Source organism: Pseudoalteromonas sp. Z1A8, assembly GCF_011378855.1.
Taxonomy (GTDB): Bacteria; Pseudomonadota; Gammaproteobacteria; order Enterobacterales; family Alteromonadaceae; genus Pseudoalteromonas.
In genome coordinates, this window is record NZ_WTLB01000015.1 from 1 (window position 1) to 57,671 (window position 57,671).

47 protein-coding genes are annotated in these 57,671 nt (G+C 38.5%); 21 read left to right on the forward strand and 26 right to left on the reverse strand.

The genetic code is table 11. From position 1 onward, the window contains the following. Nucleotides 1–438 precede the first annotated feature (438 nt). The 11 genes from nqrM to GQR55_RS07760 form a co-directional block, all read right to left on the reverse strand. Nucleotides 439–651 (reverse strand): (Na+)-NQR maturation NqrM, encoded by a 213-nt coding sequence (nqrM, locus tag GQR55_RS07710; RefSeq protein ID WP_007376137.1) that lies wholly within the window; start codon nt 649–651, stop codon nt 439–441. A gap of 101 nt (nt 652–752) precedes the next feature. Next, nucleotides 753–1,784: an FAD:protein FMN transferase gene (locus GQR55_RS07715; protein WP_166420123.1), complete on the reverse strand. Its 1,032-nt coding sequence runs from the start codon at nt 1,782–1,784 to the stop codon at nt 753–755. A 108-nt stretch (nt 1,785–1,892) separates the two neighbouring features. Further along, a complete protein-coding gene (gene nqrF / locus GQR55_RS07720; protein WP_166420124.1) occupies nt 1,893–3,122 on the reverse strand; it encodes an NADH:ubiquinone reductase (Na(+)-transporting) subunit F in 1,230 nt (409 codons plus the stop codon). 19 nt (nt 3,123–3,141) lie between these two features. Next, complete coding sequence (nqrE, locus tag GQR55_RS07725; RefSeq protein WP_166420125.1) at nt 3,142–3,750, reverse strand: NADH:ubiquinone reductase (Na(+)-transporting) subunit E; 609 nt, start codon at nt 3,748–3,750, stop codon at nt 3,142–3,144. A 10-nt stretch (nt 3,751–3,760) separates the two neighbouring features. Beyond that, on the reverse strand, nt 3,761–4,393 hold the full coding sequence (locus tag GQR55_RS07730; protein WP_007584891.1) for an NADH:ubiquinone reductase (Na(+)-transporting) subunit D: 633 nt from the start codon (nt 4,391–4,393) through the stop codon (nt 3,761–3,763). Then, nucleotides 4,393–5,145, reverse strand: a complete 753-nt coding sequence (locus GQR55_RS07735) for a Na(+)-translocating NADH-quinone reductase subunit C (protein ID WP_166420126.1) — start codon at nt 5,143–5,145, stop codon at nt 4,393–4,395. The genes GQR55_RS07730 and GQR55_RS07735 overlap by 1 nt, the downstream gene beginning before the upstream one ends. Continuing rightward, entirely contained in the window at nt 5,138–6,340 is a 1,203-nt protein-coding gene (locus tag GQR55_RS07740) for an NADH:ubiquinone reductase (Na(+)-transporting) subunit B (RefSeq protein ID WP_166420127.1), read from the reverse strand. The genes GQR55_RS07735 and GQR55_RS07740 overlap by 8 nt, the downstream gene beginning before the upstream one ends. 4 nt (nt 6,341–6,344) lie before the next feature. Beyond that, a complete protein-coding gene (locus GQR55_RS07745) occupies nt 6,345–7,688 on the reverse strand; it encodes a Na(+)-translocating NADH-quinone reductase subunit A (RefSeq protein WP_166420128.1) in 1,344 nt (447 codons plus the stop codon). 629 nt (nt 7,689–8,317) lie between these two features. After that, the gene (fabV, locus tag GQR55_RS07750) at nt 8,318–9,511 is read right to left on the reverse strand and encodes an enoyl-ACP reductase FabV (RefSeq protein WP_166420129.1); all 1,194 of its coding nucleotides are present in this window, start codon (nt 9,509–9,511) and stop codon (nt 8,318–8,320) included. Between the two features lie 104 nt (nt 9,512–9,615). Next, nucleotides 9,616–9,927, reverse strand: a complete 312-nt coding sequence (locus GQR55_RS07755) for a BolA family protein (protein ID WP_165728481.1) — start codon at nt 9,925–9,927, stop codon at nt 9,616–9,618. A gap of 54 nt (nt 9,928–9,981) precedes the next feature. Continuing rightward, nucleotides 9,982–10,593 (reverse strand): alpha-ketoglutarate-dependent dioxygenase AlkB, encoded by a 612-nt coding sequence (locus GQR55_RS07760; RefSeq protein ID WP_166420130.1) that lies wholly within the window; start codon nt 10,591–10,593, stop codon nt 9,982–9,984. 42 nt (nt 10,594–10,635) lie between these two features. Here GQR55_RS07760 and GQR55_RS07765 point away from each other — a divergent pair, with 42 nt between their 5' ends. From GQR55_RS07765 to GQR55_RS07780, 4 genes are read left to right on the forward strand one after another with little or no spacing between them, the layout of a single operon-like run. Then, entirely contained in the window at nt 10,636–11,778 is a 1,143-nt protein-coding gene (locus GQR55_RS07765) for a methyltransferase (RefSeq protein WP_166420131.1), read from the forward strand. Next, nucleotides 11,779–12,339: a YajG family lipoprotein gene (locus GQR55_RS07770; protein ID WP_166420132.1), complete on the forward strand. Its 561-nt coding sequence runs from the start codon at nt 11,779–11,781 to the stop codon at nt 12,337–12,339. 2 nt (nt 12,340–12,341) lie between these two features. Beyond that, nucleotides 12,342–12,962, forward strand: coding sequence for a peptidylprolyl isomerase (locus GQR55_RS07775; protein WP_166420133.1), 621 nt, complete (start codon nt 12,342–12,344; stop codon nt 12,960–12,962). Between the two features lie 50 nt (nt 12,963–13,012). Next, nucleotides 13,013–14,392 carry an MFS transporter gene (locus tag GQR55_RS07780; protein ID WP_166420134.1) on the forward strand — a complete coding sequence of 460 codons (1,380 nt, stop codon included), beginning with the start codon at nt 13,013–13,015 and terminating at the stop codon, nt 14,390–14,392. A 70-nt stretch (nt 14,393–14,462) separates the two neighbouring features. Here GQR55_RS07780 and GQR55_RS07785 read toward each other — a convergent pair whose 3' ends face one another. Further along, nucleotides 14,463–14,702 carry a helix-turn-helix transcriptional regulator gene (locus GQR55_RS07785; protein ID WP_007584874.1) on the reverse strand — a complete coding sequence of 80 codons (240 nt, stop codon included), beginning with the start codon at nt 14,700–14,702 and terminating at the stop codon, nt 14,463–14,465. A gap of 452 nt (nt 14,703–15,154) precedes the next feature. Here GQR55_RS07785 and GQR55_RS07790 point away from each other — a divergent pair, with 452 nt between their 5' ends. Next, nucleotides 15,155–15,343 (forward strand): hypothetical protein, encoded by a 189-nt coding sequence (locus GQR55_RS07790; protein ID WP_166420135.1) that lies wholly within the window; start codon nt 15,155–15,157, stop codon nt 15,341–15,343. Nucleotides 15,344–15,391: 48 nt separating this feature from the next. Here GQR55_RS07790 and erpA read toward each other — a convergent pair whose 3' ends face one another. Further along, nucleotides 15,392–15,730 (reverse strand): iron-sulfur cluster insertion protein ErpA, encoded by a 339-nt coding sequence (erpA, locus tag GQR55_RS07795; protein ID WP_002958911.1) that lies wholly within the window; start codon nt 15,728–15,730, stop codon nt 15,392–15,394. Nucleotides 15,731–16,052: 322 nt separating this feature from the next. Here erpA and GQR55_RS07800 point away from each other — a divergent pair, with 322 nt between their 5' ends. The 5 genes from GQR55_RS07800 to GQR55_RS07820 all read left to right on the forward strand — a co-directional run bounded on the left by GQR55_RS07800 (nt 16,053) and on the right by GQR55_RS07820 (nt 22,649). Continuing rightward, nucleotides 16,053–17,735, forward strand: a complete 1,683-nt coding sequence (locus tag GQR55_RS07800) for a chloride channel protein (RefSeq protein WP_166420136.1) — start codon at nt 16,053–16,055, stop codon at nt 17,733–17,735. A gap of 15 nt (nt 17,736–17,750) precedes the next feature. Then, nucleotides 17,751–18,185 (forward strand): CopD family protein, encoded by a 435-nt coding sequence (locus GQR55_RS07805; protein ID WP_166420137.1) that lies wholly within the window; start codon nt 17,751–17,753, stop codon nt 18,183–18,185. Nucleotides 18,186–18,299: 114 nt separating this feature from the next. After that, entirely contained in the window at nt 18,300–19,316 is a 1,017-nt protein-coding gene (locus GQR55_RS07810) for an aspartate carbamoyltransferase (RefSeq protein ID WP_008169702.1), read from the forward strand. Between the two features lie 33 nt (nt 19,317–19,349). Continuing rightward, a complete protein-coding gene (hemL, locus tag GQR55_RS07815) occupies nt 19,350–20,630 on the forward strand; it encodes a glutamate-1-semialdehyde 2,1-aminomutase (protein WP_166420138.1) in 1,281 nt (426 codons plus the stop codon). Between the two features lie 177 nt (nt 20,631–20,807). Continuing rightward, complete coding sequence (locus GQR55_RS07820; protein WP_166420139.1) at nt 20,808–22,649, forward strand: methyl-accepting chemotaxis protein; 1,842 nt, start codon at nt 20,808–20,810, stop codon at nt 22,647–22,649. Nucleotides 22,650–22,881: 232 nt separating this feature from the next. Here GQR55_RS07820 and mrcB read toward each other — a convergent pair whose 3' ends face one another. From mrcB to GQR55_RS07840, 4 genes are all read right to left on the reverse strand, one after another. Beyond that, nucleotides 22,882–25,224, reverse strand: a complete 2,343-nt coding sequence (mrcB, locus tag GQR55_RS07825; protein ID WP_166420140.1) for a penicillin-binding protein 1B — start codon at nt 25,222–25,224, stop codon at nt 22,882–22,884. 148 nt (nt 25,225–25,372) lie between these two features. Then, entirely contained in the window at nt 25,373–26,602 is a 1,230-nt protein-coding gene (locus GQR55_RS07830) for an ammonium transporter (RefSeq protein ID WP_166420141.1), read from the reverse strand. 9 nt (nt 26,603–26,611) lie between these two features. Continuing rightward, complete coding sequence (locus GQR55_RS07835) at nt 26,612–26,950, reverse strand: P-II family nitrogen regulator (protein ID WP_004587162.1); 339 nt, start codon at nt 26,948–26,950, stop codon at nt 26,612–26,614. Between the two features lie 219 nt (nt 26,951–27,169). Then, nucleotides 27,170–28,393, reverse strand: a complete 1,224-nt coding sequence (locus GQR55_RS07840; RefSeq protein ID WP_166420142.1) for a response regulator — start codon at nt 28,391–28,393, stop codon at nt 27,170–27,172. A gap of 366 nt (nt 28,394–28,759) precedes the next feature. On the opposite strand from GQR55_RS07840, the gene GQR55_RS07845 reads away from it, so the two are divergent. Next, nucleotides 28,760–30,277 carry a carboxypeptidase gene (locus GQR55_RS07845; RefSeq protein ID WP_166420143.1) on the forward strand — a complete coding sequence of 506 codons (1,518 nt, stop codon included), beginning with the start codon at nt 28,760–28,762 and terminating at the stop codon, nt 30,275–30,277. Between the two features lie 38 nt (nt 30,278–30,315). Here the strand turns inward: GQR55_RS07845 and GQR55_RS07850 are convergent, their stop codons facing one another. From GQR55_RS07850 to GQR55_RS07865, 4 genes are all read right to left on the reverse strand, one after another. After that, a complete protein-coding gene (locus GQR55_RS07850; protein WP_166420144.1) occupies nt 30,316–32,547 on the reverse strand; it encodes an ATP-binding protein in 2,232 nt (743 codons plus the stop codon). Beyond that, a complete protein-coding gene (locus tag GQR55_RS07855) occupies nt 32,534–33,343 on the reverse strand; it encodes a phosphate/phosphite/phosphonate ABC transporter substrate-binding protein (RefSeq protein ID WP_166420145.1) in 810 nt (269 codons plus the stop codon). Before GQR55_RS07855 ends, GQR55_RS07850 begins: the two co-directional genes overlap by 14 nt. An 87-nt stretch (nt 33,344–33,430) precedes the next feature. Next, a complete protein-coding gene (locus GQR55_RS07860; RefSeq protein ID WP_166420146.1) occupies nt 33,431–34,090 on the reverse strand; it encodes an START domain-containing protein in 660 nt (219 codons plus the stop codon). Next, nucleotides 34,091–35,614 carry a CYTH and CHAD domain-containing protein gene (locus GQR55_RS07865; RefSeq protein WP_166420147.1) on the reverse strand — a complete coding sequence of 508 codons (1,524 nt, stop codon included), beginning with the start codon at nt 35,612–35,614 and terminating at the stop codon, nt 34,091–34,093. 478 nt (nt 35,615–36,092) lie between these two features. On the opposite strand from GQR55_RS07865, the gene GQR55_RS07870 reads away from it, so the two are divergent. Then, nucleotides 36,093–36,698, forward strand: a complete 606-nt coding sequence (locus GQR55_RS07870) for a TIGR04211 family SH3 domain-containing protein (RefSeq protein WP_166420148.1) — start codon at nt 36,093–36,095, stop codon at nt 36,696–36,698. Between the two features lie 33 nt (nt 36,699–36,731). Here the strand turns inward: GQR55_RS07870 and GQR55_RS07875 are convergent, their stop codons facing one another. The 5 genes from GQR55_RS07875 to GQR55_RS07895 all read right to left on the reverse strand — a co-directional run bounded on the left by GQR55_RS07875 (nt 36,732) and on the right by GQR55_RS07895 (nt 42,707). Beyond that, on the reverse strand, nt 36,732–37,793 hold the full coding sequence (locus GQR55_RS07875; protein WP_166420149.1) for a CNNM domain-containing protein: 1,062 nt from the start codon (nt 37,791–37,793) through the stop codon (nt 36,732–36,734). Between the two features lie 55 nt (nt 37,794–37,848). Further along, complete coding sequence (locus GQR55_RS07880; protein WP_166420150.1) at nt 37,849–39,201, reverse strand: magnesium transporter; 1,353 nt, start codon at nt 39,199–39,201, stop codon at nt 37,849–37,851. A 315-nt stretch (nt 39,202–39,516) separates the two neighbouring features. After that, entirely contained in the window at nt 39,517–40,266 is a 750-nt protein-coding gene (locus tag GQR55_RS07885; protein ID WP_166420151.1) for a serine/threonine protein kinase, read from the reverse strand. A 133-nt stretch (nt 40,267–40,399) separates the two neighbouring features. Then, a complete protein-coding gene (locus GQR55_RS07890) occupies nt 40,400–40,888 on the reverse strand; it encodes a MarR family transcriptional regulator (protein WP_166420152.1) in 489 nt (162 codons plus the stop codon). Nucleotides 40,889–41,039: 151 nt separating this feature from the next. Further along, nucleotides 41,040–42,707: a methyl-accepting chemotaxis protein gene (locus GQR55_RS07895; RefSeq protein WP_166420153.1), complete on the reverse strand. Its 1,668-nt coding sequence runs from the start codon at nt 42,705–42,707 to the stop codon at nt 41,040–41,042. Nucleotides 42,708–43,198: 491 nt separating this feature from the next. On the opposite strand from GQR55_RS07895, the gene GQR55_RS07900 reads away from it, so the two are divergent. The 9 genes from GQR55_RS07900 (at nt 43,199) to GQR55_RS07940 (ending at nt 57,472) form a co-directional block, all read left to right on the forward strand. Continuing rightward, nucleotides 43,199–45,907: an endo alpha-1,4 polygalactosaminidase gene (locus GQR55_RS07900; protein WP_166420154.1), complete on the forward strand. Its 2,709-nt coding sequence runs from the start codon at nt 43,199–43,201 to the stop codon at nt 45,905–45,907. After that, nucleotides 45,907–49,191: a tetratricopeptide repeat protein gene (locus tag GQR55_RS07905; protein WP_166420155.1), complete on the forward strand. Its 3,285-nt coding sequence runs from the start codon at nt 45,907–45,909 to the stop codon at nt 49,189–49,191. Before GQR55_RS07900 ends, GQR55_RS07905 begins: the two co-directional genes overlap by 1 nt. Before the next feature lie 14 nt (nt 49,192–49,205). Beyond that, entirely contained in the window at nt 49,206–49,721 is a 516-nt protein-coding gene (locus GQR55_RS07910) for a protein PelC (protein WP_166420156.1), read from the forward strand. Continuing rightward, a complete protein-coding gene (locus GQR55_RS07915; protein WP_166420157.1) occupies nt 49,718–51,016 on the forward strand; it encodes a PelD GGDEF domain-containing protein in 1,299 nt (432 codons plus the stop codon). Before GQR55_RS07910 ends, GQR55_RS07915 begins: the two co-directional genes overlap by 4 nt. Continuing rightward, nucleotides 51,013–51,996, forward strand: a complete 984-nt coding sequence (locus GQR55_RS07920) for a protein PelE (RefSeq protein ID WP_166420158.1) — start codon at nt 51,013–51,015, stop codon at nt 51,994–51,996. The genes GQR55_RS07915 and GQR55_RS07920 overlap by 4 nt, the downstream gene beginning before the upstream one ends. Then, nucleotides 51,989–53,506 carry a GT4 family glycosyltransferase PelF gene (gene pelF / locus GQR55_RS07925; protein ID WP_166420159.1) on the forward strand — a complete coding sequence of 506 codons (1,518 nt, stop codon included), beginning with the start codon at nt 51,989–51,991 and terminating at the stop codon, nt 53,504–53,506. The genes GQR55_RS07920 and pelF overlap by 8 nt, the downstream gene beginning before the upstream one ends. Next, the gene (gene pelG, locus GQR55_RS07930; RefSeq protein WP_166420160.1) at nt 53,494–54,858 is read left to right on the forward strand and encodes an exopolysaccharide Pel transporter PelG; all 1,365 of its coding nucleotides are present in this window, start codon (nt 53,494–53,496) and stop codon (nt 54,856–54,858) included. The genes pelF and pelG overlap by 13 nt, the downstream gene beginning before the upstream one ends. A gap of 117 nt (nt 54,859–54,975) precedes the next feature. Beyond that, nucleotides 54,976–55,278, forward strand: coding sequence for a hypothetical protein (locus GQR55_RS07935; protein WP_166420161.1), 303 nt, complete (start codon nt 54,976–54,978; stop codon nt 55,276–55,278). 307 nt (nt 55,279–55,585) lie between these two features. Continuing rightward, nucleotides 55,586–57,472, forward strand: coding sequence for a hypothetical protein (locus GQR55_RS07940; protein WP_166420162.1), 1,887 nt, complete (start codon nt 55,586–55,588; stop codon nt 57,470–57,472). The last annotated feature ends 199 nt before the right edge of the window (nt 57,473–57,671 follow it).

Sequence of the window (57,671 nt, forward strand, 5' to 3'; positions counted from 1 at the left end):
AAAAACAACTCAAATACAGTCACCACCGAATTTGAGTTGCCTTTCACACTGACAACATCTTCACACACAATATAAAGATTCTTGGTATATATTACGTGGCATTGTAGGGGAAATAAAAACAACTCAAATACAGTCACCACCGAATTTGAGTTGCCTTTCACACTGACAACATCTTCACACACAATATAAAGATTCTTTTAAGCGAGGCCAACTTTGCCTCAAGCTATGACTAGAGCCTTGCTCTGTGTCTATGGTTAAACTTTAGAGTGTTAGCTCCAATTTGACAAACGAGAAAAATAAACCTAATAGGTGAAAAAAACTAAACTATAGACGTTTGTCTAATACATTAAGATTGGATTGCTTTGAGAACAAAGAATTTAAAGAGTTTTACAGACACAAAAAAAGCGCTATAAAGCGCTTTTTAATATTTAAGATAACTTAAATAATTTGGTTTTCTTTCCAGGCTTGTTCTTTAGCTAAACGGTTTTTGCGCTTATCACATGGATCATCGCAATCACAGGCTTTATCAATACCAACCGAACCCAAACCACCACAGCTACTTGCCATCGATTTTTTTTGCACGATCATACCAACGGCCATAGCCGATACTATCAAAATTAGTAAGCCAAAAGTAAGAAGAAAAAGTGACATTGCTTAGCCCCTATTGATCAGCAATTAATTAAACTCAAACATTTTTGAGCGACTGCTATTATATACCCAAATAACGCGGAAATAAACAAGCCAGCACCATACTATAAATAAGGTTTAAATGCAGGGCTTGAATAAGTAACTAAACCCTCTTCTGATTTACCTATTAAGTATACTGGTAAATCGTGCTCCTGAGCATATGCCTGCGCTTTCTCCATACCCATCACAGTAAGAGCAGTCGCTAAACCATCTGCCGTCATAGCACTTGGATTAAGCACCGTTACCGACACTAAGTCGTGCTTAATAGGCATGCCGGTTGCAGGGTCAATTAGATGCGTATAGATTTCGCCATCCATTTTATAAAAAATACGGTAATCACCTGATGTCGCTATCCCGTTTGTACCTGGCGATAAAACACGGTGTACCTTACGCTCTCCAGGTTGTGCATCTGGTTGTTCTATCGCAATTTTCCAATCCTGGTTATTTGGCTTTTCACCCGCTATACGTAGCTCACCACCAATCTCAACCATATAATTAGTAATACTGTGGCTTTCTAATAGCTGCGCTACTTTGTCGATACCGTAGCCTTTAGCCGTTGCTGAAAACGAAAGCTCTAGCCCATTAACTGTTTTAGCTAAACCCTGTTCATTTAAAATAAGCTTATCAATACCTATTTTTTCAACCATTTTAGTAAGCTCTTCATCGCTTGGGCGATTGGTTGGCTTTTTATCAGGACCAAAGCCCCATAAGTCAATTAAAGGTCCCATAGTTACATCAAGTGTTTTAGTTGATTCACCTAAGCGGATTGATTCGCTTATAACAGCCCTAAAATCGTCGCTAATTGGCATCACTTGATTTGCAGGTAATCTGTTAAATGTATTTATTTCAGAGTCTTCTATGTAAGTAGACATAGATTGATTTACATCTTTTAAAACAGCGTCTATTTGCAGCTGCAATTGTGAGGCCGATAACTGGGCTTGCTCATCATAATATTTAATATGATAAGTGGTTCCCATAGTCTTACCTTCTAAAAAGGTCTCTTTTGACTCTGGCTTTTCACCACACCCAGACAATAATAAAGTCAGCGTAATTAGTAAAAAGGCCATTATGCCTTGTGAAGTACTTACTCGATTCATAACAGCTCTACTTAATAGATTGAAAAATTAAAGAATAAAAAAAGCCTCGTAACACAAGTGCTACGAGGCTGGTATTTTAACCAAAACTAAACTGTTTTGGTATTAGTGTTAGCCACCGAAATCATCTAATAAGATATTTTCGTCTTCAACACCTAAATCTTTAAGCATAGTGATAACTGCCGCGTTCATCATTGGAGGACCACACATGTAGTACTCACAATCTTCTGGCGCTTCGTGATCTTTAAGATAGTTCTCAAATAACACGTTATGGATAAAGCCAGTGTAGCCTTCCCAGTTATCTTCAGGTTGTGGATCTGAAAGCGCTGTATGCCATACGAAGTTAGGATTTTCAGCCGCTAGGCCGTCAAAATCTTCTACGTAGAACATTTCACGTTCAGAACGTGCACCATACCAAAAGCTCATCTTACGTTTAGAGTGCAAACGTTTAAGTTGGTCAAAGATATGTGAACGCATTGGCGCCATACCAGCACCACCACCAACAAAGATCATTTCTGCATCTGTGTCTTTAGCAAAGAACTCACCAAATGGACCTGAAATAGTTACCTTGTCGCCTTTTGTAAGTGACCAAATGTACGAAGACATTTTACCACATGGCAAGCTTAGGTTTCTCGGAGGCGGAGCAGCAATACGCACGTTAAGCATAATGATGCCTTCTTCTTCTGGGTAGTTAGCCATTGAGTATGCACGAATAGTTTCTTCGTCTACTTTTGACTCCAGATCGAAGAAACCAAAATGGTTCCAGTCGCCACGATATTCTTCAGGAACATCAAAATCTGCATATTTAACATGATGAGGTGGCGCTTCGATTTGGATGTAACCACCCGCACGGAAAGGCACTGACTCATCACCAGGGATTTGCAGTTTAAGTTCTTTAATGAACGTTGCTTTGTTATCGTTAGAGATAACTTCACAATCCCATTTTTTAACACCGAAAATTGACTCTTCAAGTTCAATTTCCATGTCGTTTTTAACATTTACCTGACACGCTAAACGACAGCCTTCACGGGCTTCACCTTTAGATATGTGATCAAGTTCAGTTGGCAAGATATCGCCGCCACCTTCTTTAATGTGAACACGACACTGACCACAAGAGCCACCGCCACCACAAGCAGATGATACGAAAATACCTGACTCAGATAATGCACTTAAAAGCTTATTACCTGCTGATGTAGTAATGGCTTTGTCTTTATCGCCATTAATACCGATGATGATGTCACCGCTTGCAACTAACTGAGATTTAGCACCAATAATCACTAAAACTAGTAGTACAACGATAGCGATGAAAACACCAACGCCTAAGAAAATCTGATAATCCATGATTTATCCTCGCTACCCTTTACAGTGAAATACCAGAGAATGACATAAAGCCAAGTCCCATTAAACCAACAGTGATGAAGGTAATACCTAAACCACGTAAGCCGTCTGGCACGTCTGAATATTTCAGTTTCTCACGGATACCTGCAAGTAATGTAATTGCAAGCGCCCAACCAACACCAGCGCCAACACCATAAACAACAGACTCGCCGAAGTTATAGTTACGCTCAACCATGAATGATACCGCACCAAATATTGCACAGTTAACTGTGATAAGTGGTAAGAAGATACCTAATGCGTTGTATAGTGCAGGGAAAAACTTATCTAATGCCATTTCAAGAATTTGCACAAGTGCTGCAATAACACCAATGAAAGTTAAGAAACGTAAAAAGCTAAGATCTGCATCTGGGTAACCTAACCAAGTAAGTGAACCGGGTGCAAGTACCGCATGATAAACCAAGTTGTTAACAGGCACAGAAATACCCAATACAACTATAACCGCTATACCTAGGCCAATTGATGTAGTTACTTTTTTAGATACTGCTAAAAAAGTACACATGCCTAAGAAGAATGACAACGCTAAGTTCTCAATAAAAACGGCTTTTACAAATAAACTAATATAATGTTCCACTATTTTCCCCTTACGCTTTAGCTTCTACTTGGTCTTTCTTATAAGTACGAAGTACCCATATGAATAAACCAATGATGAAGAATGCACTCGGTGGTAAAATCAATAGACCCATAGGCTGATACCAACCGCCATCTTGTACTAATGGGATAATATCAACACCGAATAGTGAACCCTTACCGAATAGCTCACGAATGAAACCAACAGTAAGTAGTACTACAGAATAGCCTAAGCCATTACCAATACCGTCAAGAAAAGACATAATTGGTGGCGACTTCATCGCATATGCTTCAGCACGACCCATTACGATACAGTTAGTAATGATTAGACCAACGAATACAGAAAGCTCTTTTGCCGTAGCGTAAGAGAATGCCTGTAATACTTGGTCAACAACGATTACCAATGATGCAATAATTGTCATTTGTACGATGATACGTACAGATGATGGGATCTGGTTACGAATAAGCGAGATAAAGAAGCTCGAAAACGCGGTTACTAGTGTCAATGCAATTGACATGATTAACGCATTTTTTAAGCTAGACGTTACCGCTAGCGCCGAACAAATACCAAGTACTTGTAGTGCGATTGGGTTGTTAGCTAAAACCGGACCAAATAGGACCGCCTTCATTTCTTTAGTATCAGCCATTATTTCAATGCTCCTTTACGTACTTTCGCAAGGAAAGGGCCAAAGCCATTTTCGCCAGTCCAAAAGTCAACTGCATGATCAACACCGTTAGACGTTAATGTAGCACCTGAAAGACCATCGATCTTATGCTCATCATTGCCCGCAGTACCTTTAACAATTTGAATTGGAAGTTCTTTACCTTCCCATGTAGCAGTCCACTGTGGATTTTGGATTTCGCCACCTAGGCCAGGGGTTTCATTATGCTTGTAAAAGATAATGCTCTTAACTGTTTCGCCATCGCTTTCAAGCGAGATAAAACCATACATTAAGCCCCATAAGCCGTAGCCTTGGATAGGAAGAATGATTGCATCAACTGAGCCATCTTCTTTTTTAGAGATATACACCGGCGACTCTTTAGTCACACGTTGAATACCAGCAATATCTTTAACGCCTTTCTCTTTAAGAGAAACACTTAGCGCTGCATCATATTTGCTTTTTTCAAAGTCAAAGATTGTTGGGTCTGTATCTACAAACTCACCTGTAGTCATATTTACAACGCGCGCTTCGATTTTTGCATCAAATGTTTCTAAAACATTTTCAACTTTATCGATACCCGCAGCAGCCAAGATATTACTTTGAATATCTTTTTCTTTATTAGCTTGCTGTAAAGGACGAAGCTGTACAGAAGCAAACGATACAATAATTGCACACACTAAACATAGCGCAACAACTACTGCTAACGTTTTACCGATTGATTCGTTATTACTAGACATTACGTGCCAACCTCCGCTTAATATTAGCCTGCACTACAAAGTGATCGAACAGTGGAGCAAATAAGTTAGCAAATAAGATTGCTAGCATCATACCTTCTGGGAAAGCAGGATTCACAACACGTATCATAACCACCATAAAGCCAATTAATAGACCATATGCTAATTTACCTTTGTCAGTAAATGCAGCTGATACAGGGTCAGTAGCCATAAAGAACATACCGAACGCAAAGCCACCAAGTACTAAATGCCAATACCAAGGCATTGCAAATACAGGGTTAGTTTCTGAGCCAACAGCATTTAATATAAACGCAGTTGCTACCATACCTAGGAATACACCTAGTACGATGCGCCAAGAAGCGATACGAACGTAAATTAAGAACAAACCACCTACTAATAATGCAAGTGTAGATGTTTCACCTACAGAACCTTGAATGAAACCATAAAACGCATTCCACCATAATTCCATGTTTGCAAAATCAAGTGTGCCAGCAAATGCTTGGCCTAGCATAGTTGCACCAGAGAACGAATCTACTGCTGTCCATACTGTGTCACCTGAGATTTGAGCAGGGTATGCAAAGAACAAAAATGCACGGCCGGCTAAAGCAGGGTTTAAGAAGTTACGGCCAGTACCACCAAAGATTTCTTTAGCGATTACTACACCAAACGTAATACCTAACGCAACTTGCCATAAAGGAATCGTTGCTGGCAAAATAAGTGCAAATAACACTGAAGTAACGAAGAAACCTTCGTTAATTTCATGCTTACGCACAGAAGCAAATATTACTTCCCAAAAACCACCTACTGCAAATGTTACCGCGTAGATAGGTAGGAAGAAACATGCTCCATAGAACATCTTAGCGCCCCAGCCTGCATCAGCGGTTAATTCACCACCGAATAACTGGAACAAACCAACTTGCCACGTGTTTGCTAGTTCAAAACCTTGTGCTAAAGCACCTGCGGCCTGATGGCCGATATTGAACATACCAAAAAACATAGCTGGGAACGTCGCCATCCACACTAAAATCATCATGCGTTTTAGGTCGATGTTATCGCGTACGTGTGTCGCGCCTTTATTTACGTAGCCTGGTGTATAAAAAATAGTTGCAGCTGCTTCATACAGAGCATAAAACTTTTCATATTTACCACCGGCTTCAAAATTCGGCTCGATATCTTCTAGATATTTTTTTAAACCCATCTCTCTAGCCTTCCTTCTCGATCGTAGTTAAGCAATCGCGTAGGATAGAACCATACTCGTATTTGCCAGGACAAACGAAGGTACATAACGCTAAATCTTCTTCATCAAGTTCAAGCGCGCCTAATGAAATTGCACTGTCTAAATCACGCGCAATTAAGTCACGTAATAATAGAGTAGGCAAAATATCCAGCGGCATTACGCGCTCGTAGCTACCAATTGGTACCATGGCACGTTTTGAACCACCTGTTGACGTTGTCATTTTAAATAAACGACTCGGCGCAAGGTGAGAAAGGAATGTACGCGTTACAGAGAATTTATCACTACCTGGTGCAATCCAGCCAAACAATTCTTTTTCGCGACCTTCAAGTAAAACAGATACTTGAACGTGGTAACGACCTAAGAATGCATGAACACCGTTTGAAATAGAACCTGATAGAACAGAGCCAGAAATAACGCGGTTATCTCCGTCTTCTAGCTCACCAGCCACTAAATCATCCAATGAAGCACCTAGTTGTGTTTTCAATAAACGTGGGTTTTTAACGCGAGGACCTGCAAGCGAAATAACACGATTTGTGTAAATTTCACCAGTAAGGAATAAGTGACCATACGCAATAACGTCTTGGTAACCAATATGCCAAACTTGTTTGCTAACAGAAACTGCATCAAGATGATGGATATGAGTGCCAACGAGGCCAGCCGGATGCACACCACCAAACTCATGTACTTCTACTTGAGCTATAGATGAGCTAGGAACTTGGCTACCTGCTTTTTTACACACAAATACTTTGCCATCGGTCAAACGCGAAATAACAGCAAGACCCGCTTCAAATGCTTGCGCATTCTCGGCAATTATTACTGCAGGATCTGCAGCTAATGGGTTTGTGTCAGTTGCGGTCACAAAAATAGAACTAGGATTTGCATCCACAGCCGCTACTTTGCTAAATGGGCGAGCACGAAGTGCTGTCCATTGACCAGACTGGATAAGTACTTCTTTGGCTTTTTCACGCTCTAAGCTCGAAAGCTCGTCTGCTTTGAAAGAGTCAAAGGTGATTTGCTCACTGCCGTTAACTTCAATAACAACAGATTGCAGCACACGTTTAGCACCACGATTTATTTCTTTTACTGTGCCAGAAGCTGGAGCAGTAAATAGGACGCCTGGGTTCTTTTTATCTTCAAAAAGTACCTGGCCTTTTTTGACTTGGTCATCCACACGAACATGCATGGTTGGACGCATACCGATAAACTCTTCACCAAGCACAGCTACACGTTTGACAGCAGAACCGTCATGTATAACTTGCTGTGGCGAGCCCTCTAAGGGTAAATCCAGACCTTTTTTTATATTGATCATACGCACTTGCATTACATTAAAGGAAAGAAACTGAAAAATCGTATCAACCACGTCGCCATTTGAGTTATTCCAAGCTATATCAAGGTACAAAAGAGCAGCTTGCTAGATATATCAAACAAGCAACGTAGTAAAACTCATCACATATTGTCGAGATTTTAACATCATTTTAGATGACTATGCGAGTGTATTTATGAAAATTATACGACAGAAACGCTTATTTGGTTTTGTTAAGTGATTTTAATAAAAATCAAGTTAGACCAAAGTGGTAGCCTAAGCAATTATTGTTCCTGATTTCATCGTAAATTAAACAAATCGCATAATATAAAAAAAGCCACAATAGCGGCTTTTAATAACTAGGGCCTGTTGACCTTTCAGGATTAAAATTTGTTCAATCTAGGGGCTATTTAATCGCGGCGTGAGGTTTGTAACCTAGTGGGCTAAGTAAAAACCGAGCAACAAAGAGTAAATAGCCCCTAGGCAGAACCCTTTGGGCAGCGCATGTTTGGCATTTATTCCACGTTATCGCCCATTTATGGGGAATAACCACACTACATAGGCTCTGCCTTGCCTAAATACCAAACAGACTGCTGTAAATTCAACCTCGAAAGATAAACAGGCCCTAAGTTCTGTTAGTCAATCATATTAGCAATTGGCTTAACTGAATCGATATCTTGCTCGTAGTCAACACCGTCTATACCAAAACCAAATAAGCGTAAAAACTCGTTATGGTAACCAACATAGTCTGTTAGCTCATCAATACTGCTTGTATCAACACTATCCCATACAGCTTGTACGCGTGCTTGCACATCGTCCTCTAGCTCTTTGTAGTTTTGGAATAAATGTCCGCCGTCATCAAAACGAGGCGATGCACCATACAGGTTTTCACTAAATAATGCGTGAATTTGCTCAATAGTGCCTTCGTATGTGCCATCTGCTTTCATAACTTTAAATAAAGCAGAAATATATAACGGCATTATAGGAATAGCAGAACTTGCTTGGGTTACTACTGCATTAAGTGATGAAACATACGCCTCACCCTTTAAATTTTTTGTTGATTCTTTAATAGCAGCCGTTGCACGGTCTAAGTCTTCTTTAGCCTTACCAATAGTAGCGTGTCCGTATATTGGCCATGTTAACTCTTTACCAATATAAGTGTACGCAGTCGTTTTAAAGTTATCGGCTAATACATCTGCTTCTTTTAATGCGTCTATCCACATTTCCCAATCTTCACCACCCATTACTTTTATGGTGTTGTCGATATCGTCTTGATTTGCAGCTTCAACCGTAATTTCATCAATTTCACGCTTTGATGTATTTAAATTTTTTGTTGTTACAGCATTACCAATTGGTTTAAGTGTAGAAGAAAACACTTCACCAGTATTTGGATCAGTACGACGAGGAGACGCTAGGCTGTAGATAATACAATCTACTTTGCCCAAATCAGCTTTAATGGTGTCGATTGCTTTTTGCTTGATTTCGTTAGAAAACGCATCGCCATTAATATTTTTAGACCAGAGGCCCGCTTCGTCTGCTGCATCTTGAAAAGCAGCGGTATTGTACCAACCAGCAGAACCTGTTTTACGCTCTGTACCTTCTTTTTCAAAGAAAATACCTAATGTTTTAGCACCACCACCAAACGCAGCAGTAATGCGCGATGCCAAGCCGTAGCCTGTTGATGCGCCAATAACTAATACATTTTTTGGTGCGCTTTTTAATGCACCCTGTTGTTTTACATAGTTAATTTGTTCTTGAACATGCTCAGCACAACCAGCTGGGTGTGCGTTTGTGCAGATAAATCCACGAATTTTAGGCTTAATGACCATTGATCATCCTATATCTTTTACAATAAAAATTAGCGCTAGTTTAAAGGCTAATACTAAAAACACTGATCTGATCAGTTAAACACCGACCAAATTCCCTATTTATTTTAGTTAAGCTTTGAGCCGCCCATACAATTAGGAGAATCAGGCGCTTCACCGCCCTGCTCTGTATACTCGTCTGGTGTATATGTATGAATAGCGAGTGCATGAATATGATTTGCTAATTCATCTTTTAAAATTTCGTTAATTTCACGATGGCGTTGTAACAAGCGCTTACCCGCGAACTCTTCGCTAACTACTATAACTTTAAAATGTGACTCAGTACCGGCACTATGCATGTGACTTTCATTGATTACGTTTAAATGTTTACACGCAATGGCGCTGCTTATTTTTTCTTGGATCTGTTGCTGCATTGACATAAAAGACCATTTTAATTAGCTAATTTATAGGCTTACTATAACAAGTTAAATTAACTAACTAAATTGCTTTTGCTTAATGTGCTTAATAAATCGGTAAGTTAAACTTATTCGCGGGTGCGCAAGCGTTGTTTGCTTGGGTAGTGCATGTTGATAATCTCGTTGACTATCTCCATTCATTATTAGGCAACTACCGCTTTGTAACTTTAAGTCAGTCACTTTATTACTCGCTTTGTGCTTTAACTTTAAAACCCGATCAGCTCCTAGCGACACACACACAATTGTTGGTTTATCACCAAGCTCTATTTCATCATCACTGTGCCATCCCATCGTATCATTACCATCTCGGTAATAATTAACCAGTAGTGAGTTTAGAGGCTGGTTTAAATGTGCTTCTAAACGCTTTCGCATATTAAGTAACAATTCATCCCATGGTTCTACTATTTGCTTACTACTTGAATAGCCGTATTCAATATTTAAATCGCTCATGAAACATTGCAGCCGTGGAATGGGTCCAGTTTTGCCATAAACAGTTACATCGGGTTGCTGCCAATGAAGGTTTTTCTGCAAATAATAAAACAGATCGAGGCTTTTTTGCGCACTAAGTGCCCTACTTTGATAAGAAAAGCCATTTGGTAACTGTTGGGGGTTGGCGTTTTGCCGTTGCATGTTAGAATTTACCTACATTAGATTACTGATCAACGAACCATTATGACGACGCAAGCCCAGCTAGGCGATAAAACCTTTACTCTTGAACGCTTTCCATTGGATCAAAAAAACCGCAGCTTACAAGCGTGGGATTCGGCAGATGAGTACCTTATCAATTATGTTAACGAACATCACCCTGATTGTCGCTCATTGCTTATTCTAAACGATAGCTTTGGTGCACTTGCTTGTTATTTTAATAAGTTAACGGTTTGTTCAGTTAATGATTCTTATATTAGCCACCAAGCTGCGGCTTATAACTTACAAGAAAACAAATTGCCTACTACAGATTTTACACAAGTAGATAGTTTGTCGGCATTACCAGAAGACGTTGATTTAGTACTTATTAAAATCCCTCGTAATGTGGGTTTTTTACAGTTCCAATTAAGTGAACTTAGTGAAGTACTCGCGCCTGGTACACCAGTAATTGCGGCAGGTAAAACAAAAGAAATTCATAATTCAACAATAAAATCATTTGAACAATTTATTGGTGAAACAACAACAAGCCTAGCAGTTAAAAAGTCTCGCCTTATTTTAAGCACAGCTAAAGGCGGATATAAAGCAGCAGACTTCCCCATAACGTGGGAGCTTGAAGGCACAGAGTTTAATATAACAAACCATGCAAATGTGTTTTCGCGTGATTCGTTAGATATTGGTGCGCGCTTCTTTTTTAACTACTTACCAGAAACGCCAAAAGCTAAAAGTATTATTGATTTGGGCTGTGGTAACGGTGTTGTTGGATTAATGACGCTTGCTCAGTGTCCTAATGCATCAGTGACGTTTGTTGATGAGTCTTACATGGCAGTAGAATCGGCTCGGTTAAATGTAGAAATTAACCTAGGCGATAAGTTTGATAACTGTGAATTTATCGAAAATGACTGTTTAACGGGCTTTGAAAGAGACAGTGTAGATATGGTGCTTTGTAATCCTCCATTTCACCAAGCTCAAGCGGTTACCGATCACATTGCTTGGCAAATGTTTAAACAAGCAAAAGATACATTAAAAGAAGGCGGCGAACTGCGTATTATTGGTAATCGTCATTTAGATTATCATGATAAGTTAAATCGTATGTTCGGTAACTGTAAACTGCTAGGTTCAAACAAAAAGTTTGTCGTTTTAAGCGCAACTAAAAATAGTGGAATGCTATAAATGAAATTAACAAACATTATAATTGGGTGTTGTGTATTACTAATACTTGGTGGCTGCGCTAATCAGCCTAGCCAAGTAATACTCAATCCTGTTTATAAAAGCGGTCAGATAAGCACTATAAATAGTAGCTTAAGCACCAGTGTAATTGATTTACGGGGCGATACATCAACACTTAAACTTATTGAGTCAGACAAAACTAAAACCTTTGCAAGCCAAGGTCTTACTGAATCAGTTAAAAGTGTTTTAGACAGCGCCCTTAGCCGCAATGGTGCCAGCATTTCTAACTTAGCGACTGTGCGCTTTGAAGTAGATATTCATGCACTGCAAGCGGTAGTAACCGAAAAACTAGTGAGCCATACCAGCGAAGCGCATATAGAGCTTGGTGTAAGAGTTATTCGCGCTTCAAGCAACTTTAGTAAAGTGTATAGAGGCAGTGCTAATTTAGAAGGCCCATTTAGCCACGAGCGCGCTAAAATAGAAGGTCAGCTCAATAAGTTGACTGAGCAAATTATTACCCGCATTGTATCTGATCCTGAATTAATAGAATTTTTAGAAGGTTAACCATGAAACGACTTTTTTTAATCTGCTTAAGCTTATTTGTGAGTGTAAGTAGCTTTGCAGCCCAAGAAGGCCGCTTTGTTCAAAAAGATAATATTTTCCCGCGCGTCGAAATTGTAACGACTATGGGTAGTATTGTTGTTGAACTGGACCGTTCGAGAGCGCCTATTACGGTCAATAACTTTTTAACTTACGTGTCAGATAAAAGCTATCAAGGTAGTGTTTTTCATCGCATAGAACGTGATGTAGAAAATGACCGCGACTTTGTTATTCAAGGTGGTGGCTACGATAAAGATTACGACGGCCTACACGAAAACGATCCTATTTTTAATGAAAGCGGTAACGGTATGAAAAACGATATGTATAGCATTGCTATGGCGTATCAGGACCGTGAACCTCACTCTGGTACTCGTCAGTTCTTTTTTAATATGGATAACAACGATCACTTAAACCCAGGTAAAGATTGGGGTTTTGCCGTTTTTGGTAATGTGATGGAAGGCTACGAAACACTAGATAAAATTATGGCCGTAGAAACAGGCTTTAATGAAAAAATTGGTTACGATTTTGTACCTGTAAAACCAGTGGTTATTTTAAATATAAAAATGCTTGAGCAAGTCCCACTATAACTTTTTTAAGAGCAGCTTAGCTGCTCTGCATCAAAGCCAATGAAGGCCCTATGAGTAAATCTCTCTCTGTTAGCGAATATTTTTCTTATTTTAAAGACAAACGCTTAATCAATATTTTTATATTTGGTATGAGTAGCGGTTTTCCGTGGGTACTAATTGGCTCTGTAATGTCGGCTTGGTTAAAAGATGAAGGACTAAGTCGCAGTATGATTGGCCTATTCGGCATTGTATTTGGCGCTTACAGTATCAACTTTTTATGGTCGCCTTTAATCGATCGTACAAAACTCCCTATTTTATATAAATGGCTAGGTCAACGCCGCAGTTGGATACTATTTTGCCAAAGCTTTATTTTTATTGGCACCTTGTTACTAGCAGGGCTTGATTTAAAAGCTAATTTGGCACTTGTTGCTGCAATTTGTTTGTTAATCGCCATTGCTTCTGCCACGCAAGACATTGCAATTGACGCATTTAGAATAGACACCCTAAGCGAGAAAGAATCACACAAAGCAACCGCAGCGGCCGCGATGGCAACATCTGGTTGGTGGACAGGTTATGCACTTTTGGGCGCAATTCCATTTTATATGGCTGATATCCCCTCGCTCGACTGGCCACAAATTTATTACTTTTTAGCAGCCGTAATGCTGCTGCTAATGAGTGGAGCATTGTTTGCTAAAGAGCCTGAATCAAATCGCGAAGCCGTACATGCAGAGCTTGAACGTGTGTACCTTGAAAAACTGTCCTCTACAAAACAAACCCCTCTTACAAAAACTGTTGCGTGGCTCGCGGTAACCGTTATTGATCCCTTTAGAGCTTTTTTTACTAAAAATGGCGTTAAAACGGCACTGGCATTACTTGCGTTTATTTTCTTATTTAAAATAGGCGAAGCGTTTTTAGGGCGAATGTCGATTGTTTTTTATAAAGAAATTGGTTTTAGCAATAGCGATATAGCTACATTTTCAAAGGTAGGTACTGCCGTACTTACAATCATATTCACCTTTGTTGGCAGTTTATTTAATCAAAAATATGGCATTGTTAAGGGTTTATTTGTTAGTGGCATTGCGATGGCGGCCTCAAACTTAGCCTTTTCATGGATTGCTTTAGTTGGCCCTGATTTAAGGCTATATGCCTTTGCTATTGTTATTGATGGGTTTACGCAAGCATGGTCGCTGGTCGCTATGGTGGCCTTTATATCAATGCTATGCGACAGAGCATTTAGTGCAACACACTATGCATTACTAGCATCATTAGGGAATTTAGGACGAACATTACTTTCGAGCTACAGCGGTGTAGTGATTGATGATTGGTTAATGGGGAATTGGTCGCTGTTCTTTATTTTAACAGCTTTAATGGTTATACCTTCGCTAGTGTTTTTATATCTAATTAGGCATAAATTATATGAGCTTGAGAGGAATTATCATCAAAATATTTAATGCATCCCTGCATTAACATATTGCTTAGCACTATCAAGTGCCCCTTAAAGTGTACTAAGCAATTTTTGAGTTAATCTACTTTTAGCAAGCTAAGTGCTTCATGTGGATCAACTTCAAGAGCTGTACAATAGCGAACAAACTCAATTACATCTAAACGGCGTTCTTGATTTTCAATCTTGCCGATAAACGAATGAGGCGTTCCAAGCACTTGTGCTAGGCTTCGCATTGTATGACCCTTTTCGTGGCGCTTACTTTTAAGCCACTTTGTTAGCTTTGCATTTTCTTCAGAAGAAACTGTTTTGCCCATCATTTTACATCTCCTACTAGATGATTTGACGTACCTATTAAAGCAGTAGTCTCTATCAATAGCTGTAGGCAAGTAAGCAGTCATACTTACATTCAATAGCAAGCTATTGCTTAACAAAGCATGTGTTGCTACTCACTCCACCAATATAGCTAAAAGCACTACGCTAATAATGTGGTAAAGATTTATTTTTATTGAGAATGAAATTTTGCCCGTCTCATTCTTGGATACATTATATACTATTAACACTTTGGTTAAATAACTAATTACATACTCGGTACAAATATGAACACGAGTGAATATTTATAAACGCTGAATATTCACCTAAGTACTCAAAAAGTATTAATAAATTAACTCTTGGCTATAAAAAATTAAAATGAATTTTTATAACAATTTTGTTCCAATTTATCGTCACATGTTTATGATTAAGCAATAATTAGCACCAAAAAGGCCGAATAATGTTCAGACTTCTTTTTTTATTACCTATTGTATTATGCTTAGGTTGGTACTTTTTTTTGCGCAATAACGGCGTGCCGATTAAACAAGGCAAGAAAGGATTTATATACATTTTAGCGTTTTCTGCATTTGTACTTGGCTTTTTTGTATTAATAATGCAAATAACCGAATATGCACCAAGCGATTTGTAGGCATTAAAAAAGCCGCAAAAGCGGCTTTATTCTTTTAGCGTTTAGTTATTAAACGCTAAAGCTTGCACCACAACCACAGGTTGTTGTTGCATTAGGATTAGATACAAAAAAGCGTGCACCTTCTAATCCTTCAGTGTAGTCAACTTCACCGTCAACTAAATATTGAATGCTCATTGGATCGATAACTAGCGTTACACCATTTTTTACAATTTCTAAATCGCCAGGATTCGCTTTTTCATCAAAAGTAAAACCATATTGGAAACCCGAACAACCACCACCTGTTACGTAAACACGCAGTTTTAAATCTGGGTTTTCTTCTTCGTCGATTAACTGTTTAACACGAACAGCAGCTGCATCGCTGAACTTAATTGGTAATTCTTCAGACATTCTAAAACCCTCAATATCGCAATGGCGTGATTATCTAATACCCGAGTGTTTTAATCAAGTATAGTAAAACAACTCTTTACTCTAAGTTATACCTATAAATTAGTAAAAAAACGGCTAAACATTAGCTCACTAAAATAATACTTAAGCAAACTAAAAGCGACCCTTGTAAGCTATAAGTTCATTAAAAATTTTAGTTATAAATAATAGGGCTTAAACTTTACTGCAAATTGTTAATATAAGTTACGAAAAATTCAAAATCACAACGACTTAGCTGAACTCTTTTGCTAAAATGCTGCTGAAAAATGCGGCGAGGAAATAATGCATGTGGCTTGAGCAACTCAGACGTCGACTGGCAAAACCTAAAACATCTGTACAATTATGCTTATTAGGCGTAGTTGCCGGACTAATTGCTGCATTTTTTATTATTTTATTCCGCTTAACTATTTTATTTTTCCAAAGCTTATTTCTAGAAACGCCTGACGACTTTACGACCCTACCAACACTTGAACGTGTGCTAATGCCTTTAGTTGCTGCATTACTAATAGCCACGTTTGCTGCTTTTACTGGCTTTAAACATTACCGTTTAGGTATCCCTTTTGTTATACACAGAATTAAACGCCATTATGGGCAAATGCCTTTATATAATACGGTTAATCAATTTGTTGGTGGCGCACTTGCACTCATTAGCGGTTTTTCGGTTGGTCGAGAAGGGCCTTCCGTACATATGGGCGCTACGGGTGCGAGTATTTTAGCGGATAAACTGCATTTACCGCATAACGCCATGCGTACTTTAAGTGGTTGCGGCGTTGCAGCTGGTATAGCCGCTTCATTTAACACCCCGCTTGCAGCCGTTATTTTTGTAATGGAAGTGGTACTTCGTGAATATAAAGTACACATATTTGTGCCTATCATGCTTGCTGCTGTTACTGGCGCACTAGCTACACAGTTTGTATTTGGTGAAGGCTCTGAGCTTGCACTTATAACCATAGCGCCACTGAGTGGCTGGCATTATCCTTATTTAATACTATGCGGTATGGCACTGGGCGCTATTGCATTTAGCTTTAATCAAAATTTAATGCTAATTATTAAAACATTTAAACCTTTAAGTATGTTCCCTCGTTTATTAATTGCGGGCTGTATTGCCAGCTTAATAGCTTACGCGGTACCACATGCTATGGGCTCTGGTATGAGTGCAATTACTATCGCGGTTGAATCCCCTGATAACGTAAAACTGCTTACCACTATATTAATCGCTAAATTGCTTGCAACATTATTTGCTATTGGCTTAGGTATTCCGGGTGGTTTAATTGGCCCTGTTATTGGACTTGGCGTATTAATTGGTACATTAATGGCCTTTTTTGCTCAATATATTAGCCCTGGTACAGATATAGCCGGTACATACGGAGTTTTGGGCATGGCGGGGTTATTGGCAGCAACACTGCATGCACCACTTGCTGCATTAACAACAGTAATGGAGCTTACATCGTCACCGGAAATAATCGTTCCTGCGATGATAGTTATAACCACAGCCTATGTTACTGCCTTACAGTTTTTTGGAAATCGTTCCATATTTTTACAGCAATTAGATTTTCAAGGTTTGCCGTACCATGTGTCCCCTGCTACCGAAGCACTGCAAAAAGTGGGAATAATGGATGACATGGATGAAGACTTTAAATTACTTTACTCAGACGATAAAGAGCAAATAAAAAACACGCTAGATGCGATGGATAGTCAAACCCCGTTAATTGTTTTTGACGAAGAAAATGGCTACCGCCTCGCTGAGTACGATTTAACGCTAATGTCTGATGAAACAATAAATATAAACTACATTAGTTTGCAGGGCATCAGCAGCCAAGCCACTCTAGCCGATGCATTCGATATACTAAAAGATAAAAGAAGTGGCGCACTTTACGTTTATAACCTTTTAGATAATCAACAAATTATGGGGCTATTACGCTGGGATCAAATTCATCATATTTTAACCATTCGTAACAGCTTACTTTAAGTAATAAGGACTAGTATGAGCGCATTATTGATTTATAAAACACTCCACATATTTTTTATGATTGCGTGGTTTGCCGGTATTTTTTACTTACCACGGTTATTTGTATATCACGCAATGAGCGAAGAAAGGGCATGTAACTCTATGCTTAAAGTTATGGAGCGCAGACTACTTTATTTCGTAACCCCATTTGCTGTTTTAACGGCTGTATTTGGTGTATTAACCATTGTTGAATATGGTCGTGATTGGTTTAGATACAGTATGTGGCTACATTACAAACTTGTACTAGTAATTATTTTATACGTATACCACGGCTACTGTTTTAAGTTATTGAATGACTTTAAACATGACCGAAACACTAAAACAGACCGCTTTTACCGTATTTTTAATGAGCTTCCCGTTATTGCGCTGCTTATCATAGTGGCACTTGCTGTAATAAAACCTAATTTATAAGCGTTTCGGTGCATGTTAAACTGCGCCGCAATTTACAATACTTGTTATAACACGCGCGATTGCGTGCCCCATTTATGGATTATCGCGCCCATTTGATTGATTAGGAATAACCCCATGTTAAGTTTCCAAGGCGAACATATACTGTCTGTAAATCAGCTAGACAGAGACTGCATTGAACGTATTTTTGCAGTAGCTAAAAAAATGGAGCCTTATGCTAAAAAGCAAAAGCAAACAACGGTGCTTAAAGGCGCTATTTTAGCTAATTTGTTTTTTGAACCAAGCACTCGTACACGGGTTAGTTTTGGTACCGCCTTTAACTTACTCGGCGGTGGTGTACGTGAAACTACAGGTATGCAAAGCTCTGCCCTTGCAAAAGGTGAGTCACTTTACGATACTGCTCGAGTTATTTCAGCTTACGCTGATGCCGTAGCTATGCGCCACCCTGACGCTGGCTCAGTAAGTGAATTTGCTGACGGTTGTACCGTACCAGTAATTAACGGTGGTGACGGCCCAAATGAGCACCCTACTCAAGCCTTACTTGATTTATTAACCATTGAGCGTGAACTAAATCGCTTTGATCAAAATATTGATGGTATGCATATAGCACTTGTGGGTGATTTAAAATATGGCCGCACAGTGCATTCTTTATCAAAACTATTGTGCCATTACAAAAACGTAAAGTTTTCGATGGTAGCGCCAGACGGCCTACAAATGCCAACGAGCATTTTAGATGCCGTAGAAAATGCAGGCCACAAAATTGAGCTAGTAAACAAGATGGAAGGCAACTTAGCAGCCGATATTGTTTACCAAACACGTATTCAAGAAGAGCGTTTTCCTTCACAAGAAGAAGCAAATAAATACCGTGGCGGCTTTAGAATTAGCCAATCTATTTACAGCGCTCACTGCAAACCTAACTCAGTATTAATGCATCCTCTTCCACGCGATAGTCGCTTAGAAGCTAACGAGCTTGATAACGACTTAAACAGTAACGACAATTTAGCAATATTCCGCCAAGTACAAAATGGCGTATTAATTCGTATGGCACTGTTTGCTTTAACACTCGGCGTAGAAAACAAAGTCGATAAGTATGAAGTAGACGTACCTTGGTTTAGCCGCAAACGCGATAGCTAAACCCCTTTTTAGTAATAATTTATAGGATTTTTCATGACAATTAGCCAAGACTTATTTGAACGCGCTCAAGCTTCTATTCCTGGTGGCGTAAACTCGCCAGTACGTGCTTTTAATGGTGTAGGCGGTACGCCGCTATTTATTACAAAAGCAGAAGGCGCGTTTACATTTGATGCCGACGGTAATCGTTATATTGATTATGTTGGCTCTTGGGGGCCTATGATCATGGGCCATAACCACCCTGCAATTAAACAAGCCGTGCACGAAGCTGTAGAAAATGGCCTTAGCTATGGTGCACCAACTGAAGCCGAAATATTAATGGCTGAAAAAGTAAAAGAGCTGGTTCCATCAATCGAAAAAGTACGTATGGTTAGCTCAGGCACTGAAGCGACTATGAGTGCAATTCGTTTAGCACGTGGCTTTACCGGCCGCGATAAAATATTAAAATTTGAAGGTTGTTACCACGGCCATGCTGACTCGTTATTAGTTAAGGCAGGCTCTGGTGCACTAACAATGGGCGTACCTAATTCTCCAGGTATTCCTGAGGACTTTGCTAAGCATACACTTACGGTATCGTTTAATAACCTAGATGAAGTAAAAGCTATTTTTGCAAAATACGCTGACGAAATTGCCTGTATTATTGTAGAGCCAGTAGCCGGTAACATGAACTGCATTCCACCAGTGCCAGGCTTTTTAGAAGGTTTACGCGCAGTATGTGATGAATACAAGTCTGTGCTTATTTTTGATGAAGTAATGACGGGCTTTCGTGTTGCTCTTGGCGGCGCACAAGCTTATTACAACATTAAACCAGACCTTACGTGTTTAGGTAAAGTCATTGGCGGCGGCATGCCTGTTGGCGCATTTGGTGGTAAAACCGAAATAATGGATTACATTGCGCCTGTGGGTCCTGTTTACCAAGCGGGTACTCTTTCTGGTAACCCTATTGCGATGGCTGCAGGTTTAAAATCACTTGAGCTATTATGTGAGCCTGGTTTACACGATAAGTTAGAAGCGACGTCTAAAGCAATTTGTGAAGGCTTTGAAGCTGGCGCTAAAAAAGCAGGCATTGCATTAACAACTAATTATGCTGGCGGCATGTATGGATTCTTTTTTACTGATGCTGAAAAAGTAACGACATACAAACAAGCTACTGAATGCGATCTAGAGCGCTTCAAACGTTTTTTCCACCTTATGCTTGAAGAAGGTGTGTACCTTGCTCCATCAGCATTTGAAGCTGGTTTTGTATGTGCTGCGCATACTGAGCAAGAAGTAAAAGAAACAATAGCGGCAGCAGAACGCTCGTTTGCTAAACTTTAAGTTAAAATTACTTATTATATTTTATAAGCAATTGTTTTACGGTGCGTAATTAAGACTAAAGATTGAAAAAAGCCCGAAAGGGCTTTTTTTATTTGTAATGTACTATAAATGAATGATAATTAAGCATAACAAGGTCTATTCACCTTTACCCTAATTACAAAAATACAAGAGAGCCTTATGTCAGGATTACGTCAATTTTCTTTTCCCGCTATCCAGCTAATGGCAAATTTAAAATACAAAACTAAAATCAGCTTAATGTTTGGAATTTTACTCGTTCCTCTTGCACTTAGTTTGTTTTTTTTAGTCTCATTATTAAGTGACAGTATTACTGTTTCAAAAATGCAGCAACAAGGCTTAAAAGGCTACAGACCTATACTTTCAAACTTGATGCAAGGTGATATAAATCAAAATATAAAAATAGCCCGCTCACTCGGTTTTGATATAAAAAACGATCAAGAAAATGAAGTACTCGAACTTGTTTCTATTCAGTCAAACCTAGCCTTAGATAGTCAGTTAGCTAGTGCTTATGTAAACCGCTCTTTAGTTACCCCAATTCCTGCACTTATAATGCAAATAAACTCGACAGCGCAAAGCGCAAACACTGTTTTGGCAAGTAATCGTTTTACGCCAGATACATTTATAGCACTTTCAAATTTTAGTAAGTCACTTCCTTTATACGAAAAACAACTCGATAAAATACTTAATGTAGCCACCAATGCAGATAAATCAGTAAATAAAGCGCTCATGCCTTCGTTAACTAATTTACACAGTGCTGTTGGTGCATTCAAAAAAGCGATAGATGAAAAACTACTTGAGCCGGACGATATCCTATTAACTCAAGCAGAGTTTACTAAGCTAACAAGCAACGTTCACAGTAGTATTAATCAACTTGTTAGTAAGAGCATTCCAACACTTGAGAGCCTTATTGAAGCAAAACTGCAAACTCAACAGTGGACACGAAACCTTGTTTTAGCCGCTTCATTGATCAGTTTGTTATTTGCATTTTATTTGATGATTGGTTTTTATTTTGCAGTTGTTGATACCATTAATCGCTTTGCTGATGCAGCGAATAGAGCCGCGAATGGTGACTTAAATGCAACTATCGATTCGAGCACTAATGATGAAATGGGAATTATTGCATCGCGCTACAACGCATTACTTAACGCATTTTCACATTTATTATTTGATGTTAAAGCAAGTACAGAAGAGCTATGTGGTGCAACTAAATCGCTATCACATGCGAGTAGCCAAACAAGTAATGATGTTTCAAAACAGCAAATCCGAGTAAACGCTATTTATAATGCTTTAAGTGAAATGGCTCAAAACGCACTTGCAGTTGAAGAATCAGCGCACCAAGCAACACTTACCGCGCAAGATGCTGCAATGCATGTAAAACAAGGTTCAGACAATACAATGGAGCTTGCTAAATACATGCAAGACCTACAGATTGAATTTGCAGAAAGCCAGCAAGCACTCGATAAGCTAGCGCAAGATAGCCAAGAAATTAGCAAAGTTAGCAAAGGGATCAGTGAAATAGCCGATCAAACAAACTTGCTTGCACTTAATGCCGCTATTGAAGCCGCACGCGCTGGCGAGCATGGTCGTGGATTTGCCGTTGTAGCTGATGAGGTAAGAACACTTGCTCAGCGTACACAAACGCAAACCCAAGAAATTCACCAAATTATTAGTTCCTTACAACAGGCATCTGACGACACTCAGCAAAAAATGCGCTCAAGTGTTGAAAAAATGGAGCAATCAGTAAAAGCAGCCAACCAAACTAATGATGTATTGCAAAGTGCAGAACAAAGCATGGGTGATATTAAACATCAGGGTGAAGTTATTGCAGAGCGTGTTAAACAGCAGTCAAATGCGACAACACAAGCATTGAATGATTCGCAAGAGGTGAGTAATTTAGCAGATCAAACGCTAACATCAGCTCAATCAACGCTGCAAGATGCACAACAGCTAAGTCGCTTATCCGATGATTTAACTAAATCGATGCAGTTTTTTAAATCTTAATACCAATACGCTTAATTAAGTGATCTATTTTGAGGGAAGAAAATCGTGTCGATAACAAGGCAAAAATTTCGTTATTTAGTTGTTCTATATCAGAAATTTTTAACGTAGTTAACGTCAGATTTAACCCCTCAAATTGATTAAGTATTATTACGGATTGGTATAATTACGCTAACTATACTTTAAACAACAAAGCCGCTAAATAAGCGGCTTTGTTGTTTAAAGTAATCTTAAATTAACGAATACATTGTGGTCTTGGCTCGAACTCACTCGCTCTAAGCGGTAGCTGAATCACCTTGCCACATCCTGGTGGTGCCTGCTTACCCGTTTGTTCATTTACAAATGCCCAGCGAATTGATGGTGGACGCGTATCAGCTATTGCTTGTGGGTTAAGTGGCTTTAAGTAACGAATATACGCTTCTAATGCGCCTACGCTGCCTGTTAACCCCGTGCTTTTGTTGTCGTCTCGACCAAGCCACGCAACAGTCACTGTATTTTGATCAAAGCCTGCAAACCAACTATCACGTAAATCGTTACTAGTCCCTGTTTTACCTGCTAGTTGGATTGACGGGAAGTGTAAATTTAAGCGTTTAGCAGTGCCGTCTTTCGTTACGCGTTTCATCGCGTATTTAGTCATATACATTGCAGATTTATCAAAACGAGGCTCTGCATTTACTTTATGCTTATAAAGTACTTTACCAACCGAGTCAGTTAATGCCGAAATTGCAGTGAGCTTTTTATATTCGCCATCTGCAGCAATTGTCGTATAAAGCTGAGCAACTTCAAAACTCGACATTTCAACAGCCCCTAAAAGCAACGATGGGTATTCGTTTATCGCCCCTTTAGCGCCTAATCCTTTTAGTGTTTTCGCGACTTTATCAACACCTACATCGAGGCCTAAATTAACCGCTGGAATATTAATACTGTTACTAAATGCTTTATAAAGAGGGATTGCTCCACGGTATTTATGATCAAAATTTTCTGGTTGCCACACTTTTCCCTGCTCATTTGTAACCTGTACTGGCGAGTCATCAAGCAAAGTAGCTAAATTATAATGTGGTAATTGCAAGGCGGTTAAATACACAGCTGGTTTAACCAGCGAGCCGATATTACGTTTTGTATCTAAAACACGGTTAAACCCTGAATAACGAACATCGCGCCCTGCAACAAGTGCAGATACACCGCCCTTTTCTACATTAACAGATATCATGGCTGCTTCTAGTTTTTCGGTTCTAGGACGATTCTCCAGGTACGGTAAGCTCTTTTCAATAGACTCCTCCATTGCTGTTTGCTTTTGTAAGTCAAAATAAGTAAATACTCTTACGCCTGCATCAAGTGTTTGCTGATCTGGCAATAATTCATTTAGTTCTCTGTTTACTAACTCTAAATAACCTGGATATGATTTTTGTAAACTCGCTTTCATTGGCGCAATATCAATTGGGCGATTAAGCGATGCACGGTACTCTTTTGTGCTAAGTAGCTTGTTTTCAACCATAAGGCGAAGCACTAAGTCTCGGCGCTCCATTGTGCGCTCTTTATAACGACGTGGGTTGTAATAAGATGGACCTTTAACCATAGCCACCAGCAACGCAATTTGGTCGTATTCAAGCTCGTCTACCGGCTTTGAAAAATAAAACTCAGACGCAAGGCCCATGCCGTGCACACCTTGGTTGTATGACTGCCCTAGGTATACTTCATTTAAGTAAGCTTCTAATATTTGATCTTTTGAATAACGGTAATCTAAAATAAGGGCAATAAAGGCTTCATTTATTTTTCGTACTAAAGAACGCTCACGCGTTAGGTAAATGTTTTTAGCTAGTTGCTGAGTAAGTGTGCTGCCACCTTGAACGGTGCGCCCCGCTTTAATATTTGAATAAAGCGCGCGTAAAATAGAAAACACCGACACACCATGATGCTCATAAAAATTACGGTCTTCAACCACCAGCAGGGTATCTTTTAGCATTGCAGGAAACTTATCTAGCGGTACAAATTCTCTATCTTGTTTAGAGTCGTTACCAATACGCGCTATTTGCACAGGCTCTAGGCGAGCAGAGTTTAAGCGCCTACCAAACTTATCTTTAATGGTTGCAACTTTTTGCCCTGCAAAGCGAAGTTCAATAATATGTGATTTTTCAAGGCCATCATAAAATTCAAAATCACGACGGTAAATTTTAATGCTATCTGCTGTTTTAACAAACTGCCCTGTTCGGCTCAATCTATTAACGGATGAATAATTTAAACGCTCAAGTTCAAATACAACCTCTTGGCTTGATAAAAACTGCCCCGGATAAAACGCCATAGAACGAGCATACACTTGCGCTGGAAGCTGCCATTTATTGCCTTCAAATATACGTGTTGTTTTTGAGTCTAAATAAATAAAGTACATCGCCATAGCAATAAAAACGGCTAAGCTCAACTTCCAAAAAACCGACCATGTTTTTCTCATAAAAGAGCGTTTAACAGTGGTTTTAACTGTTTTTTTACTGCCCTTTGATGTGCTTTTTTTTGTCGTGCTTGACGATTTACTTGCACGTTTAGCTGCAGGTTTGCTGGTAGGTGTTTTTTTATTATCGGCCATTTAAGTGTAATTTATTCCAAGGGTTATTCACGAGAGTGAGCTTAGCATATAGGGCATAGCCTAACATCCGAAAAGTTAACCCCCCCTGAAACAAAAAAAGCTCTACCGAAATAGAGCTTTATGTAAACACACTATTATTTAAAAACTATTAGCTGTTTCGAACAGAAACAAACTCTGGGTAGGCTTCAATACCACAATCGTGTTGATCCATACCGTTTAGCTCTTCCTCTTCGGTTACTCGTATGCCCATTGTTTTGTTTAGCACAGTCCAAACAATAAATGATGCTACAAATACAAAGCCAACAATACAAAGTAGACCAATTAACTGATTAACAAAGCTTGCATCACCGTTGGTTAGTGGTACTAACATAATACCTAATGCGCCACATGAACCGTGAACAGAGATAGCACCCACTGGATCGTCAATCTTAACTTTATCAAGTGCTATGATGCTAAATATAACAAGTGCACCACCAAGTAGACCAAGTAAACATGCCATTAATGGTGAAGGCGAAAGTGGGTCTGCTGTTATAACAACTAAGCCAGCTAATGCACCATTTAATACCATAGTTAAATCTGATTTACCCCAAAGTACTTTACATACAAACAGTGCAGCAATAGCACCCATTGCAGCAGCAGCGTTGGTGTTAAGTAATATTTGACCTACCGCAGTGGCATTTTCTTTATCAGAAAGTAGTAATTGAGAGCCACCGTTAAAGCCAAACCAACCCATCCATAAAATAAATGTGCCTAGTGTAGCAAGTGGTAAGTTTGAACCTGGAATTGGGTATATTTCACCGTTCTTACCATATTTACCTTTACGAGCACCTAGGATTAATACACCTGCTAATGCTGCGGCTGCACCTGCGCCATGTACAATTGCAGAACCTGCAAAATCAACAAAGCCCATTTCAGATAAGAAACCACCACCCCATGTCCAGTAACCTTCAATAGGGTAAATAAAACCAGTTAGGATTACAGCAAAGCCTAGGAAAGCCCACAATTTCATACGCTCAGCAACAGCACCCGATACAATCGACATAGCCGTTGCAACAAATACTACCTGGAAGAAAAAGTCAGATTCTAAAGAATGGTCAGCATCAGCAGCTTGTGTGCCAATTAAAGCGCCTATTGAAGGAATAAAACCACCTTCGGCATTGTCTACATACATAATGTTGTAGCCAACTAATAAAAACATCGTACATGCAATTGAATACAGCGCGACATTTTTAGTTAAAATTTCAGCTGTGTTTTTAGAGCGAACTAAACCCGCTTCTAACATGGCAAAACCTGCTGCCATCCACATTACTAATATACCTGATATTAAAAAATAGAAGGTATCGAGTGAAAATTTTAGTTCTATTATTGTATTTTCCATGAGACCCCCTTAAATTGCTTCTTCGTCAAGTTCGCCAGTACGGATACGAACAATTTGATCTAAGTCGTATACGAAAATTTTACCGTCACCAATTTTACCCGTTGATGCAATTTTAGTGATTGCTTCCACAACGCGTTGACAGTTTTCAGTACGCGTTGCAATTTCAAGTTTGATCTTAGGAATAAAATCTACTTGGTATTCTGCACCACGATATAACTCAGTATGACCTCGTTGACGTCCAAAACCTTTGACATCAACTACTGTCATCCCCTCAATTCCTAAATCAGCGAGTGCTTCACGCACGTCATCTAATTTAAATGGTTTTATGATTGCACTAATCATTTTCATAGCGGCCCCCTCGGACTCTTTATTGTTATCCTGTTGGGTTAAACAATCCAACCTTTGTGCCACTATTTTTATACATTTAAAAACAATAAGTTAGTATAAGTCATAAACTCAACAACAAAAAAAACGCACCAATTAGGTGCGTTAATTTAACAAGTCAGCTACATTGGTGCGTGATATATCTATATATATTTATCGCGTACCTCGCTTTATTAAGAAAGGCTATACCACGCAGTTTCTACCTTGGCTTTTAGCTTCGTATAATGCTTTGTCAGCAACACGCATTGCCTGCGTTAAGCTAGTGTCTTGAAAGTCTGCCAAGCCTATACTTGTAGTAATTTTAATTGATTTATCGCTAATAGAAAAATCGTAACTAGCCAACTTTTTTCTAAATACTTCAAAATATTCGCGACCGCGTTCTAGCTCTATTTCAGGTAATATTATGGCAAACTCTTCTCCGCCAACGCGTGCAACCGTAAAGTTTGAAAATGTAGATCGTATTAAAGAACCAACCTGCTTTAAGGCTTGGTCGCCGCCTTCATGGCCGAACGTATCATTAATATTTTTGAAAAAATCGATATCAAGCAATGCAAGAGTATTTTTCTGATTTTTACCTTTAAGAAGCTTTTCTGCATATTGATAAAAATAGCGTCGGTTATGAAGCCCTGTTAAATGATCCCTATGTGCACTTTCCTTAATATCTGAAATCAGCGACAGCTGCTCCATTGTTTGAAGTACTCGACAATGAAACTCCTCATTCATAAATGGCTTTGTTAAAAAGTCATTAGCGCCGTATTTAATAAATCGCGCTGATAGGCCATGTTTCCCGGCACCCGACAAGCCAATAATCGCTAAGTCGTCTCGGCCTCTAAAATTACGCACCGCTTTAACCAGCTCAAAGCCATCCATAGAGGGCATAGCGTAGTCGGTCATAAGTAGCTTTATATCAGGATTAGCTTTTAATATTTCGAGTGCTTGTTGGCCGTCGTGAGCATCTGTTACATCGAACAATTGCTTTTCAAGCATTTGCTTCATTAACGAGCGACTCAGCATTGAATCATCCGCTATTAATGCCTTACAGCCTTGGTTTCTTAGTAATTGAGCAACGAGTTTTACAGCGTAGTGGTAAGAATCACGATTATCTTTAATAACATAATCAACAACACCTAATTCAAGCATTTGTTGGCGCTTGTATTCATCTATTTTGGAGGTTAAAACGACCGTCGGAATTTTTTTAGATAAAGTATATTTTGCAACTTCACCGTGCGGAGCATCGGGCAGAGTTAAATCAACTAACGCAAGCGTATAATCGTGCTTTTCTACATAGGTTGCGCATTCAGCTAAAGACCAGGCAAAATCAATTGCTACATCAAGGTATTGTGCAGTTAAGTGTCGAAGTACCTGCTGGACTACTTTACTGTCTTCAACCACTAATACTCTTTGCATAAAGCTTCTCTTTACCTTTAATTAATTTAGTAACAAAACAATAAATACAACGCTATTACGGTAATAGCATTTGTCTATAAACATCCGGTGTAGAGTGCACTGATGTGCTTGAAAGCGTAATCCATTAGATTTTATTAGTGATAGCTTGTATATAAAATCAATACAAGCAGGCCCGCAATATACCTGAATTTTGTAATTAACTAAATAAAGAAACCAAATTCAAAATAACTATGAAAGTGATAAATGCCCGTCTCTAAGCGCATTTATATTTTACTTAACTAGTATTATCGGCAACTAGTCTCAATACTTTTGTTATTTAACTCATTAATGTCTTTAATGGTGTATCAACAATAATAAGGACACCTAATGAAGCTTAGTCGTATTATCAGTTTACCGATAACCGTTATTGCATTAATAATTAGTACAAGCACACTTGCCGATAACCAGCGTCGTATTGATGTAGATAGCAAAGTAGTTACCCAACATAAAGCTAAAATTAATGGCCAACGCTTTAATTATACCGTAGCCACAGGCACACAACCTGTATGGGATGATAAAGGCGACGCAGTTGCGACGCTGCAATACACCTATTATACCCGCGACAAAGTTGACGACAGAACAACTCGTCCATTACTTATTTCGTTTAATGGCGGGCCTGGTTCGGCCTCCGTATGGATGCACCTTGCCTATACTGGCCCTCGCGTATTAAAAATTGATGACGAAGGCTATCCTATTCAACCTTATGGTGTAAAAGACAATCCATACTCTGTGCTTGATATTGCCGATATTGTTTACGTAAACCCAGTAAATACAGGCTACTCTCGCGTACTTGAAAACGACAAAGGCGAACTTCCTTCCAAAGCAAAACAAAAAGAGCTATTTTTTGGTGTTAATGCCGATATTAAATACCTTGCTGAGTGGCTAAATACCTTTGTAAATAGAGCAGAGCGCTGGCGCTCACCTAAGTTTTTAATTGGTGAAAGCTACGGTACAACACGCGTATCAGGCCTTGCTCATGAGCTTCAAAATAGTCAGTGGATGTATATAAACGGTGTTGTACTGGTATCACCTACCGATATTGGTATTAAGCGCGACGGCCCAATTAAAGCAGCTAACCGCCTACCTTACTTTGCAGCGACTGCTTGGTATCACAAAGCACTTAAAGCCGACTTACAAGCTAAAGACCTAGACGAGTTATTACCTGAAGTTGAAGAGTTTACTGTAAATGAGTTAATTCCAGCGCTTGCTAAAGGTGGTTTTATTAACGCTGATGAAAAACGTCGCATAATTACAAAGATGGCGCACTACGCAGGCTTATCAGAAAAATTTGTTGAGCAAAATAACTTAGATGTTCCAACTCAATTTTTCTGGAAAGAGCTACTACGTGAACGTGGTCAAACTGTGGGTCGCTTAGATTCTCGTTATTTAGGAATGGATAAACGCGACGCAGGTGAATCTCCTGACTACTGGGCTGAACTTACCTCATGGTTACACTCTTTTACTCCTGCAATTAATCATTATTTGCGTGAAGAGCTAAACTATAAAACAGACGTAAAATATAATTTATTTGGTAATGTTCATCCGTGGGATAGAACCGGTAACAATACGGGCGAAAACCTGCGCTTAGCAATGGCGCAAAACCCTTACTTAAACGTGATGATTCAATCAGGATACTTTGATGGTGCAACCAATTACTTTGACGCTAAATATACGTTATGGCAATTAGATCCAAGCGGTAAGATGAAAGATCGTTTGAGCTTTAAAGGCTACAGAAGTGGACACATGATGTACCTTCGCCATGCTGATTTAGAAAGCTCTAACAATGATTTACGTAACTTTATAGAGCACGCTTTACCTAAAGAAGGGCAAGCGGCTAAATATTAAAATATTGATAAATAAAATGGCTCTTTATGAGCCATTTTTTATGTGCGTTTTTCATATCTTAAGCAGTAACTTTTAAGCTGAGTAACAACATCGTTAAAGCAGGTCTCGAGACTTTGCATTTCATTGTTATCAATAGATTCATTTTCTGCATGCGTTTCAATCTGCTGACATATATCAGCCAGTTTAATAGCCCCTACCGATTTTGACGACGACTTTAAGGCATGTGCCTGAAAAGCTAAGTCAACATAGTTTTTGCTCTTGGCATACGCATTAGCCAATTTAATTTGCTCTCCTGCTGTTTGTAAAAACGCATTAAATACCATGCAGTGGACTGTTGGGTCATCACCAAGCATTGCTTTTAGCAGCGTAATATCGAGTTGGTCAAAACTATCTGAAGCTATACTTTCAGTATCTGGCTTTTCTGAGCATGTATTAACTATTGTTTGCGAATGTTCCATCAATAACGACTTTAATTTAACAAGCTCAATGGGTTTGGTTAAAAAGCCGTTCATTCCGCAACTATAACAATTATCTATATTGTTTTTGGTAATGTTGGCAGTAATTGCAATTATGATAAGTTCATCAAAACGGGTGTCTTCGCGTATTTTTTTAGCTAACCCTAACCCATCGAGTAAAGGCATTTGAATATCGGTTAGTAAAATATCGAAGTGTTTATTTTGCAGAGTTTCCCAGGCTTGTTCCCCATTACTTACAAAAGTAGAACACACTCCAAGCATGGTTAATTGCTGTTTTAATACTTGCTGATTTGTAACCTGATCTTCTGCCACTAAAACCTCAAGCGTAGGAAGAGTGACTGTATCTAAGCTTTGCTGTGTTATTTGAGGAGCTTGCACTTGTGCTGGCAAGTCCGCTTGATCGAAGCTGTTAAAGTTTAGTGTAAAACAAGAGCCTTTGTGCTGCTCACTTTGTGCATTTAAAGACCCCTGCATCCGCTCTACCAGTTGCTTAGTTATTACTAAACCAATACCTGTACCATTTACCTTACTGGTTTCAGCTCCTAAACGGTCAAAGGGTTTAAATAAGCGAGAAATATCATCTGGAGCAAATCCACATCCTGTATCTATTACATCTATTTCGCACTGTTTATTACTTAATACCCGGCAATTAATATTAATACTGCCGTTTGGTTTGTTGTATTTAATCGCATTTGAAAGCAAGTTAAGCATCACTTGTTTAAAGCGGCGCTGGTCAATATAAACCCTTAGCCCTTCTAAGGACTCAAACCCTTGTGTTTTCAACGTTATTGATTGTCCTTTAATAAGCTCAGTGACGAGCTCTACAGACTCCTCTAATACGCTTTTAATAGGCACATAAGAAAAACTAAACTGCATATTACCCGACTCAATAGCCGTTAAATCAAGTACATCGTCTATAAGTAATAATAGATGTTCCCCGGCTTGATAAATGCTTTTCGCGTTTTCTTTTTGTACTTTGTTTGCACTTTCATCATATCCATACAGCTGGGCTAAGCCCAAAATTGCATTTAATGGGGTTCTTAATTCGTGGCTCATACTGGCCATAAAGTCTGATTTAGCTTTACTTGCCGACTCTGCTTGAATACGTAATACATTCAATTTTTGATGGTTATTAGCAACCTCATCAACCATGTTATTAAATGCACTTATTACACTGCCCACTTCGTTTTGTTGCTGTTTATCTATATGGCAATCAAAGTCGCCTTTTGCTAAGCGTGAAAACCCCTGTTTTAGCGTCCTCAAAGGCGATGTAACCCTGTAATCCACCAGCCAAGCTAAGCCAATAAAAACAATAACTAAAATAATAAATTGTATATATATTAGGGTGTAATGAAGTTTTGAAGATTCGTTTATTTCATTCGTAAAATTAACAACCAAGCTAATATTAGCCAGCGGTTTATCTAAAAAAATCACTTGCTGAGATAACAACATATCGCCGTTTTCATTTGCTCCAACCCAATTATCAAGTGGGTAGAGCTGGTTTTTTGAATCAATATCAACAACTTTAATACTTTTCCAATTAGGCCGAGTTTGTAGTTGACTGTCTATTTCTTCATACAATTCTGCATACTGCCTAGTTAATAAGGGCGTAGTTATAGACGTTGATAGTTGAGCTAAAGAGCGCTGAGCAGCCTTCGACAAGTCATCGTTCACCCATCTAGCTTGCTCAGGCAGTGCATAAAATATGAAAAGACAGGCCATAAGCAAGCCACATATCAATACAACAATAAAGCTTTGTGCCCTTAAGCTACGAAACCCTCTAATTTTCAACATAAAATGAGCGCAGCCCCCATTGTGTTAGCTGCTGATATTCAGCTAAATTTGCAATACTAGGGTTAATAATCGGGATACCCTCAAGTAAATGCTTATGTTCTGGGCTTTGCCCAATGTCTAAAATAGCTTGTTGTACTTTTAACTGTATTGGAGGGTCAACCCTTGGGTGGGCTACAATTGGATGACGACTAATTTCACGTGTTTTATAAAGAATTTTAAGCTTACTTTGTAAACTTTCAGGCTGTTGCTTAAACGTACCCATTACGCCACCACCTGCCATTGTTGAGTGCAGTGCTACATTTAAATATACCGATGGGTGGGTTTGGACATATACAGGCTTTATGCTCAAGTCGTATAACAATGCTAAGTCAGCTCTCATTAATAATGACGCACCTAATGCATTAGGTGCAGGGAATGCTATTTCGGCGCCTTCAAGCTGACTTAAATTATCAATACCACTGTCTTTATTTACTACCAAAATACCTTGCAGCTTTCGCCCTGCATCTTTTATTAGTGGCAAATATCCCTGCTGCTCATATGCTATAACACTGTGCCATGGGTTCATATATGCAAAGTCGTACTCGCCGTTAGCAAAGGCTTTTTCAAATACTGGAATGGACTCAACTGTAATTAGTTTTATTGATACCCCTGTTTGCTTACTTACTTGCTCTAACAAAGGTTGCCAAATCGCGTTTAACTTTTGCGGCTCATATTGCGGCACTACACCAAAGGTATACTCTTGAGCAAATAAGAGTGAACTGTGCATAAAACATAATATAGCCACTAAATACTTCATCAATTCTCCAATTAATAGCGTGTCATTATTGCTTAAGCGTAGTTAAAGACTACTAAACACACCATAAAATTATTATGTATTCTATATTTAGCACTGACCGGCTTTGATTACAGGTAGTTTTGGAGTGTATTTTTTATGTGTGAGCATATGGTGCAAATTCATAAATGTGTTGTAAGTACTTTTCAATCCAACCTTATTGCTTAGCCAAGTAGGTATTGCCCCATCAGGCAAAGCATATATTTGGTATTCAATATCAAGGCGGCCTTTGTCCTCACTGAGTAGCCAGCGTGCATTTAAAGTAGTAATTCTTATAACACCATCATTTTGGGGCAGCTCATTAGGGCGAGCATTAATAAGCAATTGGCTCTTATTTGCAGTTAACTGTGAATAGCAAGAATGAGTAATGCTATCTCTAACAGGCCAAGGAGAATTAAAATAACTGTACACTAAATTTTCTGATGGGCTTATGTGCTTAATAATCTTTACCTGAGATACATTTTCGAGCCATTGGGGTGCAGCATCGGTATCGCTAAGTAACTCTAAAAACTCATTGGTAGATACATCTTTCACGCTCATCTGCGCTTTTACTTCAAAGGTATTATCACTGTGGCTTTGATAATACACACTTACGCCATTTTTGTTTTTATACAAATGCCATGTTGGCTCAGCGTAAGTGTTAAAACTAACTAATAAAAGAATAACGAATAAGCACTTTTGCAACTGAATTTTATTACAAAAGTGCATCATTTATTTTTGCCAGTAAGGTTCTATGTCCAATGAAGCCAAACGGCTTTGCTCCATGGCACTAACCAAATATTCAGACTTTTGCTCAAGCCATGATTGGATTTTAGCAAGCTGCTCATCTTCTTGCCCAGCGCATAACTGTTTTAAATACTCAAGCGTGCTTAACTCATAAATACCATGGGAAATATCAAGCCATGGTAATCTAAACTCTAGGCGTTCTTCTTTATCAAATAACGATCCTAAACAGTTACCACTCAGTAAACTATTTTCAAGTTGAGTGCGCAGGTTTAAATACGAAGCGACATCGAGCGTTTGCTCTTTTGGAAGTAATTCGTGTAGATTTTTCCAGTCTTTATTAAAAAGCCTACTCGCAATCGACGACACATTTTGCTCAGCTGCTTGAAGCTCTGTTTGCCCCCAGTCTTTACGCCATTGCTTATCGATTAACCAGGTAGTTAACGACAGTAATAAACGATTATAACGCGCACTATGAAACAGTGCATTTATATCGTCAATACTTGGCTGTAACTCTTTTAAATCACCAATTACTTGAGTAAGTGCTGGCGCTGCATTAATTTTTTTATAAAAAGCATGACGTTTAGACGTGTACGTTTTTAATTGAATCGCGTTTTCTACCCACGCTAATTCGCTTAATAACCATTTAAGCTCTGTACGTAAGTGATCTGTGCTTTCTTTGGATACTATATCGTCGTACAACCAAAAAGTATGACGAATTAAACTAATGCCGTCAGTTACGCGTTTAAGCGTTTTTAAGCTTGGCTTATCGAAATAGCATTGTTCGTGTTTTTGTACAAAACGAATACCAAAGTTCATGGCCTCAATTAAAGCGCGTTCTTGAGTCGTCGACTTTGGTAATTGAACAAAACCAATAGACTTACTCGGCGTTAAAGGTGTTTCATCAGCAAGACGATAACCACGAGCAGCCTTAGAATATAAACCTAAACGAATACAGTTTTGGCTAACAAGTACGTCCGCAAATGCAAATAACTCATTACGACTGCCCTCAACAAGCTCAATTTCAAGCTCGCTAATAATTTCAATTTTACCCGAAGCTGCAATTTCACCTTTATCGAGTACGACTTCAATTTTAGCGCCACTTTCGGTTTCAATTAACCAAGTACGACGAATAAAGTTAGTACTAAATATTGGATACAAGTTTTTTGAAATCGCACTTATTTGCATACCATGAGGCCAAATATCAGCATCAAACGCCATTAAATTAGGGCGACTTGATTCAATTGGTAAATTGTACTCAGGACGCTGATGCAAACCACCTACAACTTCACCGGCAAGCTTTATAGTTTGCTCACATTCGCTGTCAGAACAACGCGTTCTAAACCCAATATCAAGCGCTCTAAGCTCTCGGCTTGGCGTGTCATAGTATGCATTTTGTAAACTGCGTGACGGTTTATTCTTCACCGTTTTTGCAAATTGAGTAATTAATGAGGGGATCAGTGGAATAACGGCATCTGATACCAAAAATTTCAGTTCTATCTCAGTATCCATTCGGTTTGCGGATTACCTTTAAAATAAATAAGTGCTCAAAATAAACAAAGCGCCTTAACAATGCAAATTTTTTAGCCTTATTTAGGGCCTGTTGACCTTTCAGGATTAAAATTTGTTCAATCTAGGGGCGGTTTAATCTCGGCGCGAGGTTTGTAACCTAGTGGGCTAAGTAAAAACCGAGCAACAAAGAGTAAATTGTCCCTAGGTAGAACCCTTCGGGCAGCGCATGTTTGGTATTTATGCTACGTTATCGCCTATTTATGGGGAATAACCACACTACATAGGCCCTGCCTTGCCTAAATACCAAACAGTCTGCTGCAAATTCAACCTCGAAAAATAAACAGGCCCTAATACCTAAGCCTTAGCTGGGTTACAATATCAGTCTTGCTATTGAGCTATATAATCCATACTATCTAGCTACTTATGTGAAATAAAACCACGTTCATAACGGACACAGCTAGATCAACAAGGTAGATAAATGCTAAAACATTGTTTATTAGGGCTACTTTTAACAGCCGCCACATTTATGAGTTATGCACAAGAAGCACAACCTGCAAGTTCAACTAATGCAAACACCGCTTATATTATCGATAATCTATATACTTTTATGCGATCTGGTGCGAGTAAAAATTATCGACTACTCGGCTCTGTAGATGCGGGAACAAAGTTAACCTTGTTATCAAACGAAGAAAACGGCTTTATAAAAATTAAAGATGATAAAGACCGTGAAGGTTGGATAGAAACTAAGTTTATATCTAAAACGGCAGGCTTACACCAACAGTACAAAACACTAAGCAGTGAAATGAGCACCATGCAAGAAAAGCTACGCCAAGCTCAGGTAGAACTTCCGCAACTGCAAGAGCAAAACCAAACCTTAACTGATAAAAACCTACAGTTATCTGCTCAAATCACTAAACTTAAAACAACGCTAGAGCAAGAGCGTACTCAAAAAGAAGCAGCGAGTTCAAAAGAGAAACGCCAGCTACTTACTTACGGTGGTGCTATTGCATTTTTAGGCCTGTTTTTAGGTATTATTTTAACGATAGTGCTGTCGCGTCGTAAGCGCTACGAAGGTTGGGCGTAAGCCTTCCATATATCCGTTAAATACAAAAAGCCGCTATTGCGGCTTTTTGTTCTCTGTATTTTCATGCAATTCGAGCTTTGGTGCGCTCATACCTTTGAGCAATCGACCAAATATATCAGCGCCAGTAATAATGCGCTTTACATCACTCCACACCAATACCACATCGTGATCAATGGCCCCATCAAACGATTTATCTAAAGAATGACTAGCCCGTATTTTTAAAATCACTTCACTCAATCGCATCGCTTCGTCAGCAACAATTATAGGTCTGTGACAATAATGATACGGGTCAAATGTATCTGGCTCAAACAACGCTGAGCGTAAAAAGCCGTCTGCATCAACAACCAATAAAGGCCAACCATCTTCATTAGTAATGATCACCCAGTTGTAACCAGACTTATGTAGTTTTCGTAAAAACTCATTATCAGTCGTTAATGTAAGGTCTGGGAAAATAGGTAAATCGAGTTTAGTCGGCAGTGCAATAATAGAATCAGGATCAATTATCTCCCCTTCTTTAGTTACGCTTATTTCATCTAAACTAAAAAAGTTAAGCGCGCCTATACCCTCAACATGTTGAACATCAGCTTCTTCTGCTTCTATGTGTTTGCGAATAATACCTCTGAGCTCACTTTCAGCAAAGTACGTAATCCCCTCTTTACCTAACCATGCATCAAGTATTAAAGCGGTTGGTTTCGCAACTACATAAAACAGAATCTGATAAAACTTAATTAGCGGCGAAAGCAGGCTCGCCATTTTAAGTGCATTACGAGAAAAATAAGCTTGCGGCGTTATTTCACCAATAATAGTAATCGCAATGGTTGAGAATAAAAACGAACTAGCGCCCATTAATACCGAATCAGAAAGTAGCGTAAGCAGTACATTAATACCTACGTTACCCCATAAAATAGTCGATAATAAAAAGTTAGAGTCGTTTCGAAGAGCCATCACTTTTATGGCCGCTTCGTTCCCTTTTGTACTTTCCATTTCGAGCTGGAGTCTACTTAGTGAAAAAAATGCTAAGTTTAAGCCCGAAAATATTGCCGATTGTGAAATACACAAAGCAATTGCACACCAAATCATGACTTCAAAGGTCATTGTATTTTCCTGTTAGTAATACCAATTCACTTAATTAAGCGAATTGGTATAAGGCTTATAAAAGCAATAAACTGCCTAAACCTAAAAAGGTGACAAACCCAACAATATCGGTAACGGTAGTTAAAATTACCGAACCAGATAACGCAGGATCAATTTTCATTTTGTCTAAAATAGACGGAATAACAACACCTGCTAGTGACGCGGCCACTAAATTCAATAATATGGCTACCGTAATCGTAATACTGAGCATTAAATCGTTAAACCATAAGAAGGTAAGTAGGCCTATTACAAATGCCCACACCAAACCATTTACAGCGCCAACACGTAGCTCTTTTTTTAGTAACGCATTGCGGTTTGAATCTGTAACCTGTCCAAGCGCTAAACCACGCACAATAACTGTTAATGTTTGGCTTCCTGCAATGCCGCCCATAGAAGCAACCACTGGCATTAATACAGCGAGTGCTACAACTTGCTCTATAGTTGCGCCAAATAAACCAATAAACCACGACGCCAAAAACGCAGTCGCTAAATTAATACCTAACCATATACCCCGGTTTTTAGCACTTTTTCGCACACTTGCGAACAAGTCTTCGTCTTCACGTAAACCACCGGCTTTAGCGGCTGCTTCGTCAGCAATCTCTTGGCGTAATTCGTACGCAGAGGCAATGGTTAATCGTCCGAGTAATTTATTGTCAGAGTTAACCACTGGCAGTGCCATTTTTTCACTGTGGATCACCACTTCTGCTGCTTCATATAAATCATCATCAGCATGGAGCGATGAAAAGTCATGATTCGCCAATGTCATTAAGCTGTCGGTATCGCTCGCTTTAATTAAATCGTTAACCGCAACCTCACCTATTAAGCTGCCCTTACGGCTTACTAAATAAATAACCTCACTGTATTGTGGCAAACCTTTGTGTAAAAGCTTTTTAGCGCCACCTGCGGTTAGCTTTTCCGATACTTTTAAAAAATCAAAACCTAACCAGTGACCAAGCTGCTCTGGCGGATATTGCTGCGCCAAGTCGTATTGCTTGGTTTGCGCTTCATCGAGTTGTTTTTTTGCATACTCAACAAATCGCTCTGGTATAACTTCTTCAAGTTCCAGTAACTCTTCTACATTAACTTCGTCAAGAAGCTTAAAGGCATCAGTGTCCTCTAGTGTTTGCAGTAACCACAAACAGCTGTCATCACTTAAATTAACAAAGATTTCGTGTTGTGTGTCTTCGTCAAGCAGTTGCCATATTTCTAGTCGTTGCTCTTTTGGTATCGCCTCAAAAAGTAATGACAAGTGCTCTGTAGAAAGCGTTAACTGCGCATCTGCTAATAACTTATTTTTACGTTCTGTTGTATCGCATTGCAGTAAATCATTTATGAGCTGTGGAAGTTGGTCTACCGGATACTCAATCATCTTAAAACCTTAAAATTTAAAAGCGCACATTACTTATAGTTTACTTGAACAATAAAAAATTGCAGAAAAAACGTGAACTTATTAAGCATACGCAGGCTATTTTTGCGCATTGTATGGGCAAACTAAATGCAGTACTAATATTTATTTTAAAAAATTAAAAAAACAGTAAAAGGAATTGTTTTTGAGGGATTAAACAACAAATAAGCAAACCAAATGGATTAATGACAATCAAAAAAAATCCCATATTAGCCAGGCTAATATGGGCAAAATCACACAATGAACTAGGTGTTTTTAAATTACGGTTTGTGCTTTAAATTAAAGTCTGTCAGTAATATTTCGTACTAAGTCAGAATCTACAAATTGAGTAATAAGTGCAGCGCCCCACGCATAGCCACGCTGTATTGGGTAGCCTTTAAAAATCCAGCGCTTACGCACGTGATTAAAATGTTCTAGGTAGTCTTGTTTAGATTGTGGCAAAGGTTGATCGCCTAGTTTATTCCATGCTTTATATACGCCCGACATATCAGAGCCTCGCATAAAGCGTTGCAACCAACGCGGAAAACGCGAAAAGCTAATGGTTGACTGAAAATCAATAAAATAAGGTTTACCGTCTGCGCCGCATAAAATATTACCCATATTACGTAAGTCTAAATGCACGATGCCTTTGCGGTGCATTTTTGCTACTTGGCGCTCAAGCTCGCTAAAAAAGTTAACAGGTAGTGTTTTGTCTTCATGAATTAAAGAGCGCAGTGGCGTGCCTTCAATATAGTTATAAGCCACAGCTATCGGCGATAACCTACAAAAGCGATTAGCAACAGCGTCAAGCTCAGCTAATCGGCTCAATCCTTTATATTCTTGATTTACAGATAGTCGCGCAAATGTTTTGCGAATAAGCCACGGGCTTTGGCTAAAATCTTTAACGATTAAATCAAATTCATCATCTTTATATCGATACACAATCGCGTTAGCAAAACGCCCCTTATGAACAACACTTAAGTGATGTTGCATAAAAGTATGTTCTGGATATTGCTGCTGTAATTGTACTAACAAATTATTTTCAATCATAACAAACCTAACAAGATGATAACACTAATTGCCTAGGCAACTATATTACCAAAATTAGATTCTACGCACAATCAGATCAGCTAATTTGCACGCTAACTTTCTATTGAAACAGTATCGCTATTTTATTGATAATCTATTTGTGAGGGGCTACTTCGGGTAATGAATCGAGGTTATTTATAGCTTTGAAGAGTAAGTCTATTATTTGGTTTTTTTCAGGTTCTGAAAAACCACTTAATGCTTGAGCATATACTTCATTTACTACTGGCATTATTTCTGGACAAAGGACTTTACCTTTTTCACTTAAACACAAAATAGTTGAGCGCTTATCAAGCTCACATTGTGTTTTAATAATGAGCCCCTTTTCTTCAAGCCTATTTAGTAAACGGCTCATAGCGCCACGATCGTAAACCATATACTCACATAATCCAGCAAGCGTATTAACCGACTTTCTCGCAAGTAGTACTACCACAATATATTGCGCTGACGTTAAATCCATAGGGAGTAATTTAGCATCGACATGAGTGGCTAATCTCGAACGTAAAAAAGACACTAAACGCCCCAAGTCTTGCTCTGGTGCCAGTTCTTCTCGAGTGCAGTGTTTAATTGATGGCATATTTTTCATGGCTATTTCACTATAGTAGATATATTTGCATGCAGATAGACCTTAGCAAATACAAAAAATTCAATAATTTTTATAAAAATTAAACAGCTAAAACTAAGCCAAAAAATAAAGCCGCAATCTGCGGCTTTATTTTATATAGCTTTAAGCTTTGTTAAATTTTAAACTGCCCAACAAGCTGGCCTAAGTTCTCGCCACGAGCAGCCAAATGCTGACCTACTGTAGAGGTGGTTTTGCTTGAAATAGTTAACTCATTAACTATTTCTTGAATGGCGAATACATTACGGTTTATTTCTTCTGTAACGCTACTTTGTTCCAGTGCTGCAGTCGCAATTTGCGTACTCATATCGTTAATTGATCTAACCGAGCTTGTTACTGCACCTAAACTTTCTGAAATAGCACGAGACGATTCAACTGAGCGGTTACAGCTATTTTGACTCGCTTGCATTGCGGCTACTGCATCTGATACTAAATTATGTAGCTCGCTCAACATTTCACTAATCTCTAGCGTACTAACTTGAGTACGACTAGCTAAACTTCTTACTTCATCAGCAACAACTGCAAACCCCCGGCCTTGTTCGCCCGCTCGCGCAGCCTCTATTGCAGCATTGAGTGCAAGTAAGTTTGTTTGCTCAGCAATTCCGCCTATTACACTTAGTACGCTATTAATTTTTTTAGATTGATCACTTAGTGAATCAACTTGTTTAGCGGCTAAGTTTATCTCGCCCATTAAGTTAGATACTTCACTGAGTGAAATATCAACACACTCTTGCGCTTTAGCAACTTCTTGCGTTGCCGCTTGGGTTGACTCTGCCACTTGGTTCGTATTTTGTGCCACCTCATGAGAAGTAGCCGACATTTCGGTAATTGCTGTCGCGACCAAGTCTGTTTCGTGATTATGATTAAGTAGTTTGTCTTCAATTAATCGTGTTTGTGTATTTATATCACCAGAAGCTGTTTTCACATCGTGTGTTACATCAACCACATTAGCAATAATGCCATGTAACTTACTTACGAACATATTGAATGCTTCGCCAAGTTGGCCTATTTCATCGTTAGTATCAATATCTAAACGCTTAGTTAAATCGCCTTCGCCTTTGGCAATATCGTCAAGGCTTTGCGCCATACGCTGTATTGGTTTTACCATTGTATTTGCGGCAATTAACGCACATATAATTGTTAAAACAACCCAAAATAAAGCAATTAATAATAATGTCATTACTTTATCATTCATGTGTTCTTGCATTGTCGTTTGGTATTTAACTAATTCGGCGTCTATATCATCCATATATGCGCCAGTGCCAATCATCCAGTTTGTGCCGGGGATCATTGCTGCGTAGCCCATTTTTTCAACTAGACCTGTCGTGTTTGGTTTTTGAAAATGATAGTTAAAAGCCCCGCCGCCTTTTCTTGCTTGCTCCAGTAAACCTACTATGATTTTTTTACCGTTAGGGTCTGTCATCCCTATTTTGTTTTGCCCTTCAATAGCATCACCTAATAATGCATGAAAAACACTAACGCCATTTGTATCATATATAAAAAAGTAACCACCTTGGCCAAACGTCAAGTCTCTTAAAGCGTTTTTAGCATCCTGCTCAGAGCCACTCGCTAATTGATAGCGAACAATTTTGCTAGCAATTTCAATTTCGGTGCTTAATAGCGTTTGTTTGTCACTTATTAACTTAGTTTGAAATGCTTCAAAATTTTGCTGCTGATTTTTATTCTCTAAATAATAAGAGCTCAGCATTAAACTGATCAAAAGTAGCATTAAGGGCAAAATAGCTAACAACAACAGTTTGTTTTTCAAGCTTAAATTACTCATTGTTTCTCCGGGGTGTATAAATGCACATATAGCGACAATAGCCAAAAAATAAATTACGACTGTTTACATCGTTTTATTGGGGTTTAAAAGCATAGTAATAAAAACAAAATTAGTGGGAGTAAACTCGTATCATGCTCAATTGGCAGATATTATAGTCGCAAGGTAGGTATTTTGACACTAAAAACACAGAGACCTTCGTATTAATTAATGTATAATTTGCCGCCCTTTCATAAGAGATTTAAAATTCTAATGACTGGATTGATCTAAACTTCATTTGATCGCGTATTAAAGCGGCTAATTAATCCCTATGTAATGAGTTAGCGCATTACTCATGTTAGTATAGATTTTAGGTTCATATAAATAATGAACATATAGATATTAATATTTTATTAACATATAATAAGCCTATATCACTAACACAAAATAACTAGAATAAAATCGGAACGCATCACTTTGAATCACAGTTATAATCTTATAAAAATGAATTATTAATGAAATATATTTTATACCTTGTATTTTTAGTATCTGCACACGTTCTCGCAACGCCTGTAAATAATAGTATTGCTTTTTACTACTCGGCACCTATGCCATTAGCCGAAATGACTTTTTACTCTCGCGTTGTCGTCCAGCCTGAACTTGTCACCGAGCACGAGCTTAATTGGTTTAAAAAACGAAACATTGCCGTTTACGCTTATTTAAGTGTGGGTGAATCGTTTAATAAAAGTGAGTCTTCACTTTCAGTCAATCCTAACTGGAATAGCCATATTGCCGATTTAACATCTACGCATTGGCAACAACAAATGCAAGATAGCGCAGCTACTTTAAAAGCACGTGGTTTCAGTGGTTTATTTTTAGATACGCTAGACAGCTATCAACTTTTAGATGACAAGCACAGTAAATCAGATCAACAAGGTGGCTTAGTCGCGATTATAAAAAACCTCTCTGGTACATTTAATAAGCATCTTATTCTTAACCGAGGCTTTGAGTTATTACCAAAGTTAACGGGTCTAGCTAACGACTTAGTTGCTGAGGGCTTATTTAGCCACTATAGCCCAACCGATAATAGCTATAAATTAACCACAGAGAACGATCAAGCTTGGCTAAGCGCACAATTAAAAACAGCACAAAACTTAGGTTTTAAAGTACAAGTTATTGATTATGCACAGCCTGACAACCGCCTTGTGATGGCACAAAAAATAAAACAAGCTGGCTTTACTCCTTGGGTAACAGATGGGCACTTACAAACATGGGGTACATCAACCATATCCCCAGTACCAAGGCGCATCCTAATTCCGTACAATAGTAATGTAAAACCACTCATTTACACTACCGTACATTTAAAGCTTGCGACCATGATTGAGTATTTAGGATATATTCCTGATTATGTTGATGTAGCTAAACGAGATTTACCGTTAGTAGATCCAAGTTTACATGCTGGTATTATTTCATGGACAAACAGCGATGCTTTTTACACCCCAACTATTACTAATTGGTTGGAAAGTAACTTAGGCGTTGTACCTGAGCTCATTATGGGTGAGCTACCGCAATCAACGAAACTATTACTTAACCTTGGTATTGAAGCGCTTAGCGTATTGCCTCCAGGCCCTTATGAACTTAATCATTTTACTACATGGCTAAAAGGCGAAGCGACAACATCGCCTGCGATAATTAAGCCCTACTTACTGAAATTAGCAACTGATGCCACCCCGCTTATCAATATAAAAGCGGCTGATGGAACTATAATAGTGCAGAGTACTAAAACAAAATATGGCGCGGTTGTTGTTGCACCTTGGCTTATAGATACCTTGCCAATGGAAGGTAGTAAATGGGTTATTGACCCACGTACACTACTCACCAAAGCAATGGGACTACCTCCGATTCTAGTGCCTGATACCACAACTGAAAGCGGTAGGCGTATGCTAACGCTGCATATAGATGGCGATGGTTTCACAAGCCCAGCACATTACGCAGGTAAACCCTATTCTGCAGAAGTGATTCGCGATGAAATAATTAAACGCTACAAACTCCCTTTGACTTCATCGGTTATTCAAGCTGATATTGAAAAAAGTGGCTTACATTCAAAACAAAGTGCCAAGCTTGAAGGTATAGCGCGCAGTATTTTTAATTTGCCTTATGTAGAAATTGCTTCACATACTTATAGTCACCCTTATTTTTGGACTGCGTTATCTGGCCTTAGAATAGTAGATAAAGATGAAGTAGATTATGGCTTTCATCTTGATGTACCTGGCTACAACAAAATAAGCTTAAAAAAAGAAATCACCGATTCAATAAAGTATATTGATGAAAACCTGACACCAAAAAATAAAAAAACAGTGATGATGTTGTGGTCAGGAGATGCAACTCCTGGCCCTAAAGCGCTTGAATTGGCTCGCGATGCTGGTGTGTTAAACGTCAACGGTGGTAATACAGATGTAAATGCCGATAACCCAAGCCTTACGCATGTATCTCCAATAGGCAGACCGGAGCGCGATTTGCTGTATCAAATTTATGCCCCCATATTAAATGAAAACGTATATACAGACTTATGGCATGGGCCTTATTACGGTTTTAGGCGCTTAACCGAAACGTTTGAAATAACAGAAAAACCATATAGATTAAAACCATACACTATTTATTTTCATTTTTACTCAGGTGAAATCCCTGCGGGACTAGACGCACTAAAACATAATATAGATTATGTTTTAGCAAGACCAAATACACCGGTACATCTGAGCCATTACGCAAAAGTAGCAAAAGACTTTTACTTTTCTGCGCTAGCAAAAAACAGTAATAATGAATGGTTATTTAGCTCAAAATACATTCGTACTTTACGAATTCCTACTGATTTTGACAGGCCAAATATTGCCCAAAGTGAAGGTATCTCAGGCGTCACCAAAAAAGGTGACTACATACACATTATTAATAACGTAGCTCGTCTTAGCTTTGATCACAGTCAAAATAGTAAAAAACCTTATTTAGCGTCTGCAAATGTTGTTATTGATAACTGGCAAGTTAACGGACCTGTTAGCTTTAAAGCGTGGGTACCTGCTTCACTTGATTTAATAAATGCACGTTCTTGCGAGTTTGTATCTAGTTTGGGAGAGCGCTTTAAAGGTATTACACGCGCTAATGTGACGCACTTTAATCTGCCAAAAGGTCAATTTTATGGCTATCTTAACTGCAATGGAGTCGCTCGATAATGAATGCTAAAAAGCGCCCTCAGTTAATTTCTGTAAAAACAATATTAGCGATATTAGCTGTAAGTTGTTTTGCACTATATGCGTTATTTCCTCATACCTTATTTTTTGAAGATGATGCACTTTCACAAGATTATACTTTTGAAAAATCGTATCTTAATGCAGCGCTTAACACAGAGCCAAATAACGAAAAGCTACGCGCAAAATTGGTTGAACTACATATAGGACTTAGCGAGTATTCACAAGCGACTAACGAGCTTGAAAAACTACCAAGAGGTGAGCGCAAAGCAACTCTTGAAATAAAGCTGCTTTACTCATTATGGCTAGCAAGCGGCGCTAAAGTTGACGATCGCTTTGAAGAGTTATCTTTAAAAATAGGTGCCCATAAAAACTGGAACGAACAAATACTAACTATTGCAAAAGCCGTTGGGTTAAACGCCAAAATTGCTCAGTATTATCAAAAAAATAAGCAACCTCTCCTTGCAGCCGATTACTGGTTAAGCGCAGGCGAACCAGCCAAAGCACTCGATATTTATAAAGCAAACATAAATGCTGACATTGCAGTCAAAGCGATTAAAACGGCACTTGGTGCAAATAATCCGATACAAGCTTACGCCTGGTGGAAAACCTATGGTGATAAAACCAATATTAAGCGTACGCTTTATTTAGCTAACTTAGCTGGCAACACAGAGGATGCAGCTCAAGCAATTGAAAACTTATTAAAGAGCGATCCAAATAACACCGACTACTTAACAAAAGCCATGCACCTGCGTTTAGCTAATGGAAATGCAAAAGGGGCAGAGCAATTACTCGCCAAACTATTACTACAAACCCCAAATGACAAAGAGCTACACTTACTAAATTGGAAAATAAAGCGCTGGCAGAACAAGCCTAAAGAAGCGCTTAAAGAGTTTAAATGGCTAATGTCGAACAGAGCTGTAACCCCAGCAATGCTTACTGACAGTGTTAATGACGCTGCGGCATTATATTTATACCAAGACGCCAACGATATATATGCATACAAAGCACAAAACCGACAATTAAAAGGCAACGGCTTTGCTAAGTGGATGCAAACAAACGAATTTATAGGCAACACAAAACAAGAACTTAGTAATATTGACCGTTTTGAACAAATAAATGGTAAGAGTGCATTATCACAATATTGGAAAGCGAAAGTACTTCACGATTCCGGAAATTTAAAAGCACTAAGAGCTTTATGGCCTAAATATAAAGGACCTAAAAATGAAGAAGACTTACTTTGGATGGCTCGTGCTTTTTGGCTTAAAGATGACTTTAAAACGGCATTGTCTATTTTAAAAAACAAACAACAAAGTACTGATGGAGAATTTTGGACCGCACGAGTAGATATGGCGATGCGTGTTCAAGATAAAAAAGATGAACTTTATGCTTTTGAACAATTAAAAGAAATCAGCACACTAAGCGTTGGCGATATGCTTCACTATCAACAATTAAAGTTTGAAGATGATCCTAAGGGCTTACTAAACTATTTATGGCAACAATCACCACTTCAGCCTAGGCAACTTATTAAAATTGCACTACTAAGCACACAAGTAAATGATGCTAAATCGGTTGCGCGCATTCATAAAGAGCTTGAAAAGCAACGCTACAATAAAGCCCTCTACCCTGCTTGGCTAATTCTTTCAAATTGGTATCAAAATCAGAGTGATCTAAATGCGACTTACACCACATTAAATCGTGCAGCAAAACTAAGTGAGTACAATCCTGATGTAGTACTTGCACAAGGTTGGTTAGCGCTGCAAATGCACGACACCGTAATGATTAGCCGTATTTTAACTCGCTATTCGGACAGCGATCCTACCTATGCGTGGACGCAATTATTAGCTAGCCTATCTATTTATGAAAAATCATATAACAGTGCTTACTTTTATTTACGAAAACTAGCTGTTGCAGATCCTAGTGACTTAACAACACTGGTTAACTTAGCCGATGTAATGAAGCAGCTTGGTTATTATGCGAATGCTGCCGAGCTAAATCACTATTTATTACAGTATTTACCTAAAGATAAATACGCATACAGAGGCCTAATGTACCGCTGGGCAGGTGCAATGGCAGTTCCTCATTTAATGCAGTTAAACATCATGGATGAGCTTGCGCCCGACACTATTGGTGAGCCTCAAGCAAACTGGTGGTTAGCACGCCGAGCTGCACAAAAGTTAGAACCTTGGCAAAAACTACAACTTTATATGACCAACGGCGAATTCAATAAAGCGAAACAACTAATAGCCGAAGGTTCACTAAGCAAATTAGATGAGCTAAACGCTCTACTCTATTTGAAGCAGCCATACGCAACAATGCAGCGTTGGTATGAAGAGCTGACTGGTGAGCTTGACGAATCACAACTGAGTTTACTCAGAAATGCACGCGCATCCTACTTTAGAGCGCTTGAAATAAACCTATCGCCAGAGGCTGGTTTAAACAGCAGCCAGTACGATGTGAACGTTTATTTTCCTTATGCTAGTGGGCAATGGAAATTAAGTTTAAGTAATCAGCAAAATCTTGATAACAACGGGTTGCTGTTTGCGATAGAAGATAAAATGACATTTGGTCGTTGGTATTTTGATGCAAAAATAGATTCTCACCAAGGCAGCTTAGTCAGCCGCCAAGGTCTTAGTCTTGATTCTCGTTATCAATGGGATTCTCGTACTCAGGTAGGTTTAAAACTTGAATATAATGTTGAAAACCGCCAATCAGAAGCGCTACTTAGTTATGCTCAGCTAGATAAAGCCACGGCCTATGTTAACTACAACATTGATAATAGACAAAATGTGCAGCTTTCGGCAGCCGCTATGTCTTTTTCTCGAAGAGACGATGGTAGTTCACTCATTAATGGCCAAGAATATAACGCGCGTTATCAGTACAGCATTTTAAAAGATCGCCCAATTTGGAACGCTTACTTTAGTGCGCAATGGCAAGACTTTGAGCACGTAAATGCACTTATCAATACCGCAAGCACTAACCCTTTGGCTATAGATATTCAGCCATTTAGACGCTTTGCACTAGGCACCTCATTTGCCTCAACGGGTTCATTAGAGCCGCCTTATTTAGGCGCAAACCCTTCGTGGTTATTTGATATAAGTACTGGCTATCAAACACTTAACGATACAGTAGATGTATCTGTTTCAAGTGGTGCTGGTTGGTCTGTACTAGGCGATGATTTATTTAAATTACAGCTGGGTTACCAAAGTAGTAATAAAGTGGGTAACTCAGATACACAATTACAATTAGGTTATTACGTACATTTTTAATGTTAGGAGAGAGTATGTTTCGTTTAATTATACCGTGTTTGGTATTACTATTATCTGCTTGTACCACCAGTAGAGTTGCTGATGATGTAGAGCTTAGCCCTTCAAAAACAGTGGCACTTATGCCACTAGTTAACCATGCTCAAACACCGCTTGCTGGTGAACGTGCTGAAGATATTTTAGCCAGTATTTGGCAGCAAAATAAATTGCCAACTCTTATACGCGCTCCTCGCGTAAACAGCAAAGAGCTTCCACCACTGGACGATCAATACCGTTTAGACAATGCTATGCAATGGTTAAGCACTCAACAAGCTGACTATGTACTAACAGGCAGCATTGAAGAGTGGCGCTATAAAGCAGGCCTTGATGGAGAACCAGTTGTTGCACTGACATTATCACTTACTGTAAACGGGCAAACAACGCCGATTTGGACGGGTACTATTGCTAAAAGTGGTTGGGGTCGCGATAGCATTGCAGCAACAGCACAAGATGTGATTGCCGATTTAATTTCTTATATAGAGGTTAGTGAGTGAAAACACATTTCCTTAGACCAAGAGACGTTCCTGAGCTACAAATATGGGCTGAGGTATTTATATTTACCGCGCTTGCTTTAGGGCTGCCTGTATTATTTAACGCAGAGGACCCATTTTGGACTGAGGGAGGGTTTTCGTGGCCTGTACTTGGCCCACTTTTAGTTTCTCTACGTTATGGCTTTTCAAAAGGCTTTATTAGTATTTTATGTTTGCTTGTTGGCCAACTTTTTTTACTTCAAGCAAATATTTTATCACCGCAAAGCGACTTTAATATTAACGCCATGATTGGTTACATTATTGTAATTATGATCACTGGCGAATTTAGGGATGTGTGGGAGCGTACTAATCAACAGCAAAGTATTCAGCTGGAGTACGTAACCGACCGCCTTGAAACCTTTACTCGTCAATATCATTTAATTAATTCATCTCACGATAGAATAGAGCAAATGCTAGCTGGCCATACGTTAAGCTTGCGTGAATCACTACAAGCAGTAAGAACCTCTATCGGGCTATTAAAAGAAAGAAGACTCGATAGTGCAGCACAAAAAATAATCGATTTATTTGTTGAGTACGGTTCACTAGAAAGAGCGGGGTTATATAAAGTTGAAAACGATACCGTTTTAGAACCACCACTTGCCTCTCTCGGCAACATGAGTCAAGTAACTGTAGATGATCCTCTTATATTAGCGATGATTGAAGAAAAAGAATTAGTATCGGTAAAAGACGAAAAAGCAGCATCGGGTACAAGCAAGTACCATATGGCAATCCCACTTATCGACGTAAACAATACTATTTACGGCGTTATTTTGGTTGAAAGAATACAATTTTTTGCGCTCAAAAATACGACTCTTACATTACTTGCTGTAATGGCTGGGCATATTGGCGACCTGCTGCGCCATGAAATAACAAATCCAGTAATGACCTATGAGGAATCTCCGTACTTTATTCGTCAAATTAAGCGCGCGAATAAAGAAGCCAAACGATACAACATTCCATCGCAGCTACTGAAAATCAAAGCCGAGAATATTACGGATAAATCAACTCAACTTATGAGTTATTTAAGTGAAGCCCGCAGAGGTTTAGACATTTACTTATATGATGATAAAAATCAAATATTACTGCTATTAATGCCATTGGCTGATGAACTTGAAAAAGCAGGATTTATTGCCCGAGTGAACACTTGGTGCAAAGAGCGTACGGGTAACACCTTAGCTGAAATCGACATTGTTATTGAACAGCAACTCGCTCTGCCTATAAGCTCAGATGACATAAAGAGATTGGTTTCACTTTCATGATTATAATTATTGTAGCAGCTATATTAGGGTGTATTTGTCAGTACTTTGCACTGATAGAAGTATTGGAAACACCTAACTGGTTTTTAGCTATATTATTACACGCTTTTGCTAGCATCTTTTTTGCTATTGTTAGCTATGTTTTTATACCTAAAAAATACAAAACCACTCCTTATAGCTCTTTTTTGCTCATGTTTTTATTATTATTTACATTACCTGTACTTGGAATTATTGGCGTTGTAGTAGCGCTTACTTTTGCTCTTTGTAAGCCTCTCAAAAACGATGATATAGAAATTGAAGAGCATAAAATACCTGAGCTTCCTTTTGAAGCTAGAGCAATATCTGCAAATCCAACTTATTCTATTGGCGGGCTAAAAGCTATTTTAAAGCATGCTAGTGAGCCAAATAAGCGTCTAAGTGCAGTAATGGCAGCTCGTCACATGAGTGACTCACAAGCAATTCCTATTTTAAAGTTAGCACTTAAAGACTTAGAAGATGACATTCGGCTACTCGCCTACTCAACTCTTGATGGTAAAGAAACCAAACTTAACGAAAAAATCAGTTTATACCAGCAAGAAATAGCCGTTACGACTAAGCAACCAAAGTTAAGTAATTTACAAAAACAACTAGCCGAACTTTATTGGGAACTGAGTTATTTAGGTTTAGCGCAAGGTGCACTGCAAAAATACGTTTTAGAAAAGGCCGAAGCACTTGCACAGCAAAGTATTGAACACGTAAAAATACCTGCAACCTTTATATTTTTAGGCCGTATATCTTTAGCCTTAGGTAAATATGAAATAGCTCACGAGTACTTAATTAAAGCGACCGAATTGGGTATGGCAAGGCGCCATGTACTGCCCTATAAAGCCGAAGTTGCCTTTTGTATGAACAAGTTTGACGACTGTAAACGCTACTTAAAAGAACTCCCAGAACAACCAAAGGGCAGTGAATTACGTCATTTACAGGAGTATTGGCATGAGTAATAAAAATGCAGATATTTTACTGCTTTTAGAAGGTACTTACCCTTATGTGCGTGGTGGAGTATCTAGTTGGGTTCATCAAATAATTGAGGGGTTACCTCATTATAACTTTGAGCTTGTTTTTATAGGTGGTGCGCCAGAGCATTATGGCGAGATTCAATATACTTTGCCTAAAAACGTTACAAAACTGCATGTTCATTATTTAGTTGAAAATGACACCTCTGAAATAAAAGCTAAGCATGGGGTTAAATATAAAAAAGAACTCTTTGATTTTTGGCAGCAACTACAAAATTATTTTAGAGATTGTAATGAGCCGATACCCACTGAATTATTAAAATTTGCATTTGAAACCTTAGCTAAAAAAGATGGTATTAACGAAGCCGACTTTTTGTATAGTGAATCGTCATGGCAAGTACTCACTAAATACTATTCAACTTATTGTGATGAATCCTCTTTTATTGACTTTTTTTGGTCGTATCGCAATTTATATAAACCACTATTCAAAATAGCCGAAATTGCACGAGGGCTTCCTAAAGTTAAACTTATTCACTCAATATCTACCGGATATGCTGGTATTTTAGGCTCTGGTGCCAGTGTAATAAGCGACACTCCCTTTTTGTTGACCGAACATGGAATTTATACCAAAGAGAGAAAAATAGATCTTATTCAAGCCAGTTGGATCAAAGAATCAGAACAAAGCCTAGGTAAAAACTTAAATACAGAAATGGGCTTTATTCGCCGTATGTGGATTAACTTTTTTGAGCAAATTGGCCGAACAACATATCAAGAAGCTGATAAAATCATTTCGCTATACGACGGTAATAGGCAACGCCAAATAAAAGATGGTGCCGCACCAGAAAAAGCATTCGTGGTTCCTAACGGCATTAAAACAGTACGCTTTATTGAAGCACTTGAGCAGCGCCCAAAACACATCCCACCTATTGTTGGATTAATTGGACGTGTAGTGCCTATAAAAGATATTAAAACCTTTATACGTGCGATTAAAGAAGCGCAGTCGGTACTGCCAGAAGTAGAAGGTTGGATCATCGGCCCCTTTGAAGAAGATCCACAATATTACAAAGAATGTGAATTACTTGTAGCCAGTCTTGATTTACAAAATAATGTTAAATTTTTAGGTATGCAAGATATTACCAAAATCTTACCAAAACTTGGGATTGTAGCTTTAACCTCTATTTCGGAAGCGCAACCTTTAGTGCTTTTAGAAGCAATGGCAGCAGGTGTACCAGTACTTGCTAGTGATGTGGGCTCGTGCCGCGAAATAATAGAAGGCGGCACCGATGAAGATAAAGCATTAGGTAAAGCCGGTGAAGTTGTCTCTATTGCTTCACCAAGTGAAACAGCACAACAAATATCAAACATGCTAACCAATGAGCAAGCCTGGCTTGAGTATCAAAAAAGTGGTTTAGACCGCGTACAAAAATTTTATGACGAGAGCCACATGTTTGCCCGTTACGATAAACTTTATAAGGATACAATGGCATGGCCGGAATAGGTTTTGAGATACGAAAGATTCTCAAAAAAAATACCCTGCTCTCAGTTTTTGAAGCTTACGGCTACGCGGGCTTAATAGGCTCGGGCCCTTGGTTGCTCTCTATTGTAGCGCTCATGCTCATTGGTATTTTAAGTTTAGGCATTGTATTACCTAAAGTACTTATCATTCAGTTTTTAACACTCGTTACCTACATGATGGCCGCCTCACTTATTTTAACGGGGGGTTTGCAGTTATTACTAACTCGATTTATTGCCGATTTATTTTTTCAAAAAGAAGAGGCAAAAGTACTCCCTAACCTACTCGGGGCACAACTTGTAACAACAATAGCCGCGCTATTAGTCGGCTTAGCCGTTTGGCCTATGCTTCCTATACCCGTAGTCACTAAGATAATAATTTTAGGTGCCTTTGTAAGCCTATGTAACCAATGGCTTGGTGCTATTTTTCTATCGGGCATGAAAGAATACCGACTGATTTTAATTACCATGTTAAGTGGTTACGCCTTTATGGTGTTACTCGCATATTTACTGAGAGACTGGCAACTAGACGGTTTGTTTTTTGCTTTTTTTGCAGGTGAAGCCCTACTCTTTTTTAGCTTTTTATTCATGATTATTCGCCGCTACCCGGGTGAAAAGCTCATTAGTTTTGACTTTTTAAGTAATAAAAAAGTGTATTACAGCCTGTTTTTCTGTGGTCTATTTTATAATATTGGCGTGTGGGCTGATAAAATCATTTTTTGGTATTCTCCGAGCACATCAATTCAAATTATTGGCACCTTGAGAGCCAGCCCTATTTACGACTTACCTATATTTTTGGCCTATTTGTCTATTATTCCTGGTATGGCAGTGTTTTTAGTAAAAATGGAAACAGACTTTGTAGAAGAGTACGACCGTTTTTACACTGCTATCCGTAAAGGGTCACCTCTTGAGGAGATCTATATATTGAAAGACAATATGATCCAAACTGCACGTGCCGGTTTATACGATATATTTAAAATTCAAGGTATTACCGTTGCATGCTTATTATTATGGGGTGAGCAAATACTGACCTTTATAGGCATTGATCCAAACTATAAAACGCTTTTGTTTATTGATGTAGTTGGTGTAGGCGTACAAGTTATATTTTTATCTATTTTAAATATTTTATTTTATTTAGATAAACGCTCAACAGTACTATTTTTAGCAGGGTTGTTTTTAGTAATAAATGTTGTTTTAACTTTACTATCTATCGCGTTTGGGCCGCAGTTTTATGGTTACGGCTTTGCATTAGCAACTATTATTACCTCGGTAGTAGGATTATTTTGGCTTTCAAAACAATTTGAAGATTTAGAATACGAAACATTTATGCTGCAATAGCAGGTTATAAAAGTACAAGATAAAGGCTGCAAACTGCAGCCTTTATCTTAAAAAACGCATCGTTTGTAATTGACGTAGGATAAAATTATTCAATGTTTATTATCGTAGGAGCTTTTAATGAAAAAATCGTTTGAATTCACGCTCAAATCAAAAAAAATTAAAATAATAAATTTTTGGTTTGGTGGTATTAAGTTATATGTAAATGGTGACTTGCGTGATTTTGATAAAACACTTTTTGCTATTAGCAATAAAGCTCTGCTATCTGCAAATCTTGATGATATTGGCATTCTTGAAATAAAGCCTTTATCAGGGCTAATTTCTGTAGAAATTGATGCATATCTTGTAAATGGTACTGATATACAATACGTATATAGCTCACATAAGCGCCTTAGCTTAAAAGAAAAAAGACTTACGCAGTAAACGTAATAAAACTAACCTTGTCTGGGGAGAAGCTAAAATAATAATACTTGCCTTACTTTCGCTTAGTTTTACCTAATTGAGCTCAAATTTTCAAAACTAAACATCGTTAATAATACTTTGTATTAACTTCCCCAAATCTATATTTCAAAACATAGAATGTATCACTTTAAAATAACCTTAAACTGAACGACTTTATTGATATATAATCAAAAATTGAGCAAAAACAAAAATACGATATATATAATGGTTATTATAACTATGCTTATATTCTCCCTTAATTGGGCATGCTGTTTAAAAGGAGCATTCAATGGCTTTTGATTATGGATCGATTGATCTTGGACTAAAAAACCCCTTCAAACTTGAAGGTAAAGTAACAGCTGTAAGAGGACTCATTGAGTCTATAGCGGGTATTAGTTTACTTGTTATTGCTGCGGGCTCAGTAAAAGAAGATACAACCGCTGGATGGATTTTAATGGTGTTTGGCATGCTTATTTTAGCATTCGGCATTCGCTCACTTTCAAGTGGTATTTATGCAACGCTTAAATATTTTGTAGGCAGAAACCACCCTACTTCACTTGCTTATAACTACAGCAAATCACAAGCATCAACCGCCCAAGAAGAGAAAAAAGAAGTAGCCTACAGCGCGCAATCACTTGAAGAAATGCTGGTTGGTCGTAAAAACAGTACGTTTAAAGAACCTAATGGTTTTTTATCACGTTTGCTTCACAGCTTAATTCCTAAGTTATTATTCCTACCTTATCCGATTCGTAATGTTGCCCAGCGCTTATTTGGCTCATGGGTAAGTACACTTGTTGCCCTTATTGCTTATGGCCTTGTGGCATTTGTATCTTTATCGGGTTTTACCGGTGAAGCTGGCGAATTAGCATTTCCTGTTTATAGCGCAATATTAATGTTTTACGTGCTTTTTTCATGGCGCTCTACGGGTAAACCTATCTCTCGAAATGCTGAAAAAAACATTGAAGCACTTGGCACTGGCGCACTCGCTAAAATTATTTCTTTATCTTTTATTCTACCAATCGCTATTGGCCTTTCTATGTCATGGTTAATGAAAGAGCAACGCATTAGTAAACAAGAAATAGATAGCTGGCTTGAACAATTGCCAAGCCTTCATGCTGGAATGTACTTAATTGCAATTATTATATTAGCGACTCTAAGCTGTGCGCTTGCTTTCATTATGATTAAAGCACGTTTAAATTCAGTGACACCTTCAGCTGAAGTATCAGAGCTACGTGAAAACTGGCAAGAATCCGTTCATCCAGACGAAATCTTTATAAACCTAGATAACCTAGTAATGGCTAACCGCCGTTATAAAGAAGTACCTAACAGAGTTTATCGCGAATTAGATCCTAAGCTTCAAGAACAAATTGAAGGAAAAGGCGGTTTTAAAGGTGAAATGATTCAAGAAATTCAACCTAAACTGCACTCAATGGATTTAGGTAAAAACTTCTCGTTAGCAAGGCTAATTTCTTTAGTGAGCGGTAACTTACTTTATATTGTAGCGTTGGCGTTTACTGTATTTTTAGCGTATTCGCTTATCAACATTTACCATTATGTTGACGCGGCAAATATTAATAGCTTTAAACAAGCATTTAGTAACCAACATGTTGTTCAATTTAGTGAGCTATTAATGACAAGCTTTCACTTATTACTAATTTGTATTCTCATTAAAGCATTCGCGCAATTGCTAACAAATACAGCTCATTTATTTTTTGCTGAAATGCAGTTTGAATCACTATTGGTATATTTTAAATGTGAAGGCACATTTACTGAGTCTAAAATATCAACTGGTACGGGGATTCATGATAGTACCCGCTCAGAAAATACGTTAGTACGCAGTAGCATAACGCCTTGGATTATTGTATCTCGTGTTATTTCTACTACGTTTGCAGCAACGGGTATGAAAAACCTTGAGCACCCTCGCCATATTATGGAAATGCATAAAGACGAAGGACAATTGCAAGCAATCAAAAAAGACGTTATCGCATTCTTGAAAGACCGTGAATCTATCGCCTCAATCACCAGTGAGCGTGATTTAGGTAATGCGTCGCAAATACATCAATTAAACCAGCAAACGCGTGCTATACCTACTCAGCAAGCGATTACTAAAGATGACGAAGAAGCAGCAGGCTATTTAAGACAAGAAGAAAACTTATCTCCTGAACCTAAAGCCTAACTCCTTTATTATTAATGCCACCTTGTTAAATTAGGTGGCATTTTTTTATCCTTTATTAACCTCTATTCAATACATTTTAACTTTACTACCTCTTTTATACTCAACAACATGATTAATATTGGATTAGTCCACAAAGCCCTTGCTTTATGTGCCAAAACACAAATAATGAAGTATTAATCACAGGGTAAGAATGAGGACA

What these genes read in the sequence shown, in the direction of transcription:
- nqrM (WP_007376137.1), bottom strand. Translation starts at nt 651, where the DNA reads ATGTCACTTTTTCTTCTTACTTTTGGCTTACTAATTTTGATAGTATCG.
- GQR55_RS07715 (WP_166420123.1), bottom strand. Translation starts at nt 1,784, where the DNA reads ATGAATCGAGTAAGTACTTCACAAGGCATAATGGCCTTTTTACTAATT.
- nqrF (WP_166420124.1), bottom strand. Translation starts at nt 3,122, where the DNA reads ATGGATTATCAGATTTTCTTAGGCGTTGGTGTTTTCATCGCTATCGTT.
- GQR55_RS07730 (WP_007584891.1), bottom strand. Translation starts at nt 4,393, where the DNA reads ATGGCTGATACTAAAGAAATGAAGGCGGTCCTATTTGGTCCGGTTTTA.
- GQR55_RS07735 (WP_166420126.1), bottom strand. Translation starts at nt 5,145, where the DNA reads ATGTCTAGTAATAACGAATCAATCGGTAAAACGTTAGCAGTAGTTGTT.
- GQR55_RS07740 (WP_166420127.1), bottom strand. Translation starts at nt 6,340, where the DNA reads ATGGGTTTAAAAAAATATCTAGAAGATATCGAGCCGAATTTTGAAGCC.
- GQR55_RS07745 (WP_166420128.1), bottom strand. Translation starts at nt 7,688, where the DNA reads ATGATCAATATAAAAAAAGGTCTGGATTTACCCTTAGAGGGCTCGCCA.
- fabV (WP_166420129.1), bottom strand. Translation starts at nt 9,511, where the DNA reads ATGGTCATTAAGCCTAAAATTCGTGGATTTATCTGCACAAACGCACAC.
- GQR55_RS07755 (WP_165728481.1), bottom strand. Translation starts at nt 9,927, where the DNA reads ATGTCAATGCAGCAACAGATCCAAGAAAAAATAAGCAGCGCCATTGCG.
- GQR55_RS07760 (WP_166420130.1), bottom strand. Translation starts at nt 10,593, where the DNA reads ATGCAACGGCAAAACGCCAACCCCCAACAGTTACCAAATGGCTTTTCT.
- GQR55_RS07765 (WP_166420131.1), top strand. Translation starts at nt 10,636, where the DNA reads ATGACGACGCAAGCCCAGCTAGGCGATAAAACCTTTACTCTTGAACGC.
- GQR55_RS07770 (WP_166420132.1), top strand. Translation starts at nt 11,779, where the DNA reads ATGAAATTAACAAACATTATAATTGGGTGTTGTGTATTACTAATACTT.
- GQR55_RS07775 (WP_166420133.1), top strand. Translation starts at nt 12,342, where the DNA reads ATGAAACGACTTTTTTTAATCTGCTTAAGCTTATTTGTGAGTGTAAGT.
- GQR55_RS07780 (WP_166420134.1), top strand. Translation starts at nt 13,013, where the DNA reads ATGAGTAAATCTCTCTCTGTTAGCGAATATTTTTCTTATTTTAAAGAC.
- GQR55_RS07785 (WP_007584874.1), bottom strand. Translation starts at nt 14,702, where the DNA reads ATGATGGGCAAAACAGTTTCTTCTGAAGAAAATGCAAAGCTAACAAAG.
- GQR55_RS07790 (WP_166420135.1), top strand. Translation starts at nt 15,155, where the DNA reads ATGTTCAGACTTCTTTTTTTATTACCTATTGTATTATGCTTAGGTTGG.
- erpA (WP_002958911.1), bottom strand. Translation starts at nt 15,730, where the DNA reads ATGTCTGAAGAATTACCAATTAAGTTCAGCGATGCAGCTGCTGTTCGT.
- GQR55_RS07800 (WP_166420136.1), top strand. Translation starts at nt 16,053, where the DNA reads ATGTGGCTTGAGCAACTCAGACGTCGACTGGCAAAACCTAAAACATCT.
- GQR55_RS07805 (WP_166420137.1), top strand. Translation starts at nt 17,751, where the DNA reads ATGAGCGCATTATTGATTTATAAAACACTCCACATATTTTTTATGATT.
- GQR55_RS07810 (WP_008169702.1), top strand. Translation starts at nt 18,300, where the DNA reads ATGTTAAGTTTCCAAGGCGAACATATACTGTCTGTAAATCAGCTAGAC.
- hemL (WP_166420138.1), top strand. Translation starts at nt 19,350, where the DNA reads ATGACAATTAGCCAAGACTTATTTGAACGCGCTCAAGCTTCTATTCCT.
- GQR55_RS07820 (WP_166420139.1), top strand. Translation starts at nt 20,808, where the DNA reads ATGTCAGGATTACGTCAATTTTCTTTTCCCGCTATCCAGCTAATGGCA.
- mrcB (WP_166420140.1), bottom strand. Translation starts at nt 25,224, where the DNA reads ATGGCCGATAATAAAAAAACACCTACCAGCAAACCTGCAGCTAAACGT.
- GQR55_RS07830 (WP_166420141.1), bottom strand. Translation starts at nt 26,602, where the DNA reads ATGGAAAATACAATAATAGAACTAAAATTTTCACTCGATACCTTCTAT.
- GQR55_RS07835 (WP_004587162.1), bottom strand. Translation starts at nt 26,950, where the DNA reads ATGAAAATGATTAGTGCAATCATAAAACCATTTAAATTAGATGACGTG.
- GQR55_RS07840 (WP_166420142.1), bottom strand. Translation starts at nt 28,393, where the DNA reads ATGCAAAGAGTATTAGTGGTTGAAGACAGTAAAGTAGTCCAGCAGGTA.
- GQR55_RS07845 (WP_166420143.1), top strand. Translation starts at nt 28,760, where the DNA reads ATGAAGCTTAGTCGTATTATCAGTTTACCGATAACCGTTATTGCATTA.
- GQR55_RS07850 (WP_166420144.1), bottom strand. Translation starts at nt 32,547, where the DNA reads ATGTTGAAAATTAGAGGGTTTCGTAGCTTAAGGGCACAAAGCTTTATT.
- GQR55_RS07855 (WP_166420145.1), bottom strand. Translation starts at nt 33,343, where the DNA reads ATGAAGTATTTAGTGGCTATATTATGTTTTATGCACAGTTCACTCTTA.
- GQR55_RS07860 (WP_166420146.1), bottom strand. Translation starts at nt 34,090, where the DNA reads ATGATGCACTTTTGTAATAAAATTCAGTTGCAAAAGTGCTTATTCGTT.
- GQR55_RS07865 (WP_166420147.1), bottom strand. Translation starts at nt 35,614, where the DNA reads ATGGATACTGAGATAGAACTGAAATTTTTGGTATCAGATGCCGTTATT.
- GQR55_RS07870 (WP_166420148.1), top strand. Translation starts at nt 36,093, where the DNA reads ATGCTAAAACATTGTTTATTAGGGCTACTTTTAACAGCCGCCACATTT.
- GQR55_RS07875 (WP_166420149.1), bottom strand. Translation starts at nt 37,793, where the DNA reads ATGACCTTTGAAGTCATGATTTGGTGTGCAATTGCTTTGTGTATTTCA.
- GQR55_RS07880 (WP_166420150.1), bottom strand. Translation starts at nt 39,201, where the DNA reads ATGATTGAGTATCCGGTAGACCAACTTCCACAGCTCATAAATGATTTA.
- GQR55_RS07885 (WP_166420151.1), bottom strand. Translation starts at nt 40,266, where the DNA reads ATGATTGAAAATAATTTGTTAGTACAATTACAGCAGCAATATCCAGAA.
- GQR55_RS07890 (WP_166420152.1), bottom strand. Translation starts at nt 40,888, where the DNA reads ATGAAAAATATGCCATCAATTAAACACTGCACTCGAGAAGAACTGGCA.
- GQR55_RS07895 (WP_166420153.1), bottom strand. Translation starts at nt 42,707, where the DNA reads ATGAGTAATTTAAGCTTGAAAAACAAACTGTTGTTGTTAGCTATTTTG.
- GQR55_RS07900 (WP_166420154.1), top strand. Translation starts at nt 43,199, where the DNA reads ATGAAATATATTTTATACCTTGTATTTTTAGTATCTGCACACGTTCTC.
- GQR55_RS07905 (WP_166420155.1), top strand. Translation starts at nt 45,907, where the DNA reads ATGAATGCTAAAAAGCGCCCTCAGTTAATTTCTGTAAAAACAATATTA.
- GQR55_RS07910 (WP_166420156.1), top strand. Translation starts at nt 49,206, where the DNA reads ATGTTTCGTTTAATTATACCGTGTTTGGTATTACTATTATCTGCTTGT.
- GQR55_RS07920 (WP_166420158.1), top strand. Translation starts at nt 51,013, where the DNA reads ATGATTATAATTATTGTAGCAGCTATATTAGGGTGTATTTGTCAGTAC.
- pelF (WP_166420159.1), top strand. Translation starts at nt 51,989, where the DNA reads ATGAGTAATAAAAATGCAGATATTTTACTGCTTTTAGAAGGTACTTAC.
- pelG (WP_166420160.1), top strand. Translation starts at nt 53,494, where the DNA reads ATGGCCGGAATAGGTTTTGAGATACGAAAGATTCTCAAAAAAAATACC.
- GQR55_RS07935 (WP_166420161.1), top strand. Translation starts at nt 54,976, where the DNA reads ATGAAAAAATCGTTTGAATTCACGCTCAAATCAAAAAAAATTAAAATA.
- GQR55_RS07940 (WP_166420162.1), top strand. Translation starts at nt 55,586, where the DNA reads ATGGCTTTTGATTATGGATCGATTGATCTTGGACTAAAAAACCCCTTC.